This is a genomic window from Streptomyces sp. NBC_01723 (genome assembly GCF_036246005.1).
GTDB lineage: Bacteria > Actinomycetota > Actinomycetes > Streptomycetales > Streptomycetaceae > Streptomyces.
This window is the reverse complement of the sequence record NZ_CP109171.1, coordinates 1803664-1859414: the sequence shown is the minus strand read 5'-3', so window position 1 is coordinate 1859414 and position 55751 is coordinate 1803664. Positions and strand designations below refer to the sequence as shown.

The 55751-nt window shown below is 72.4% G+C and carries 57 protein-coding genes and 1 pseudogene (2 of these 58 only partly in view); 34 read left to right on the top strand and 24 right to left on the bottom strand.

From position 1 onward, the window contains the following. The 5 genes from OIE75_RS08880 to OIE75_RS08860 form a co-directional block, all read left to right on the top strand. Positions 1–13, top strand: the end of a protein-coding gene (locus tag OIE75_RS08880) for a DMT family transporter (RefSeq protein WP_125493823.1). Its footprint begins 308 nt before the window's first position; only the last 13 of its 321 coding nucleotides appear in the window; the start codon falls outside the window, past its left edge; its stop codon occupies positions 11–13. Beyond that, positions 13–567, top strand: coding sequence for a TetR/AcrR family transcriptional regulator (locus OIE75_RS08875; RefSeq protein WP_307011152.1), 555 nt, complete (start codon positions 13–15; stop codon positions 565–567). Before OIE75_RS08880 ends, OIE75_RS08875 begins: the two co-directional genes overlap by 1 nt. 65 nt (positions 568–632) lie before the next feature. Continuing rightward, positions 633–1622, top strand: a complete 990-nt coding sequence (dapD, locus tag OIE75_RS08870; RefSeq protein WP_329470251.1) for a 2,3,4,5-tetrahydropyridine-2,6-dicarboxylate N-succinyltransferase — start codon at positions 633–635, stop codon at positions 1620–1622. Between the two features lie 142 nt (positions 1623–1764). After that, on the top strand, positions 1765–2823 hold the full coding sequence (locus OIE75_RS08865) for a GTP pyrophosphokinase (protein ID WP_307011149.1): 1059 nt from the start codon (positions 1765–1767) through the stop codon (positions 2821–2823). 137 nt (positions 2824–2960) lie between these two features. Next, on the top strand, positions 2961–3191 hold the full coding sequence (locus OIE75_RS08860) for a hypothetical protein (protein WP_307011148.1): 231 nt from the start codon (positions 2961–2963) through the stop codon (positions 3189–3191). Here OIE75_RS08860 and dapA read toward each other — a convergent pair. Further along, on the bottom strand, positions 3176–4102 hold the full coding sequence (dapA, locus tag OIE75_RS08855; protein WP_329470250.1) for a 4-hydroxy-tetrahydrodipicolinate synthase: 927 nt from the start codon (positions 4100–4102) through the stop codon (positions 3176–3178). The genes OIE75_RS08860 and dapA overlap by 16 nt on opposite strands. A 169-nt stretch (positions 4103–4271) precedes the next feature. Between dapA and OIE75_RS08850 the strand changes: the two genes are divergently transcribed. The 3 genes from OIE75_RS08850 to OIE75_RS08840 all read left to right on the top strand — a co-directional run bounded on the left by OIE75_RS08850 (position 4272) and on the right by OIE75_RS08840 (position 5992). After that, entirely contained in the window at positions 4272–4691 is a 420-nt protein-coding gene (locus tag OIE75_RS08850; RefSeq protein WP_234953415.1) for a phage holin family protein, read from the top strand. Next, positions 4688–5113: a DUF3618 domain-containing protein gene (locus tag OIE75_RS08845; RefSeq protein WP_122614841.1), complete on the top strand. Its 426-nt coding sequence runs from the start codon at positions 4688–4690 to the stop codon at positions 5111–5113. Before OIE75_RS08850 ends, OIE75_RS08845 begins: the two co-directional genes overlap by 4 nt. A 174-nt stretch (positions 5114–5287) precedes the next feature. After that, positions 5288–5992: an antibiotic biosynthesis monooxygenase family protein gene (locus OIE75_RS08840; RefSeq protein ID WP_329470247.1), complete on the top strand. Its 705-nt coding sequence runs from the start codon at positions 5288–5290 to the stop codon at positions 5990–5992. 22 nt (positions 5993–6014) lie between these two features. Here the strand turns inward: OIE75_RS08840 and OIE75_RS08835 are convergent, their stop codons facing one another. Then, positions 6015–7856 (bottom strand): endonuclease/exonuclease/phosphatase family protein, encoded by a 1842-nt coding sequence (locus OIE75_RS08835; protein WP_329470246.1) that lies wholly within the window; start codon positions 7854–7856, stop codon positions 6015–6017. 290 nt (positions 7857–8146) lie between these two features. Here OIE75_RS08835 and OIE75_RS08830 point away from each other — a divergent pair, with 290 nt between their 5' ends. From OIE75_RS08830 to OIE75_RS08820, 3 genes are all read left to right on the top strand, one after another. Further along, positions 8147–9574, top strand: coding sequence for a hypothetical protein (locus OIE75_RS08830; RefSeq protein ID WP_307011139.1), 1428 nt, complete (start codon positions 8147–8149; stop codon positions 9572–9574). 151 nt (positions 9575–9725) lie between these two features. Then, positions 9726–11186 carry an alkaline phosphatase PhoX gene (locus OIE75_RS08825; RefSeq protein WP_329470245.1) on the top strand — a complete coding sequence of 487 codons (1461 nt, stop codon included), beginning with the start codon at positions 9726–9728 and terminating at the stop codon, positions 11184–11186. A gap of 83 nt (positions 11187–11269) precedes the next feature. Further along, positions 11270–11824, top strand: coding sequence for a TetR/AcrR family transcriptional regulator (locus OIE75_RS08820; protein WP_307011137.1), 555 nt, complete (start codon positions 11270–11272; stop codon positions 11822–11824). Between the two features lie 32 nt (positions 11825–11856). On the opposite strand, the gene OIE75_RS08815 is transcribed toward OIE75_RS08820, so the two are convergent. From OIE75_RS08815 to OIE75_RS08780, 8 genes are all read right to left on the bottom strand, one after another. Then, the gene (locus tag OIE75_RS08815; RefSeq protein ID WP_329473951.1) at positions 11857–13056 is read right to left on the bottom strand and encodes a TerD family protein; all 1200 of its coding nucleotides are present in this window, start codon (positions 13054–13056) and stop codon (positions 11857–11859) included. A gap of 64 nt (positions 13057–13120) precedes the next feature. Continuing rightward, positions 13121–13342 carry a hypothetical protein gene (locus OIE75_RS08810; protein WP_307011135.1) on the bottom strand — a complete coding sequence of 74 codons (222 nt, stop codon included), beginning with the start codon at positions 13340–13342 and terminating at the stop codon, positions 13121–13123. 70 nt (positions 13343–13412) lie between these two features. Beyond that, positions 13413–14402: a zinc-dependent alcohol dehydrogenase family protein gene (locus tag OIE75_RS08805; protein ID WP_064727254.1), complete on the bottom strand. Its 990-nt coding sequence runs from the start codon at positions 14400–14402 to the stop codon at positions 13413–13415. Continuing rightward, positions 14399–15274, bottom strand: a complete 876-nt coding sequence (locus OIE75_RS08800; protein ID WP_307011133.1) for a carbohydrate ABC transporter permease — start codon at positions 15272–15274, stop codon at positions 14399–14401. Before OIE75_RS08800 ends, OIE75_RS08805 begins: the two co-directional genes overlap by 4 nt. Then, the gene (locus tag OIE75_RS08795; protein WP_307011132.1) at positions 15271–16215 is read right to left on the bottom strand and encodes a carbohydrate ABC transporter permease; all 945 of its coding nucleotides are present in this window, start codon (positions 16213–16215) and stop codon (positions 15271–15273) included. The genes OIE75_RS08800 and OIE75_RS08795 overlap by 4 nt, the downstream gene beginning before the upstream one ends. Beyond that, a complete protein-coding gene (locus OIE75_RS08790) occupies positions 16212–17582 on the bottom strand; it encodes an ABC transporter substrate-binding protein (RefSeq protein ID WP_307011131.1) in 1371 nt (456 codons plus the stop codon). Before OIE75_RS08790 ends, OIE75_RS08795 begins: the two co-directional genes overlap by 4 nt. Positions 17583–17677: 95 nt before the next feature. Further along, positions 17678–18448, bottom strand: a complete 771-nt coding sequence (locus OIE75_RS08785; protein ID WP_307011129.1) for a DeoR/GlpR family DNA-binding transcription regulator — start codon at positions 18446–18448, stop codon at positions 17678–17680. 263 nt (positions 18449–18711) lie between these two features. Beyond that, positions 18712–19521 carry an NAD-dependent epimerase/dehydratase family protein gene (locus tag OIE75_RS08780; RefSeq protein ID WP_307011128.1) on the bottom strand — a complete coding sequence of 270 codons (810 nt, stop codon included), beginning with the start codon at positions 19519–19521 and terminating at the stop codon, positions 18712–18714. 194 nt (positions 19522–19715) lie between these two features. Here OIE75_RS08780 and OIE75_RS08775 point away from each other — a divergent pair, with 194 nt between their 5' ends. Together OIE75_RS08775 and OIE75_RS08770 are read left to right on the top strand one after the other, a co-directional pair. Further along, positions 19716–20678: a 5-dehydro-4-deoxyglucarate dehydratase gene (locus OIE75_RS08775; RefSeq protein ID WP_329470242.1), complete on the top strand. Its 963-nt coding sequence runs from the start codon at positions 19716–19718 to the stop codon at positions 20676–20678. After that, on the top strand, positions 20675–21844 hold the full coding sequence (locus tag OIE75_RS08770) for a hypothetical protein (protein WP_329470240.1): 1170 nt from the start codon (positions 20675–20677) through the stop codon (positions 21842–21844). Before OIE75_RS08775 ends, OIE75_RS08770 begins: the two co-directional genes overlap by 4 nt. A gap of 65 nt (positions 21845–21909) precedes the next feature. Here the strand turns inward: OIE75_RS08770 and OIE75_RS08765 are convergent, their stop codons facing one another. Then, complete coding sequence (locus OIE75_RS08765) at positions 21910–23148, bottom strand: MFS transporter (protein ID WP_329470239.1); 1239 nt, start codon at positions 23146–23148, stop codon at positions 21910–21912. 142 nt (positions 23149–23290) lie between these two features. Between OIE75_RS08765 and OIE75_RS08760 the strand changes: the two genes are divergently transcribed. The 13 genes and pseudogenes from OIE75_RS08760 to OIE75_RS08700 form a co-directional block, all read left to right on the top strand. Continuing rightward, positions 23291–23893 carry a TIGR03086 family metal-binding protein gene (locus tag OIE75_RS08760; RefSeq protein ID WP_329470238.1) on the top strand — a complete coding sequence of 201 codons (603 nt, stop codon included), beginning with the start codon at positions 23291–23293 and terminating at the stop codon, positions 23891–23893. A gap of 195 nt (positions 23894–24088) precedes the next feature. Further along, a complete protein-coding gene (locus OIE75_RS08755) occupies positions 24089–24757 on the top strand; it encodes a GntR family transcriptional regulator (RefSeq protein ID WP_307011120.1) in 669 nt (222 codons plus the stop codon). Next, positions 24754–25662, top strand: coding sequence for a dihydrodipicolinate synthase family protein (locus OIE75_RS08750; RefSeq protein WP_329470237.1), 909 nt, complete (start codon positions 24754–24756; stop codon positions 25660–25662). Before OIE75_RS08755 ends, OIE75_RS08750 begins: the two co-directional genes overlap by 4 nt. Next, positions 25659–27398, top strand: coding sequence for an L-arabinonate dehydratase (gene araD, locus OIE75_RS08745; RefSeq protein ID WP_307011116.1), 1740 nt, complete (start codon positions 25659–25661; stop codon positions 27396–27398). The genes OIE75_RS08750 and araD overlap by 4 nt, the downstream gene beginning before the upstream one ends. 99 nt (positions 27399–27497) lie before the next feature. After that, the gene (locus OIE75_RS08740; protein WP_307011114.1) at positions 27498–28433 is read left to right on the top strand and encodes a carbohydrate ABC transporter permease; all 936 of its coding nucleotides are present in this window, start codon (positions 27498–27500) and stop codon (positions 28431–28433) included. Beyond that, positions 28430–29329 (top strand): carbohydrate ABC transporter permease, encoded by a 900-nt coding sequence (locus OIE75_RS08735; protein ID WP_307011113.1) that lies wholly within the window; start codon positions 28430–28432, stop codon positions 29327–29329. The genes OIE75_RS08740 and OIE75_RS08735 overlap by 4 nt, the downstream gene beginning before the upstream one ends. Then, entirely contained in the window at positions 29326–30483 is a 1158-nt protein-coding gene (locus OIE75_RS08730; protein WP_329470236.1) for a Gfo/Idh/MocA family protein, read from the top strand. The genes OIE75_RS08735 and OIE75_RS08730 overlap by 4 nt, the downstream gene beginning before the upstream one ends. Further along, a complete protein-coding gene (locus OIE75_RS08725; RefSeq protein WP_329470235.1) occupies positions 30480–31325 on the top strand; it encodes a PmoA family protein in 846 nt (281 codons plus the stop codon). The genes OIE75_RS08730 and OIE75_RS08725 overlap by 4 nt, the downstream gene beginning before the upstream one ends. After that, positions 31322–32851, top strand: a complete 1530-nt coding sequence (locus OIE75_RS08720) for a glycoside hydrolase family 43 protein (RefSeq protein WP_329470233.1) — start codon at positions 31322–31324, stop codon at positions 32849–32851. The genes OIE75_RS08725 and OIE75_RS08720 overlap by 4 nt, the downstream gene beginning before the upstream one ends. Before the next feature lie 49 nt (positions 32852–32900). Beyond that, positions 32901–34265, top strand: a complete 1365-nt coding sequence (locus OIE75_RS08715; RefSeq protein WP_329470232.1) for an ABC transporter substrate-binding protein — start codon at positions 32901–32903, stop codon at positions 34263–34265. Between the two features lie 155 nt (positions 34266–34420). After that, positions 34421–35755: a pectate lyase family protein gene (locus OIE75_RS08710; RefSeq protein ID WP_329470230.1), complete on the top strand. Its 1335-nt coding sequence runs from the start codon at positions 34421–34423 to the stop codon at positions 35753–35755. 17 nt (positions 35756–35772) lie between these two features. After that, positions 35773–36900, top strand: a complete 1128-nt coding sequence (locus OIE75_RS08705; RefSeq protein ID WP_329470228.1) for a pectinesterase family protein — start codon at positions 35773–35775, stop codon at positions 36898–36900. Between the two features lie 120 nt (positions 36901–37020). After that, positions 37021–37116 (top strand): annotated as a pseudogene (locus tag OIE75_RS08700) (HAD family acid phosphatase); the annotation flags it as partial. Positions 37117–37126: 10 nt separating this feature from the next. Here OIE75_RS08700 and OIE75_RS08695 read toward each other — a convergent pair. The 8 genes from OIE75_RS08695 to OIE75_RS08660 all read right to left on the bottom strand — a co-directional run bounded on the left by OIE75_RS08695 (position 37127) and on the right by OIE75_RS08660 (position 43591). Beyond that, complete coding sequence (locus OIE75_RS08695) at positions 37127–37849, bottom strand: hypothetical protein (RefSeq protein ID WP_307011100.1); 723 nt, start codon at positions 37847–37849, stop codon at positions 37127–37129. Continuing rightward, a complete protein-coding gene (locus OIE75_RS08690) occupies positions 37846–38412 on the bottom strand; it encodes a SigE family RNA polymerase sigma factor (RefSeq protein ID WP_307011097.1) in 567 nt (188 codons plus the stop codon). Before OIE75_RS08690 ends, OIE75_RS08695 begins: the two co-directional genes overlap by 4 nt. A gap of 70 nt (positions 38413–38482) precedes the next feature. Then, complete coding sequence (locus tag OIE75_RS08685; protein WP_329470226.1) at positions 38483–39937, bottom strand: peptidoglycan D,D-transpeptidase FtsI family protein; 1455 nt, start codon at positions 39935–39937, stop codon at positions 38483–38485. Between the two features lie 64 nt (positions 39938–40001). Continuing rightward, complete coding sequence (locus tag OIE75_RS08680) at positions 40002–40664, bottom strand: response regulator transcription factor (protein ID WP_329470225.1); 663 nt, start codon at positions 40662–40664, stop codon at positions 40002–40004. 49 nt (positions 40665–40713) lie between these two features. After that, the gene (locus OIE75_RS08675; protein ID WP_329470224.1) at positions 40714–41964 is read right to left on the bottom strand and encodes a sensor histidine kinase; all 1251 of its coding nucleotides are present in this window, start codon (positions 41962–41964) and stop codon (positions 40714–40716) included. Further along, a complete protein-coding gene (locus tag OIE75_RS08670) occupies positions 41961–42266 on the bottom strand; it encodes a hypothetical protein (RefSeq protein ID WP_329470223.1) in 306 nt (101 codons plus the stop codon). Before OIE75_RS08670 ends, OIE75_RS08675 begins: the two co-directional genes overlap by 4 nt. Positions 42267–42343: 77 nt before the next feature. Next, positions 42344–42814, bottom strand: coding sequence for a GNAT family N-acetyltransferase (locus OIE75_RS08665; RefSeq protein WP_307011087.1), 471 nt, complete (start codon positions 42812–42814; stop codon positions 42344–42346). Positions 42815–42817: 3 nt separating this feature from the next. Further along, entirely contained in the window at positions 42818–43591 is a 774-nt protein-coding gene (locus OIE75_RS08660; protein WP_125494587.1) for an IclR family transcriptional regulator, read from the bottom strand. A 112-nt stretch (positions 43592–43703) separates the two neighbouring features. Between OIE75_RS08660 and OIE75_RS08655 the strand changes: the two genes are divergently transcribed. From OIE75_RS08655 to OIE75_RS08635, 5 genes are all read left to right on the top strand, one after another. Continuing rightward, positions 43704–45233 (top strand): aldehyde dehydrogenase (NADP(+)), encoded by a 1530-nt coding sequence (locus tag OIE75_RS08655; protein WP_307011084.1) that lies wholly within the window; start codon positions 43704–43706, stop codon positions 45231–45233. A 110-nt stretch (positions 45234–45343) separates the two neighbouring features. Continuing rightward, a complete protein-coding gene (locus OIE75_RS08650; protein WP_307011082.1) occupies positions 45344–45952 on the top strand; it encodes a DUF1349 domain-containing protein in 609 nt (202 codons plus the stop codon). Between the two features lie 37 nt (positions 45953–45989). Further along, positions 45990–46493: a GNAT family N-acetyltransferase gene (locus OIE75_RS08645; protein WP_329470222.1), complete on the top strand. Its 504-nt coding sequence runs from the start codon at positions 45990–45992 to the stop codon at positions 46491–46493. 76 nt (positions 46494–46569) lie between these two features. After that, a complete protein-coding gene (locus OIE75_RS08640) occupies positions 46570–47295 on the top strand; it encodes a DsbA family oxidoreductase (RefSeq protein WP_307011078.1) in 726 nt (241 codons plus the stop codon). Between the two features lie 47 nt (positions 47296–47342). Next, a complete protein-coding gene (locus OIE75_RS08635) occupies positions 47343–48437 on the top strand; it encodes an aminotransferase class V-fold PLP-dependent enzyme (RefSeq protein ID WP_329470220.1) in 1095 nt (364 codons plus the stop codon). A gap of 66 nt (positions 48438–48503) precedes the next feature. Here OIE75_RS08635 and thpD read toward each other — a convergent pair whose 3' ends face one another. The 5 genes from thpD to OIE75_RS08610 all read right to left on the bottom strand — a co-directional run bounded on the left by thpD (position 48504) and on the right by OIE75_RS08610 (position 53269). After that, the gene (thpD, locus tag OIE75_RS08630; RefSeq protein ID WP_307017817.1) at positions 48504–49403 is read right to left on the bottom strand and encodes an ectoine hydroxylase; all 900 of its coding nucleotides are present in this window, start codon (positions 49401–49403) and stop codon (positions 48504–48506) included. Positions 49404–49406: 3 nt separating this feature from the next. Next, positions 49407–49805, bottom strand: coding sequence for an ectoine synthase (locus OIE75_RS08625; protein ID WP_121746346.1), 399 nt, complete (start codon positions 49803–49805; stop codon positions 49407–49409). Positions 49806–49893: 88 nt separating this feature from the next. After that, positions 49894–51165 carry a diaminobutyrate--2-oxoglutarate transaminase gene (gene ectB, locus OIE75_RS08620; protein ID WP_307011074.1) on the bottom strand — a complete coding sequence of 424 codons (1272 nt, stop codon included), beginning with the start codon at positions 51163–51165 and terminating at the stop codon, positions 49894–49896. Between the two features lie 133 nt (positions 51166–51298). Then, positions 51299–51811, bottom strand: coding sequence for a diaminobutyrate acetyltransferase (ectA, locus tag OIE75_RS08615; protein ID WP_307011072.1), 513 nt, complete (start codon positions 51809–51811; stop codon positions 51299–51301). A 330-nt stretch (positions 51812–52141) separates the two neighbouring features. Further along, positions 52142–53269: a pyridoxal-phosphate-dependent aminotransferase family protein gene (locus OIE75_RS08610; protein ID WP_307011071.1), complete on the bottom strand. Its 1128-nt coding sequence runs from the start codon at positions 53267–53269 to the stop codon at positions 52142–52144. Positions 53270–53447: 178 nt separating this feature from the next. Between OIE75_RS08610 and OIE75_RS08605 the strand changes: the two genes are divergently transcribed. From OIE75_RS08605 to OIE75_RS08595, 3 genes are all read left to right on the top strand, one after another. Next, on the top strand, positions 53448–53975 hold the full coding sequence (locus OIE75_RS08605; RefSeq protein ID WP_329470217.1) for a hypothetical protein: 528 nt from the start codon (positions 53448–53450) through the stop codon (positions 53973–53975). A gap of 9 nt (positions 53976–53984) precedes the next feature. Then, positions 53985–55076 carry an amidohydrolase family protein gene (locus OIE75_RS08600; protein WP_329470216.1) on the top strand — a complete coding sequence of 364 codons (1092 nt, stop codon included), beginning with the start codon at positions 53985–53987 and terminating at the stop codon, positions 55074–55076. Between the two features lie 186 nt (positions 55077–55262). Then, positions 55263–55751, top strand: the 5' portion of a protein-coding gene (locus OIE75_RS08595; protein ID WP_329470215.1) for an SCO1860 family LAETG-anchored protein. It continues 468 nt past the right edge of the window; the window shows 489 of its 957 coding nt (coding positions 1–489); its start codon is at positions 55263–55265; its stop codon lies off the right edge, out of view.

Below are 55751 nucleotides of genomic sequence, written 5' to 3'. Positions count from 1 at the left end.
CGGCGCGCACTGATGTCCCGCCGCTACGACCCCGAGCGACGCCAGCGCCTCATCGACGCGGCGATCCGGGTGGTCGGCCGCAAGGGCATCGCCGGTCTCAGCCACCGCACGGCCGCCGCCGAGGCGGACGTACCGCTGGGGTCGACGACGTACCACTTCGCGACCCTGGACGAGCTGCTGGTCGCCGCCCTGCGCCAGGCCAACGAGGGCTTCGCCAAGGTCGTGGCCGCGCACCCGGGCCTGTCCGACCCCGACGCCGACCTGCCCGGCGAACTGGCCCGCGTGCTCGGCGAGTGGCTGGCCGGCGACCGCACGGGCGTGGAGCTGGAGTACGAGCTGTACCTGGCCGCGCTGCGCCGCCCAGCCCTGCGTCCGGTGGCGGCGGAGTGGGCCGAGGGCGTCGCCGACCTGCTCTCCCACCGCACGGACCCGCTCACGGCGCGGGCGCTGGTCGCGCTGATGGACGGCGTCTGCCTCCAGGTGCTGCTGACGGACGCGCCGTACGACGAGGAGTACACGCGGGAGGTACTGGCTCGGGTGATCCCACCGACCCCACCGGACCGGTGACCGCGGGGCGAGACGGCCGCGGGGTCGGCTCGCATCGGTGGGCGGCGGCCGGTTAGGTTGCCCTCATGACCGACACGACTGCTCCCCGCACCACCGGCGCCGTGGCCGCCGGGCTTGCCACCATCGCCGCCGACGGCACCGTCCTCGACACCTGGTTCCCGGCTCCCGAACTGTCCGCCGAGCCGGGCCCGTCCGGTACCCAGCGCCTCACGGCCGAACAGGCCGCCGACCTTCTCGGCGCCGGCGCGGCCGCCGCGGTCGGTCCGGACGCCCGCCGCGGTGTCGAGGTGGTCGCGGTCCGTACGGTCATCTCCTCGCTGGACGAGAAGCCGGTCGACACGCACGACGTCTACCTGCGCCTGCACCTGCTCTCCCACCGCCTGGTCAAGCCGCACGGCCAGAGCCTGGACGGCATCTTCGCCCACCTCGCCAACGTCGCCTGGACCTCGCTGGGCCCGGTCGCCGTCGACGACGTCGAGAAGGTCCGCCTCAACGCCCGCGCCGAGGGCCTGCACCTTCAGGTGACCTCGATCGACAAGTTCCCGCGCATGACGGACTACGTCGCCCCCAAGGGCGTGCGCATCGCCGACGCCGACCGGGTCCGCCTCGGCGCGCACCTCTCCGATGGCACGACCGTGATGCACGAGGGCTTCGTCAACTTCAACGCGGGCACGCTGGGCACCTCGATGGTCGAGGGCCGCATCTCCGCCGGCGTCGTCGTCGGCGACGGCTCCGACATCGGCGGCGGCGCCTCCACCATGGGCACGCTCTCCGGCGGCGGCAACGTGCGCATCGTCATCGGCGAGCGCTGCCTGGTCGGCGCCGAGGCGGGCGTGGGCATCGCGCTCGGCGACGAGTGCGTGGTCGAGGCCGGCCTCTACGTCACCGCCGGCACCCGCGTGACCATGCCCGACGGCCAGATCGTCAAGGCCCGCGAACTCTCCGGCGCCTCCAACATCCTCTTCCGCCGCAACTCGGTCACGGGCACGGTCGAGGCCCGCCCGAACAACGCGGTGTGGGGCGGCCTGAACGAGATCCTCCACAGCCACAACTGACCCGACCCGGTCACCGGGCAGCGCCCCCGCGGACGGTCTCCGGGCCGTTCGGGAGGGCGCTCTCGTGGTTCTGGGGGAAGCGTCGTCCGGGGCCGGGGCCCTCTGGGAGGATGTGACGTCCAGTCACATGGGGGAGGGGTGCGTGAAGGAGGAGACGGGGTCCGGGACGGATTGGACCGCCGCCTACTCGGCGGTGCGGAACACGTACGAGCGGTACTGCCAGAAGCTCCAGGATCTGCTCGCGCTGGTGCTGGAGACGTACGGCATCGAGTACGTGCAGATGGAGGGCAGGGCCAAGGACGTCGCGAGTTTCACGGAGAAGATCCAGCGGAAGGGCGGGAAGTACGGCGATCCGCTGGCCGAGGTGACGGATCTGGCGGGGATCCGCATCATCGCGTACTACGTGGAGGACGTGGAAAGGATCGCGAGCATCATCCGGCAGGAGTTCTCCGTGCTGGAGGAGCACAGCGGTGACAAGCAGGCGGAGCTGGCGGACAACGAGTTCGGGTACGCGTCGTTCCACCTGGTTCTGGAGCTGCCGGAGAAGCGGAGTTCACTTCTCGAGTGGCAGGAGTTCGCCGGCCGCAAGGCGGAGATCCAGGTGCGGACGGCGCTCCAGCACGCGTGGGCCGCGGTCAACCACAAGCTGGACTACAAGAAGTCCCAGGACAGCCCCAGGGAGTTGCGGCGGCGCCTGTTCCGGCTCAGTGCCCTCTTCGAGCTGGCAGACGAGGAGTTCTCGAAGATCAGGCTCGAGGGGCAGCGGATCTCCGCCGACTACGTCCGCGAGGTGCGCAGCGGCACCTACGACCTGGAGGTCAACGTCGACTCCGTGACGGCGTGGATCCGCGAGGATCCCCTGGTGGCGCGGGTGCGGCAGGTCGCCCATCGGATCGGCTGGCCGCTGCTCGGCGACTCCGACCCCGTACCGCCCGTGGACCGCAGAGACCTGGTGCACTTCCTGAACACGCAGGACATGACCCGCATCGGTGACCTGCGGGACGCCCTGGACCAGGGCGAAACCCTGATCGAGCCCGTCCTGAGACGGTTCATCGACGACGAGGAGGAACCGCACCCCACCTCCATGGAGGACCTGATGACGCAGTTCCTCCTCGTGTACAAGAAGGCCCCCGTGGAGGTCTGGAACGCCTATTACGAGCCCACGGACGCGTTCTCGGCGGCGCGCGACCTGGTGCCGTAGGGGACGGTCGCACGATCGTGACCCCACGCGCCCCCGCACGTTCGGATGACGGCCCGTGACCTTGCGGCGGACTTGGCGGATGAACGGGTGGACGCAGAGTCCGATCAGACGCCGATCCGACGAGACGAGGGCCTGGTATGACGAACGAGCGGGCGAGGACCATGGCGCGCCGGCTGGCCGGGACGGGGGCCGCCGTGCTGATGTGCTGGGTTCCGGCGGGGGCCGCGCACGCCGACGAGACGACGACCGGTTCGCACAACGGCCCCCGGGTCGGGCTCCTCAACGTCAACGTGGGGCAGATCGACGACCCCGCCGAGGACGTACTGGAGCACACCCTGCTGTTCGGCGACGGCTACGCCTGGAACTGAGCCGTCTCGGACGTCAGTCCCCGGTATGCCGCCAGCAGTGCGTCGGTCGTCTCCCGGTCCGCGGCCCGCAGGGGTGCGCGGACCGGGCCGGACGGCAGGCCCAGTGCGCCGAGCAGCGCCTTCGCGGTGACCGTGCCGGGCAGGCCCGCCGCCATCATCGGCTCGATCAGGGTGAGCGCCCGCCGCTGGAGGCGTGCGGCCTCTCCGGTGTCCCCCGCGTCGAAGGCGTCGAGGAGGGCGCGGAACAGCCCCGGGACGACGTTCGCGACGGTGCTGACGTATCCGGCGGCGCCGAGCGCGTACAGGGCGAGGATCTGTTCGTCGCAGCCCGCGTAGTACGCCAGGCCGGTGCGGGACAGGACCTTCTGGGTGCCCAGCAGGTCGTAGGAGCAGTCCTTGACGGCGACGACGCGCGGGTGGTCGGCGAGGCGGACGAGGGTGTCGGGCTCGATGCGGGTGCCGGTGCGGCCGGGGATGTCGTACAGGGCGAGGGGGAGTCCGCTGGCGTCCGCGATCTCCCTGAAGTGCGCCTCCAGGGCGTCCTGCGGGGGGCGGCTGTAGTACGGCGCGACCACCAGCAGTCCGTCCGCGCCGGCCTTCTCCGCGGCCAGGGCCAGCTCGACGGTGTGCCGCGTGTCCGCCGTGCCCACCCCGGCGACCAGTGCCGCACGGTTCCCGACCGCCTCCCGCACCGCCGTCACCAGCGCCGACTTCTCGGCGTCCGTGGTGGTCGGCGACTCGCCCGTGGTGCCGGACAGCACCAGGCCGTCGCAGCCCGCCGCCACCAGCCGGTCGGCGAGCCGCTGGGCGCCGTCGAGGTCCAGCGCCCCGGAGTCGGTGAAGGGCGTGATCATCGCGCACAGGGCACGGCCGAAGGGGGGAGGAGCGGGGCGGTCGTCGTCTGTCGTCATGAGGGTAGTGTCGGCGGCCCCACACTGTAGCTCCACTTAATTCTTCTACGAGATATGTGTAAGGAGTGCTGTAGGGATGGGGTGCGGCCCGGCCGGGGACCAGGGCAGGGGTAGTGCCCGGCGGCGCGGGGTACCCGGGGTGCTTCCAACCGAGAGGAGGAGGTACACCGTGACCGGAACCATGCACACCAGGCCGGTGCACGACGAGCACCACTCCGTGGGCGAACTCGTCGGTCAGGCCACTGAGCAGCTCTCCCGGCTCGTGCGCCAGGAAGTGTCCCTCGCCAAGCTGGAGCTGGCGGAGAAGGGCAAGCGCGCGGGGCGCGGCGGCGGCATGCTCGGTGCCGCGGGCGCCGTCGCGTACGTCGGTCTGTTCGCCCTCGCCGGTACGGCCACCGCCGCGCTCTCGCTGGTGTTGCCCGTGTGGGCCGCGGCGCTCATCGTGACGGCGGCGCTCTTCGTGATCGCCGGCATCCTCGCCGCGACCGGTCGCGCCCAGCTCCGTCGAGCCGTACCCCCCAAGCCCGAGGAGGCCCTCGGCAGTGTCAGGGCCGACGTGGACCAGATCAGGGAAAGGGCGCATCGATGACCGACGCGACGAGCGGGGACCGCCCGAGGACCGGTTCCACCGCGCAGCCCACCGGGGCCAAGGGCCCCGACGAACTGCGCAGGCAGATCGAACAGACCCGCAGCCAGCTCGGTGACACCGTGGAGGAACTGGCGGGGAAGGCGGACGTGAAGGGCCGCGCCAAGGCCCGGGCCGCAGACCTGCGGGACAAGGCCGGCGCCATGACCGTGCAACTGCGCAGTTCCGCCTCGCACGCGGGCCACACCGTGCAGGACAAGGCGGGCCGGGCCGGTCACTCCGCCGAGGAGCACGTGCCGGACCGGGCGCGCGGCGCCGTGCGGACGGGGCTGGGGCATCCGCGGGTGCTGCTGGTCGCCGGCGCGGCCGCGTGCGCCCTGGCCACGGCGGGTGTGCTGCGCCACCGCCACCAGGGGCACCGCTGAACCACGGCACCCACATGCGCACGCGAGCGACGAGGGACACCGCCCACGGAGTGTCCCTCGTCGCTCGCGTCGTACCGGCCGTCGTAGCGCTACCGGGCGGCACTTGACCTCAACCAAGGTCGAGGTCACAGGGTGGTGCGTGCACCCGACGACCACCGAGCAGTGGAGGCCGGCATGACCCGCCGTACCGACGCACACCCCGTACTCGACCGTCCCGAGGTCCAGGCGCCCTTCTTCAGCACCTGGCGGGTGGGCACCCCCGAACGGCAGCGCCTCACCGTCGACGCCGTCGCCCGCACCTGGGAGCGCCGACCGTGGCCCGCCGGCGGCCTGCTCGGCTACCACGTCTACACCGGCCACGACGGCGGCACGCTGCTCCACCACTCGCAGTGGGCGAGCGAGCAGGCCTACGAGGCCTTCGTGAAGACCCACCGCCAGGAGCGCGTCGACGAGATCGACACCGCCGTGCCGGGCATCGAGCGGCTCGGCCTCGGCCGGTACCGGCGCTACCGCAGCGGCACCCGCGAGAGCGGGACCGCGCCCGTCCCGGGGTGCGTCGTGATCGTCGACGTCGAGTTCGAGAGTCCCGACCCCGGCCGCCAGCGCGCCTGGGTCGACGCCGTCTTCGAGGCACTGGAGAGCGAACCGGAGCAGCACCCCGGCGGTATCTCCGCCCACTTCCACCTCAGCACCGACGGCACCCGCGTCCTGAACTACGCGGAGTGGGAGAGCGCCCAGGCCCACATGGACGCCCTCGACGCACCCGGCGAGGGGATCGGCTCGGCGACGGCCGCGTGGCGGCGGGTCCAGAACTGGCCGGGCCTGAAGAGCAGTACGGTCGCCCGCTACGACCACGCCCTCGGCCTCGCACCCCGCTGAGCCCGCCCCACCACGGCTCAGGTCACGGTCGGAACCGCAGCACTTGCGGGTCGTGGTCGCTGACCTGGTCGTGGAACTCGGCGTTCACGTGCACGCTGTCGTACGACAGCCGCCCTGCCCACCGGATCGACGGGCTGACCAGGATCTGGTCGAGGACCTGGCTGTTGCCCTGGTAGACGTACGAGTAACGCTCGCTCCTCGGCAGCGACTTGACCGCCGACCACAGGGCGCCGCCGTCCTCCAGGATGCGCGCGGTCTTCGAGAACTCGAAGTCGTTGATGTCGCCCAGCGCGACGACGTCGGCGTTTTGCTGCGCGGCGAGGATGTCCTTGACGAAGGTGTTCACGGCCTTCGCCTGGAGGTGGCGCTGGGTCTCCGAGGAGCGCGACGGCGGCTGGTACTGCGCCGTCAGGCCCTGGTCGCCGCCCTTGGAGTTGAAGTGGTTGGCGATGACGAAGACGGTGCGGCCGCGGAAGACGAACTCGCCGGCCAGCGGCTTGCGGCTGTTCTCCCAGGCCGGGTTCGCCGGATCGACACGACCCGGGGAGTACGTCAGCTCGGCCTCGCCGCGCACCCTGCGCACGCCCGTCGCGGTGGTCGCGTCGCCGCCCGCGCGGTCCGTGAACGAGACCCGCTCGGGGTTGAACAGGAAGGCCTGGCGGATGTTGCCACCGGGCTCGCCGCCGTCCGCCTTGTCGGCCGGGTCGATGCCCCGCCACTCGTAGCGCGGGCCGCCGGCCGCGGCGATCGCGTCGATCAGCCTGCCGACCGTCGCGTCGGCGGCCACCGTGCCGTCGTCCGTGGCGCCGTTGTTGTCCTGGATCTCCTCCAGGGACACGATGTCGGGCGACTGCAGGTTGTGCACGATCGCGTCGGCGTGCGCGGCGAAGGTGTCGTCCGACGGGTCGAGGTTCTCGACGTTGTACGTCGCCACCGCCAGTTCCCGGCCGCTCTGCGGGCGGGTCGACTCCCGCTCGGTGCCCCCGCTCTCCAGGGCGCCGATCTCGCTCGCCACCAGCGTGTAGCCGCCGTACTGGTTGTAGTCGAGCGGCCCCGCGGTGGTGCCGGCGAGGGTGTCGCCCACGTTGGCGTCGGGGAAGTCGGCCGGCTTGCCGAGCGACTGGATCTGGAGCCGGCCGGTGTTCTGGGCGTCGTAGGAGCCGTAGACGGCGCCGCCGCGGTGGTTCCGGTTCTCCCGGGGCTTCACCGTGACCCACAGCTCGGTGTACGGGTCGGAGGCGCCGACCACCCGGGCGTCGGCGACCCGGACGGTCATGCCCTCCAGCGACTCGTAGCGGTCCAGGGCGTACCGGTCGGGGCGCAGCCGCAGGCCGTTGACGGACCCGTCCGCCGCCGGGTCGCCCTCGGGGGCGTACGCGCGCGGCACGGAGCGGGCGGAGAGGGTCGTCGCCGCGGGGAGCGCGTTGCCGCCGGAGACGACGGTGACCGTCGGACGGGTGATCTCCGTCAGCGACTGGTTGCCCGAGGACGTGCCGCCCGGGACGTACTCGGAGACCGTGCCCGAGACGGTGACCGCGTCACCGACGGTGACCGCCGGGGCCGCGTTCGTGAAGACGAAGACGCCCTCGCTGGTGGCCGGGTCGGCGTCGGGCCGCGGATCCTGGATCCAGAACCCCTTGGAGGAGCCGTAGCCGCGGACGGCGGTGACGATTCCGGCCACGTCCGTGACCTGCCGGCCCGCGTACGGCGACAGACGGGTGGTGCCCTGGATGTCGTGGACCCGCACCGGGCCTTCGGACGCGGAGCCGGCCCGCGCGGGCGAGGTGAGGACGACGGTGGACGCCGCCGAGCACACTGCGGCGACGGTGAGCGCGGCGAGGCGCGTGGAGGACTTGCTGGCCAACGGGATCCCTCCGGGGACGTGACGTGGCGCCGGGACGAGGGTGGACGGCGGAGGGCCACAGGGCGCACGGACCCGCGTCACACACGTGTCCCCCCGCTCTCCCCTCGCTTTCTACGCGCGTCAATCTCGTGCCTGGCCACGCGAGTTGTCAAGGTTTCGGCCATGTACGCCGTCCGACGGGGAGATGAACCGGGCGGCATGGGTGGAAACCCGTCTAGGCTGGGCCGTCGAGCCGTACGGCATCCGGATTCGGCCGTACGGCGGCCAAGGCGCGCGAGGAGAAACAGCCGATGTCAGACAGCTCCACCCTGCCGCCCGCACGGCTGCGCACCGAAGCGGAGCTGGCCCGCGAGGCACTGTCCACGCCGGTCCTCGCCCGGGCCGCGCGGCTGGCCCGCTGGGCCGGGGCGGACACCCGCGTCGACGCCGGGGGCGGACTCGTCGAGGAACAGCTGCCGGCCGCCGCCGAGCAGCTCGGACTGACCGGCGACGACGCCGCGGCGTACGCGAGCGAGGCATGGCGGATCGCCGTCGACACCGGGCTCGTCGAGATCACCGACGAGGAGGCGGGCACCGTCGCCGCGGGCGAGGACCTCGCCCTGCTGACCGGCGGCTCGCCGCAGGACGTGCTCGGGCTGTGGGTCACCGCCCTGGAGGCCGTCCTCGCCGACGCGAGCGTCCCCGACCTCGACGACCTGGTCGACGCCATGGCCGAGGGCGGCGAGGTCGACCTGTCCTCCCTCGACTGGGACCCGGAGGCGGAGGCCGAGTTCCTCGACGGCGTGCTCGGCAACCTCTACCTGCTCACCGTCGGCGAGGACGGCCCCGGCGAGGCCCCGGTGCCGCTGCCCGCGCTGGCCGCCTCCGTGATCGTGCCCAGCGACATGGGCGAGCCCAGCAACGAGGTCCTGGAGCAGGTGTCGGACGCGATGATGCGCCTGGACGACCAGTTCCGGCTGCTGGAACCGGTCGGGCTCGTCGAGTACCAGCCGGTCGACGAGGCCCTGATGGCCGACGCCGACGAGGAACCCGCGGCACCCGTCGACGAGACCGACGTCGCCCGCTACGGCATGGTGCGGCTCACCCCGCTCGGACTGTACGGACTGCGCGCCCGGCTGCTGGACGCCGGCTTCGACGCACCCGCCGTCGGTGACCTGGCCGACAAGGGCGCCGACGCGCTCCTCGACGGCACCGCGCCCTTCCCGCCGGCCGCCGCACACGCCGAGACCGAGCTGTGGCTGGCCGGGCGGAGCCCGCTCGACGCCGCCCGCGAACTGCTCGCCGCGGCCCGCGGTTCCGACCCCGGCGCACCGCTGCGCCGGCTCCGCTGCCAGCAGGCACTCTCGCTCGTCGGCAAGGAGGCCGAACCCGCGCTGCGCGAGGTCCTCGACGACGCCGAACTGGGCGGCCTCGCCCGGGTGTGGCTCACCGAGCACGGTGCGCGGGACGTGCCGGCGCCGCCGCAGGAGATGGTCTTCTGGCTGACCATCGACACCCTCGCCGCACAGCTCGCGGCCGAGGGCAACTCCGAGGAACTGCGGGCCCTGGTGGAGGGCCTGGCCCGGCAGCACAGCGGGTTCTTCGACACGGCCTGGCGGGTCGAGCACCCCGCCACACCGGACGTCCTGGAGGCGATGGGGCGGCTGCACCCCGACAAGAAGATCGCCAAGGAGGCCCGCAAGGCGGCGTTCAAGGCGCGGTCGCAGCAGGGCGGCTGAGCGGCACGGCGCGGGTGTGCGGGGAGAGGTCTCCGCCAGTTCAACTCCCGTTCAGTGACGGGCGGGATCCCTGTTCAGTCACGGGCGGAACCGTGACGCCGGACCGAGGTCCGCCACCCTCCACGGCACGCCCACCGTCACAGGAGACACCATGTCGCTCACCCGCAGGGACTTCACCAGTCGATCCGCGCTCACCGGCGCCGGAGTGGCACTGGCGGGCAGCGTCGGCGCCCTCGCCACCGCCCCGAACGCCCTCGCGTTCACGGAGGCCGAGAGCGCGCCCGACGAGCACGGCAGCGGGCACGACCACCACCACGGCGGCGTCGGCTACGGGCCGCTGATCCCCGACCCCGACGGCATCCTCGCGCTGCCCGCCGGCTTCCGCTACGAGATCATCACCTACTCCGGGCGGACCCGGCTGGAGACCGGCGAGTACACCCCGTCCAACCACGACGGCACGGCCGCCTTCGACGGCCCGCGCGGCACCACGCTCCTCGTCAACAACCACGAACTCGGCGGCCACCGCGACGACTGGCCGCACCCCGTCCCGCTCACCGAGGGCCTCGTCTACGACCCGGCCGCCGCCGGCGGCTGCACCGTCGTCGAGGTCCGGCGCGGCGGACACGTCGCCGAATGGGTCGGCATCGCGGGCACCGCCACCAACTGCGCCGGCGGCAGCACCCCGTGGGGCACCTGGCTGACCGGCGAGGAGACCGAGGACAGGGCCGGCGAGGAGGGGATGACCAAGGACCACGGCTACGTCTTCGAGGTCGACCCCGAGGACCGGCGCGCCAACCGGAACCCCAAGCCGGTCAAGGCGTTCGGCCGCTACGCCCACGAGGCCGTCGTCATCGACCCCAGGCGCGGCCACGCCTACCTCACCGAGGACGCCTCCGGCCCCAACGGCCTGCTCTACCGCTGGACCCCGCCGGAGCACTTCCGGCACGGCCGGGGGCGGCTGCGCGGCCTCGCCGACGACGCCGGGGTCCTCCAGGCCTTCAAGTGCTTCGACTCCGGCGGCAAGTTCGTCGACGACCTCTCCCGGGCGACCAGGACCGGCACGGTCTACGGCGTCGACTGGGTCGACGTCCCCGACCGCGACGCGCGGACCACGTCGGTGCGCAAGCAGTTCGCCGCCGGGGAGGTCACCCGCGCCCGCAAGCTGGAGGGCATGTGGTGGGCGGACGGCGGCACGTACGTCGTCTCCTCCTACGCCCGTGACGAGAGCCCGGGCCGCCCGCACGACGGGCAGGTCTGGTTCTACGACCCCAAGCGCCGCACCCTGACGCTGAAGGTCCTCCTCGGCGTCAACACCGACCCGTCCGCCGACGGCGCCTTCGACGGCCCCGACAACATCACCGTCTCCCCGTACGGCGGCCTGGTCATCGCCGAGGACGGCGAGGGCGTCCAGCACCTCTTCGGCGCGACCGACAGCGGACGCACCTACCCCATCGCCCGCAACGAACTGAACATCGGCGACGAGGACGACCCGTCGTACAGCGAGTTCACCGGCGTCACCTTCTCCCCCGACGGCCGCACCCTGTACGCCAACATCCAGACGCCCGGCATCATGCTGGCGATCACGGGGCCCTGGAAGCGTCAGCGGAAGTAGGACGGACGGACGGAACCACTCCATGGGTAGGCTGGCCGCAGGAGGCACCCCGCAGGGGGCACCACCGGCCAGGGAGTAAAGGGATGGCGCAGGTCAGGCCCATGCGGGCGGATGCCCGGCGGAATCGTGAGCGGTTGCTCGCGGTGGCGGCGGAGGCGTTCGCCGAGCGTGGTGAGGGTGCCTCCCTGGACGACATCGCCCGGCGTGCGGGGGTGGGGGTCGGGACCCTGTACCGGCACTTCCCGACGCGGCAGGCGTTGCTGGAGGCCGCCTATCTCGACCGGATCGAGGCGATCGCGGCGCGGGCGGACCCGATCGCCGCCGAGCGCGCGCCGGGCGAGGCGTTGCCGGCGTGGCTGACCGAACTCGGCGTCGGGATGATCCAGGTCCGCGGGATGAAGGCGTTGCTCGGCACGGCCGTGGACACGGCGTGCGGTGAGTGCGTGCGGGGCGCGGCGGACCGGCTGGTGCGCGCGGCGCAGGAGGCGGGGACGCTGCGCCGGGACGTCGAGCCGGTCGAGGTGCTGCGGCTGGTGCACGGCGTGGTGACGGCGGCCGAGGCCGCGGGTGGGGAGGACGGCGGCACGGCCGTCCGGCGGTATCTGTCGCTGCTCATGGAGGGGCTGACACGGCGGTAGGGGGCGCCCCGCGGACGGGCGCCCCCGTGCCGCTACAGCGCCTGGCCGGCCGGCTTCACCATGCCCCGCACCGTGCGGGACTTGACGAAGTCGCCCATGGCGGTCATCTCCCACTCGCCGGAGTACTGGCGGATCAGCTTCGCCATCATCACGCCGGTCTGCGGTTCGGCGCTGGTGAGGTCGAAGCGGACCAGCTCCTCGCCGCTCGCGGCGTCGATGAGGCGGCAGTAGGCCTTGGCGACCTCCGTGAACTTCTGGCCGGAGAAGGAGTTCACCGTGAAGACCAGGCCGCTGACCTCCTGCGGGAGCCGGCCGAGGTCGACGACGATCACCTCGTCGTCGCCGCCGCCCTCACCGGTCAGGTTGTCGCCGGAGTGCTTGATCGCGCCGTTCACGATGGAGAGCTTGCCGAAGTAGCAGCTGTCGATGTGGTTGCGCTGCGGGCCGTAGGCGATGACGGACGCGTCCAGGTCGATGTCCTTGCCGCGGTACGCCGGCTCCCAGCCGAGACCCATCTTGACCTGCGAGAGCACCGGCCGGCCGCCCTTGACGAGGGACACGGTCTGGTTCTTCTGGAGGCTGACCCGGCCCTTGTCCAGGTTGATCTTCCCGGCGCCCGGGGCGGGGGTGGGCGGGGCCGGCGGTGCCGCGGGCGGAGCGGCGGGCATCGTGGGCGCGGCGGCGGGCGGGGGCGGCGGGGTGGCCGCTTGGGGCTGGGCCGGGGGAGCGGCCGGGGCGGGCTCCTCCACCGTGACGCCGAAGTCGGTGGCGATGCCGGCCAGGCCGTTGGCGTAGCCCTGGCCGACCGCGCGGGCCTTCCAGGCGCCGTTGCGCAGGTAGACCTCCACGATGACCAGCGCGGTCTCGGCGGCGAGTTGCGGGGGCGTGAAGGTGGCGAGGACGGACTGGTCGTCCGCGTTGCGGATGGTGGCGGTCGGTTCGATGCCCTGGAAGGTCTGGCCCGCGGCGTCCGGGCTCGCGGTGACGACGATCTTCTCGATGCCCGGCGGGACGGCGGCGGTGTCGACCACGATCGCGTCCGGGGCGGTGCCGCCGCCGGAGCGGTAGGTCACGCCCTGGCCGGTGGGCTGGTTGTAGAAGATGAAGTCGTCGTCGGAGCGCACCTTGCCGTCGGCGGTGAGCAGCAGGCCCGATACGTCGAGCCGCACGGGAGCGGCGACGTCCACCGTCACGCGGGCGGCGGAGAGGGGGATGTTCGAGCCGGGGGTCATAGCTGTCATGCCGGGTGAACGAGCGAGCGCGTTTTACCGTTCCCTTACCCGGCGGCCAATCGGGTCAGCGGCGGTTGCGGGGGTGGTCGCGGGCCGTGCGTTCGTTGCCGCGCTTGTAGTTTCCCGTCCAGCGGGCCATGACCAACTGGGGATCGCCCGCGGTGACCTCTTGGAGGAAGCGGGCGGCGCGGGGGCCGCCCAGGGTGCTGGCGGGCTTGTCGTGGTGGGTGATGTGGACGGTGCCGGCCGCTGTGGCGGTGTAGGCGAAGCCGTGGGGTCTGGGCATGGGGGGACTGTACGGGGGCGGGGCGGCGCGGCCCACCGGGTTTCCGCCCCCGCCGCCCCGACGAGAACGCCTACGGCACGACCACGATCTTCCGTCCCACTCCCGCGGCGAACTGCTCCAGCGCCTGCGGGTAGCGGTCCAGCTCGATGCGGTCGCTGATGAAGACGTCGGGGTCCAGGACGCCGTTCGCGAAGAGTTCGGCGGCGCGCTCGTAGCTGTGCAGAACGGCCATCGAGCCGGTGATGGTGATCTCCTGGTTGTAGACGCGGTACGGGTCGATCTGCACGCGGGTCGCGTAGTCGGCGACGCCGAACTGGAGGAACGTGCCCGCCTTGGCGACGCGGTCCAGGCCGTCCTGGATCGCCGCCGCGTTGCCCGTGGCGTCGATGACGAGGTCCCAGCCCTGGGGGCGGTCCAGTTCGTCGGGCGTCGCGGCCGACCCCGTGACGCCGAGACCGCGGGCCGTCTCCAGGCGCGCCGGGTTGAGGTCGACCATGTCGACGCTGGCCGCGCCGGTCCGCTTGGCCAGCTCCAGCATCATCAGACCCATCGTGCCGGAGCCGTAGATCAGGACGTGGGCGCCGAGGCGGGACTGTAGGACGTCGTAACCGCGGACCGCGCAGGACAGCGGTTCGATCAGGGCCGCGTCCTGGGTGCGGACGTGCTCGGGGAGCTTCACGCAGTTCGCCACGGGGGCCACCGCGTACTGCGCCGCGCCGCCCGCCGTCGTGACGCCGATGGCGGCCCAGCGTTCGCAGAGGTTGTTGTGGCCGTTGCGGCAGTAGCGGCACTCGAAGCAGTACAGGGAGGGGTCGACCGCCACCTGGTCGCCGACGGACACCTCCGTGACCTGGGCGCCGACGCCGACCACCTCGCCGGCGAACTCGTGGCCGGGCACGATGGGGAGCTTGGGCGCGAACTCGCCCTGGAGGATGTGCAGGTCGGTGCCGCACAGGCCGCAGGCGGCGACCTCGACGACGACGTCCCGGGGACCTGGCGTCGGGTCCGGGACCTCGGTGACGACGGCGCGGCCCACGGACTCGATGACGGCGGCCTTCATTTCACGGCTCCCAACGACAGGCCCTGGACCAGCTTGTCCTGGGCGGCGAACCCCGCGGCGAGCACCGGCAGGGAGATGACGAGCGACGCGGCGCACACCTTGGCCAGGAAGAGGCCCTGGCTGGTGATGAAGCCGGTCAGGAAGACGGGGGCGGTCTCGGCGACCACGCCCGTCAGCACCCGGGCGAAGAGCAGTTCGTTCCAGCTGAAGATGAAGCAGATGAGGGAGGTGGCGGCGATGCCCGGCAGGGCGATCGGGGCGACCACGCGGACCAGGATCGTGGGCAGCTTCGCGCCGTCCACCCGGGCCGCCTCGATGATCGCGACCGGGACCTCGGCTAGGAAGGACTGCATCATCCAGACCGCGATCGGCAGGTTCATCGACGTGTAGAGGATGACCAGCAGCCAGATGTTGTCCAGCATGTCGGTGTTCTTGGCGAACAGGTAGATCGGCAGCAGGCCCGCCACCACCGGCAGCATCTTGGTGGACAGGAAGAAGAACAGGACGTCCGTCCACTTCTTCACCGGGCGGATGGACAGGGCGTACGCGGCGGGCAGGGCCAGGACCAGGACGAAGAGGGTCGACGCGACCGACGCCACCGCCGAGTTGATCAGCGCGGGCCAGGGGCTGGCGCCGCCGCCCGCGCCGAAGAACTCGCGGTAGCCGTCCAGCGTGAGCGACGCGGCGAAGGACGGCGGGTTGGTGGCCGCGTCCGCCTCCGAGTGGAAGGAGGTCAGCGCCATCCACGCGATGGGCAGGAAGAAGACGATGCCGGCCAGCCAGGCCACCAGGCCCAGTCCGGCGCCGGCCTTGCGGCGGGTCCGTGCCGGCTTGGCGGTGGTGGTGGCGGGTCGTACGGCGGTGGCGTTCATGCGCGGCCGGCCTCCTCGCGGAACAGGGACGACACCACGCGCAGTGCGAAGGTGGCGATGATGATCGAGCCGATGACGACCAGGACGCCCGCGGCCGAGGCGAGGCCGTTCTCGTGGGCCTGGTAGAAGCTCTGGTAGACGGTGTAGGGCAGGTTGGCCGTGCCCAGGCCGCCGGAGGTGATGGTGAAGACGGCGTCGAAGTTCTGGACGATGTAGATCGAGCCGAGCAGGGCGCCCAGCTCCAGGTAGCGGCGCAGGTGGGGGAGGGTGAGGTGGACGAAGATCTGCCAGTCGCCCGCGCCGTCCACCCGGGCCGCCTCGATCTGCTGCTGGTCGCGGCTCTGCAGGCCGGCCAGCAGGATGAGCATCATGAAGGGCGTCCACTGCCACACCAGTGACAGCTCGACCGCGAGCAGCGGGGTGTTGGAGATCCAGTCCGGCTGCGGGCCGCCCACGTAGTGCAGCAACCCGTTGAGCAGGCCGTACTCGGGGTTGTAGAGGACGTGCTTCCAGAGCAGCGCCGCCGCCACCGGGACCACCAGGAACGGGGCGATCAGCAGGGTGCGGACCACGCCCCGGCCCTTGAACCTCCGGTCGAGCAGCAGGGCGAGGGCCAGGCCGAGCACCAGGCTGGCCAGGACCACCGCCACCGTCAGCAGGATCGTCGTCCACACCGACTGGCGCAGGTCCGGGTCGCCGAGGACGTCGCCGTAGTTGGCGAAGCCGGTGAAGTGCCGGGCGTCCGGATAGAGGGAGTTCCAGTCGAAGAAGGAGATCACCAGGGTCGCCACGAAGGGCAGCTGGGTGACCGCGATCATGAAGATCAGGGCGGGGAGGAGGGGGGCGCGGGTGGCCCAGGCGCGCAGCCGGGAGGACGGCGGGCGGACGGTGGGGCGGGTCTGGTCGGGGGCGGCCGAGGGGGCCGTGGTCGTGGCGGTCATCGTCCCTCGTACTCCTCGGAGATCTTCTCGGCGAGCTGCTGGGACTTCTTCAGGGCCTCGTCGACGGACTGGCGTCCGGCGACGGCCGCGCTGATCTCCTGGGAGACCTTGGTGCCGAGGTCGGTGAACTCGGGGATGCCGACGAACTGGATGCCGGGCGCGGGCCGCGGCTGGACGCCGGGGTCGTTGGGCTTGGCGCCCTCGATGGCCTCCTTGGTCATCTCCTGGAAGGCAGCGGCCTCCTTGACGTAGGCCGGGTTCTCGTACGTCGAGGCGCGCTTGCCGGCCGGGACGTTGGACCAGCCGATCTCCTTGCCGACGAGCTGCTCGTACTCCTTGCTGGACGCCCAGGAGACGAACTTCCAGGCCTTGTCGGTGTTGCGGGAGGCCTTCTGGATGCCCCAGGCCCAGGTGTAGAGCCAGCCGGAGGAGTCCGTCTTCTCGACCGGGGCCGGCGCATAGCCGACCTTGCCCTTGACCGGCGACTTGGCGGCGTCCAGGGACCCGGCCGCGGAGGTGGCGTCGTACCACATGGCGACCTTGCCCTGCGTCATGTTGTTGAGGCACTCGGCGAATCCGGACTGGGCGGCGCCGGACTGGCCGTGTTCGCGGACGAGGTCGACGTAGAACTTCGTCGCCTTCTCCCACTCGGGCGAGTCCAGGCGGGCCTGCCAGTCCTTGTCGAACCAGGTGCCGCCGAAGGTGTTCACGACCGTCGTCAGGGGGGCCATCAGCTCGCCCCAGCCGGGCAGCCCGCGCAGGCAGATCCCCTTCATGCCGGGCTCGGCGCCGTCCAACTGGGCCGCGAGGCCGGCGATCTCGGTCCAGGTGGGGTGCTCGGGCATCTTCAGGCCCTCTTGGGCGAACACGTCCTTGCGGTACATCAGGAAGGACGACTCGCCGTAGAAGGGCTGGCCGTAGAGCTTGCCGTCGTCGCCGGTGAGGGACTCGCGCATCGGGCCGAGGATGTCCTTCTCGTCGTACGCCGGGTCCTCGGCGACGTAGGGGTCCATCGGCTGCAGCCACTCGTTGCGGGCGTAGATCGGTATCTCGTAGTTGGAGAGGGTGGCGGCGTCGTACTGGCCGGCCTGGTTGGCGAAGTCCTGGCTGATCTTGTCGCGGACGTCGTTCTCCGGCAGCACGGTGAAGTTCACCTTGATGCCGGTCTCCTTGGTGAAGTGGTCGGCGGTGAGTTTCTGCAGCTCGACCATCTGCGGGTTGTTGACCATCAGGACGTTGATGGCGTTGCCGCCGGATCCGGCGCCGCCCGCCCCGACCCAGCAGCCGGTGAGCAGCGGGGCGAGCAGCGTCCCTGCGGCGGCCATGGCGAGCGTGGCTCGCGGCCTCCGTCGGCTCTGGGTTCGCATGGATCGCTCCTGAACATATGGGGAGGTATGGGGCATTGAGGGGTATGGGTGTGCCATGAGCATGAGGGTGTGCCGTGCGGGGAGTGGGTCGGGTGTCAGACGCGGATGACCTGCGGTCCGAGCAGGGAGTAGCGGTGTGCCTCGGCGGTGGGCAGCAGCGTGCTGGTGACGATCGCCTCCAGGGCGCCGACCTCCGCGAACCGGCAGAAGCTCACCGCCCCGAACTTGGTGTGCGCGCCGGCGAACACGGTGCGGCGGGCGGCCCGGATGGCCTGTGCCTTGACCTCACTGACCGCGGGGTCGGGGGTGGTGAGGCCGTGCTCGCGGGAGATGCCGTTGGCGCCGATGTACGCCAGGTCGACGACGAAGCCGGCCAGCATCTTCGTCGTCCAGTGGTCGACGGTGGCCAGGGTGCCCGGACGGACCCGGCCGCCGAGCAGCAGGACGGAGGTGTCGTCGGCCTCGGCGAGGGCGCCGGCGACCGGGAGGGACGCGGTGACCACGGTCAGCGGCCGGTCCCGGGGCAGGGCCTCGGCGATCAGCTGGGGGGTGAAGCCCTCGTCCACGAAGACGGTCTCCGCGTCGCCCAGCAGCTCGGCGGCGGCGGAGGCGATCCGGCGCTTCTCGGGCACGTGGCTGGTGGCGCGGAAGGCGAGCGTGGTCTCGAATCCGGCGCTCTCCACCGGATAGGCGCCGCCGTGGGTGCGGCGGACCAGGCCGTGGTCCTCCAGCGCGCGCAGGTCCCGGCGTACGGTCTCCTTGGCGACGCCCAGCTCGGAGGCGAGCGCGGTGACGTCGACCGAACCGGTGGCGCGGGCGATCCGCACGATCTCGCGCTGCCGCTCTTCCGCCGTCCTCGTGCCCATGCCGAACACCTGCCTCACCGCCTCGTCGCCGTGTCGTTGCCCGTTCGGGCCCGTGGGGGAAGTTCTACAGCGGTCGAGCGGCACTGACCAGGTCTGTTGCGGACCCGATGCTGCCCGTGTGGGCCCGTTTCCGGCGTCGGCTGCCCGTCTCGGACCTGGGGCGCAGCACGGGAGGGGGTGAGAACGGGCAGTGCGGATGCCCGCATGCGGAAGCGGACGGGCCCGTTCGGTGCCCGTCCGCTTCTCGTGGGGTCGTGTTCCGGTCAGTACGGCCAGATCGGGGGGTCGGTCACGAAGTGGCCGCCCAGGTACGCGTGTGCCGGGTTGTCCGGGTCGAGCGCGCCCTGTTCCGCGACGAGTTTGCCGGCGTACGGCTCGGAGTCGTCCTGCGGCTCGTAGCCGAGCGCCCGCGCGGAGGTGAGGTCCCACCACAGGCGGGTGTTGGCCGAGGAGCCGTGGACGACGGTGTGCCCGACGTTCTCTGCGGTGAGGGCGGCGTGGAAGAGGCGGGCGCCGTCCGCGGGGCTCATCCACACCGAGAGCATGCGCACGCTGGTCGGCTCGGGGAAGCAGGAGCCGATGCGGACGGAGACGGTCTCGATGCCGTGCTTGTCCCAGTAGAGCTGCGCCAGGTCCTCGCCGAAGCACTTGGACAGGCCGTAGAAGGTGTCCGGCCGGCGCGGCGTGTCGACCGGGATGAGGGGGTCGTCGCCGCGGGGGCGCGGGGTGTGGCCGACGGCGTGGTTGGAGGAGGCGAAGACGACGCGGCGGACACCTTCCTCGCGGGCGGCCTCGTACAGGTTGTACGTGCCCTCGATGTTCGCCTTGAGGATCTTCTCGAAGGGGGCTTCCAGGGAGATGCCCGCGAGGTGGATGATCGCGTCGACGCCGCGGACCGCCTCGCGCAGCGCGTCCCGGTCGGCGAGGTCGGCGACGATCGCGTCCGGCTCGCCCTCGACGGGGCGCAGGTCGAGCGGGCGCAGTGCGTAGCCGTGGGCGGGGAGCAGGTCCCGCATCAGGGTGCCGAGGCCGCCGGCGGCGCCGGTGAGCAGGACGGTGCGGGGAGCGGGCATCCTCGGGACTCCTAGGTCTGCTGCGGCGGCAGTCGTGCGGGTGCGTGCCTGGCGTTCATATGCGTGGACACGCTAAGGAATGGGTCGTGGGCCGTCAAGAGGGCGCCCTGCTTGACGGTGCACACGGGGCGGCTTAGCGTGGTCGCGTTCAGAAATATAGACGCGAATCATGAGTATGAGAATGGGGAGCGCCCGTGACCTCAGCCCCTCTCGCCGAACGGATCACGGCCCCCAGCGGGCCGCTGTTCTTCCCCGTCACGGCGTTCGGCCCCGACGGCGGCCTCGACCTCGACGCCTACCGCACCCATGTGCGCCAGGGGGTCGAGGCCGGGGCCGCCGCCGTGTTCGCCTGCTGCGGCACCGGCGAGTTCCACGCCCTCACGCCCGAGGAGTTCGAGGTCTGCGTCCGCGCGGCGGTCGAGGAGACGGCGGGACGGGTGCCCGTGGTGGCGGGCGCGGGCTACGGCACCGCCCTCGCCGTGCGCCACGCCCGCCTCGCCGAGGCGGCCGGCGCCGACGGACTGCTCGCCATGCCGCCCTACCTGGTGGTCGCCGGACAGGAGGGGCTGGTGCGGCACTACCGGGAGGTGGCCGCCGCGACCTCCCTGCCCGTGATCGTCTACCAGCGGGACAACGCCGTCTTCACCCCGGAGAGCGTGGTCGAACTGGCCCGCACGGACGGGATCGTCGGCCTCAAGGACGGGCTCGGCGACCTCGACCTGGTGCAGCGCATCATCAGTGCCGTGCGCACCGCGCTGCCCGGCGGCGACTTCCTGTACTTCAACGGCCTGCCGACCGCCGAGCAGACCCAGCTCGCCTACCGCGCGCTCGGCGTCACCCTGTACTCCTCCGCCGCGTTCTGCTTCGCGCCCGAGATCGCCCTCGCCTTCCACCGGGCGCTGCGCACCGGCGACGACGCGCTCGTGCACCGTCTGCTCGACGGCTTCTACCGGCCCTTCGTCGAACTGCGTGCCCAGGGCCGCGGGTACGCCGTCGCCCTGGTCAAGGCGGGCGTACGGCTGCGCGGCCTGGACGTGGGGGAGGTGCGGACGCCGTTGCAGGAGCCGGCCGAGGACCACGTGAAGCAGCTCGCCCGGATCATCGAGCGGGGTTACGCGCTGCTCGACGCGGAGCCCGTCGCGGGGGAGGGCAAGTGAAGGCGTCGGCGTTCGTCTACCCGTGGGACGTCAACGGCGACCCGGAAGCCCCCGCGCGCGTGGCGGACCTCGGCGTGTCCCAGGTGACGCTCGCCTCCGCGTACCACTCGACCCGCGCGCTCACCCCCCGTCACCCCCGCCACCGCGTCGTCACCGCCGAGCACTCCGCCGTGCTCTACCCGCCGGACGCCGCCCGCTGGGAGGGCCGCGTGCCGCGCCCGTACCAGGCCGGTGACTGGGCGCCCGGAGACGCCTGGGGCGAGGCCGCCGACGCCCTCGCGCGGGCGGGCCTGGAGGTGAGCACGTGGGTCGTCCTGGCCCACAACTCCCGCCTCGGCGCGGAGCACCCGCACACCTCCGTCGTCAACGCCTACGGCGACCGCTACCCCTGGGCGCCGTGCATCGCGCAGCCCGCCACGCGCGCGTACCTCACCGACCTGGCCGCCGAGGCGGCGGTGCGGTCCGGAGCGCGCGGCACCGAACTGGAGTCCCTCGGCTGGTACGGGCTCGCCCACCTGCACGCCCACGACAAGACCGGCGGGGTCGCCCTCGGGGACGCCGGGCAGTACCTGATGTCGCTCTGCTTCTGCCCGGACTGCCGGGGCGGATACGGCGGTCGGGGCCTCGACGCCGACGAACTGGCCGCCGCCGTGCGCACCGCGCTGGAGCCGGTGTGGCGGGGGACGGCGCCCTCGGACGGGGGCTGGGCGGGCGTCGAGAAGCTCCTCGGCGAGGCGCCGGCGAACGCCACGCGCGCGTGGCGGGACGAGACCGCCCGCACGCTCCAGGAGACTGCGGTCGCGGCCGTGCGCGCCGTGGCGCCCCCGGACTTCGAGGTCCTGCTCCACGCCGACCCCGTGTCCTACCACTGCGGCGCCAACGCCGGCGTCGACCCCGCCCACATCCTGTCCGTCGCGGACGGCGTGGTCGTGCCCTGCACGGGCGGCGCGGCCCTGCTGACGCCCTTCGCCGAGCAGAACCGCGCCGGTGCGGTCCTCGCCGCCAACCTCACCGTGGTCTCCGGCATGGGCGGCAGCCCGGACACCCTCGCCGCGGACGCGTCCCACGCCGCCGACCGGGGCGCGACGGAGCTGCGCCTGTACCACGCGGGCCTGGCGTCGGACGCCGACCTGAGGGGGGTGCGGTCGGCACTCACGGGGCGGTGAACCGGGGGTGACAGAGCCGGACGCCGTGGCTTGGCACCCGGCCTGTGGGCGGCCCCGCCGGGCCGTCACAGCGGCGTGCGGCCGGGATTCTCCCGCGGGCGGCGGGCGATGAGCGCCGCCGTTGCCATCAGGGCGATGCCCAGGGCGGGCAGCAGCAACCGCAGGGGCACCAGCTCCACCAGGGCCGCTCCCGCCGCCAGGCCCAGGACGTTCGGGGCGAAGACGAGCGAGGTGGCCGTCGCGGTGACCCGGCCCAGGAGCGGTCCGGGCGTCTCGTGCTGGACCGCGGTCAGGGCGGCGATCAGCACCGCGGGCAGCCCCGCGCCGATCGCCGCGCCGGAGAACAGCGCCACCGCGTCGTACGGGACCGCCCGCGCCGCGACCGCCACCGCGAGCAGGGTGATCCCGGCGGCGGCGAAGCGGCGCCCGCCCAGTCGCCGCAGCGCGGGCCCGGCCAGCAGGCCCACCGCCACGGACCCGGCCCCCTGGACGGCGTACAGCGCACCCGCGTACGTGGGGGAGTGCCCGAGGCGGTCCACGAGGGCGTAGACCGTGGCGCCGTTGACGCCGGCACACAGCATCGTGGCGCCGCCGGCGAGGACGAGCGGGCGCAGCCGGGGGTGGCCCCACAGCAGGCGGGCGCCCTCGGCCGCCTGCCGCCATCCGTTCACCGCGGGGCGGGGCGGCGGCGCCTCGCGTACCCGCAGGGCCGCGTACACCCCCGTGGCCAGCACGAACGTCGCCGCGTCCAGCAGGGCCACGCCCGGGCCGCCGTACGCCGTGTAGAGGGCCGCGCCGGCCGGTGGCGCCACCAGTTTCATGCCCTCGTTGGCGGTGGTGCGCAGCCCGTTGAAGTCGCCGAGCAGCCGCGGCTCGACGGTGGCGGCGACGAGTGCCGCCTCGGCCGCGTCGTGGACGACGCCCGCCGCGCCGTACCCGAACAGCACCGCGAACAGCAGCCACAGCATGTCCGGTGAGTCGACGGCGAACAGCGTGAGCAGGAGGCCGGCCGTCAGCAGGCTCGTGGCGATCAGCAGCGGCCGGCGGCGCACGCGGTCCGCCACGGTACCCAGCGCCGGGCCGGCCAGGGTCGGCGCCCACAGCGCGAGCACGCACAGTGCCGCGAGTCCGTCCGAGCCGGTGAGGTCCTTCACCCACACCCCGGACACCAGCCACATCGCCGAGGTGCCGAAGCCGGACACCACCACCCCGGCCAGATACAGGCCCGCTTCGCGGTCGCGCAGGACCCGGGACACCGCCCAGGGTCCCCGCGTCCGGGCTGTCTTCGTCGTCCTTGGTGTCATGCCTGGTCAGCGTGGTCCTAAGGCCCGGCGCCGGGCATCGGGCAGATGCCCTGTCGGCCGCCCCCGCCGCCGATGAGTTCCGCGGCCCGGATCGGTCTACCTCCCAGGAGAGCCGGCCCATCCGTCGCCCGAGGAGCACTCGATGACCCACGACACCACGACCCTCGATCTCGGCCCGCAGACGCGGGTCCTGGCCCGCCTCGCCGAGGGCGTGAGCGACGCGCGGCTGGCCGACCCGACGCCGTGCCCCGACCTCGCCGTCCGCAACCTGCTCGGCCACCTGACCGGCCTGGCCGTCGCCTTCCGCGACGCCGCGCGCAAGGACCTCGGCGCCACCACCGACACCGCCCCGGAGGTATCCGTGCCGGACATCGGGCCCGGCTGGCGCGAGGAACTGTCCGGGGTGCTCGGCGAACTCGCGGTGGCCTGGCGCGACCCCGGTGCCTGGGCCGGCATGACCCGGGCCGGCGGCATCGACCTGCCCGGCGAGGTCGCCGGCGCCGTCGTCGCCGACGAACTGGTCATCCACGGCTGGGACCTCGCCCGCGCGACCGGCCAGGAGTACCGCCCCGACCCGGCCGCGCTCCAGGCGGCGTACGGCCTGCTCAGTGCCGCCGCCGAGGAGGCCGACCGGGACGAGGGCATGTTCGGGCCGGTCGTCGCCGTGCCCGACGACGCGCCGCTGCTGGAGCGCGCGGTGGGCCTGAGCGGACGCGACCCCGGATGGAGCCGCCCCGCCCGGTAGTGCCGGAGAAGGGCCGGGGCAGCGCCGCCCCGCCCGAACTTTCCTTTGTCGGAAGCATTGACGTGGCCTCACGCCCCTCTTACCTTCAACGCGTCGTACTCCGTACGTCATATATGAGACGCGATACGCGAGATCGGATATCCGAGACGGGTGTCCGGCGCCCGCGCATCCGACGCGAGACTCCGAGAGGCGCGCATGACCTCTGTGCCCACGCCGATCCCCTCCCGCACGCAGTACGTGCTGGAGGAGATCAAACGCCGCATCCTCACCGGCCGGCTGACGCCGGGACAGGCACTGGTCGAGACCGACCTCGCCGCACAGTTCGGGGTGTCCAAGACACCGGTGCGCGAGGCGCTCAAGACGCTGGCCGGTACCGGACTGGTCGTGATGAGCCAGTACAAGGGCGTCACGGTGCGCATGGTGGACGCGGACATGGCGCGCGAGGTCTACGACGTGCGGCTGCTCCTGGAGCCCGAGGCCCTGCGGCGCGCCGTGCGCCGCGGCGCCTCCCTGGACGCCGCCCGCTCCGCGCTGACCCGGGCCGACCAGGCCACCGACACGGCCGAACGGTCGCTGGCCAACCGCGAGTTCCACCGCGCCCTGTACGTGCCCTGCGGCAACCCGCTGCTGGGCCGGATGCTCGACGAGGTCCGCGACCAGGCGGCCCTCGTCTCCGCCGTCGCCTGGGCCGCCGACCCCTCCTGGCAGCGGGAGGCCGGCGAGCACCAGGAGATCCTGCGCCTCGCCCTCGCCGGTGACGCGGACGGCGCGGCCCGCGCCCTGCACGCGCACATCGCGTCCTTCGTCGAGCGGGCCTTCCCCGAAGCGGGGACGGCGGCCCAGGAAGAGGACGGTCAGGCATGACAGCGACGTTCGAGACCCAGCGGGCGGCCCTGGCCGACGTGGTGGCGATCCCGGTGACCCCGTTCGCCGAGGACGGCTCCGTCGACCCCGCCACCTACCGGGCCCTGCTGCGTCGTCTCCTCGACGGCGGCATCACGACGCTCACCCCCAACGGCAACACCGGCGAGTTCTACGCCCTCTCCCCGGCCGAGCGGCGCCTGGTCACCGAACTGACCGTCGAGGAGGCGGGCGACCGCGCCGCGATCCTGGTCGGCGTCGGCCACGACCTGCCGACCGCCGTCGCCTCCGCACGGCACGCCCGGGAACTGGGCGCCTCGATGGTGATGGTCCACCAGCCCGTCCACCCCTACGTCGCCCAGGGCGGCTGGGTCGACTACCACCGCGCCATCGCCGAGGCCGTGCCCGAACTCGGCGTCGTGCCCTACATCCGCAACGACCGGCTCACCGGCGCCCGCCTCACCGAACTCGCCGACGCCTGCCCCAACGTCCTCGGCGTCAAGTACGCCGTACCGGACGCCGCCAGGTTCGCCGCCTTCGCCCGCGACGCCGGCCTCGAACGCTTCGTGTGGATCGCGGGTCTGGCCGAGCCCTACGCCCCCTCGTACTTCAGCGCGGGAGCCACCGGCTTCACCTCGGGGCTGGTGAACGTCGCCCCGGCCGTGTCGCTGAACATGATCGAAGCGCTTCGCTCGGGCGACTACCCGGCCGCCATGAAGGTCTGGGAGCAGATCCGCCGCTTCGAGGAGCTGCGCGCCGCCAACGGCTCCGCCAACAACGTCACCGTGGTCAAGGAGGCCCTCGCCGCCCTCGGCCTGTGCCGGCGGGAGGTCCGCCCGCCGAGCAAGCCCCTGCCCGAGAGCGAGCGCGCCGAGGTCGCCGCCATCGCCGCCGGATGGTCGATATGACACCCAGGAAATCCCCCGAACAGCTGCGCAGCCACCAGTGGTACGGCAGCGGCGTCTCCTCGGGCCTGCGCTCCTTCAGCCACCGCGCCCGCACCCGGCAGCTCGGCTACCTGCCCGAGGAGCACCTCGGCAAGCCCGTCATCGCCATCCTCAACACCTGGTCCGACATCAACCCCTGCCACGTCCACCTGCGCGACCGCGCCCAGGCGGTCAAGCGGGGTGTGTGGCAGGCGGGCGGATTCCCGCTGGAGTTCCCGGTCTCCACGCTGAGCGAGACCTTCCAGAAGCCGACGCCCATGCTCTACCGCAACCTCCTCGCCATGGAGACCGAGGAGCTGCTGCGCTCCTACCCGGTGGACGGCGCCGTGCTGATGGGCGGCTGCGACAAGTCGACCCCCGCCTTGCTGATGGGCGCCGCCAGCGTCGACCTCCCGGCGGTGTTCGTCCCCGCCGGGCCGATGCTCCCCGGGCACTGGCGCGGCGAGACCCTCGGCTCCGGCACCGACATGTGGAAGTACTGGGACGACATGCGGGCCGGCCTCATCGGCGACTGCGAGATGCACGAACTGGAGAGCGGTCTGGCCCGCTCGCCCGGCCACTGCATGACGATGGGTACGGCGTCCACGCTGACCGCCGCCGCCGAGGCCCTCGGCGTCACGGTCCCGGGCGCCTCCAGCATCCCGGCCGTCGACTCCGGCCACGACCGGATGGCCGCCGCGGCCGGCCTGCGCATCGTGGAACTGGTCCACCGGGACCGGAAACCGAGCGACATCCTCACCGCGGACGCCTTCGAGGACGCGGTCACCACGGTCCTCGGCCTCGGCGGCTCCACCAACGCCGTCATCCACCTGATCGCCATGGCGGGCCGCGCGGGCGTCACCCTCACGCTCGACGACTTCGACCGCATCGCCCGCACGGTGCCGGTCCTGGCCAACGTGCGGCCCGGCGGACAGACGTACCTGATGGAGGACTTCCACTTCGCCGGCGGCCTGCCCGGCTTCCTCTCCCGCATCACCGACCTGCTCCACCTGGACCGGCCCACCGTCGCGCACGACACGATGCGGGAACAGCTGGACGGCGCCCTCGTCCACCACGACGACGTCATCCGGCCCCGGGACAACCCCGTCGCGAGCGAGGGCGGGGTGGCCGTCCTGCGCGGCAACCTCTGTCCGGACGGCGCGGTCATCAAGCACATCGCCGCCGAGCCGCACCTGCTCAAGCACACCGGGCGCGCGGTCGTCTTCGACGACTACCGGACCATGCAGCGCACCATCAACGACCCGGACCTGAACATCACCGCCGACAGCGTGCTGGTGCTGCGCGGCTCCGGCCCCAGGGGCGGCCCCGGCATGCCCGAGTACGGGATGCTGCCCATCCCCGACCACCTGCTCAAGCAGGGCGTGCGCGACATGGTCCGGATCTCCGACGCCCGGATGAGCGGCACGAGTTACGGCGCCTGCGTGCTGCACGTGGCGCCCGAGTCGCACGTCGGCGGACCGCTCGCGCTGGTGCGCACCGGCGACTCCATCACCCTCGACGTCGAGGCACGCTCGCTGCGGCTCGACGTGGACGACGAGGAGCTGGCGCGGCGCCGGGCGGCGTGGACGCCGCCGCCCGCCCGCGCCGAGCGCGGCTACGGCGCGCTCTACGACGAACAGATCACCCAGGCCGACACCGGCTGCGACTTCGAGTTCCTGGCCCGCCCGGGCGCGGTGCGGGACCCGTACGCCGGCTGACCCCACCGCACGAAAGACCTCCGCACCTCCCTGCACGCCGAGAAAGCGCTTCCTGCACGACCCGCGCACGACGTACCAGAACCAGAACGGAGAACTGTCATGGCCCAAGCCGCAGCCGTGGCGAAACCGCCCGCGCCACCCCGGCGGCGCCGTGCCTCCGCCACCCCGCGCAGGCTCCCCTACCTGCTGATCGGGCCGGCCGTCCTGCTGATGCTGGGCTTCATCGCCTATCCGGTCATCAGCGTCTTCTACTACAGCCTGCAGCACTACAACCCCACCAAGCCGTGGCGCAACGGCTTCGCGGGCTTCGACAACTTCGTCCGGATCTTCACCGACGACCCGGTGTTCCTGGACACCCTCGTCTTCAGCGCCAAGTGGGTCTTCGTCGAGGTCGGGCTGCAACTGCTCTTCGGCCTGGCGCTGGCGCTCATCGTCAACCAGACCTTCGTCGGCCGGGGTGTGGGGCGCGCCCTGGTCTTCTCCCCCTGGGCCGTCTCCGGGGTCCTCACCTCCGCCATCTGGGTGCTGCTCTACAACTCCCAGACCGGCATCACCCGTTACCTCGCCGACATGGGCATCGGCACCTACGGCACCAGCTGGCTCTCGGACACCTCCACCGTGTTCTCCGCGGCGGTCGTCGCCGACCTGTGGCGCGGCGTCCCCTTCTTCGCGATCCTCATCCTCGCCGACCTCCAGTCCGTCTCCAAGGACCTGTACGAGGCCGCCGAGGTCGACGGGGCGAGCCGCCTCAAGCAGTTCTGGCACATCACGCTGCCGCACCTGAAGGACGCCATCATCCTGTCCACCCTGCTGCGCGCGGTGTGGGAGTTCAACAACGTCGACCTGCTCTACACCCTGACCGGCGGCGGACCCGCGGGCGTCACCACGACCCTGCCGCTGTACATCGCCAACACCAGCGTCGACGCCCACGACTTCGGCTACGCGTCGGCCCTCACCACGGTCGCGTTCGTGATCCTGCTCTTCTGCTCGATCGTCTACCTGCGGCTGAGCAAGTTCGGAGGCGAGAACAAGTGATCACCAAGGAGGCCACCGCGCCCGCCCCCGCGCCGACGCGGACCGACCACGAACCGCCGCGGCCGGCCGGGAAACGCCGCCCCGCCTGGGACGAGGTCCCCCGCTGGCAGATCTACCTCCCGCTCGGCATCTACCTCGTCTTCACCCTGGTCCCGTTCTACTGGATCCTGCTCTTCGCGCTGCGCCCGGCGGGCTCGACCTCGCTGGTGCCCTGGCCGATGACGTTCGACCACTTCGAGAAGGTGTGGACCGACCGAAGCTTCGGCACCTTCTTCCAGAACAGCGTCTACGTAGGCGTCGCCACCCTGGTGATGACCACCCTCGTCGCCCTGGCCGGCGGCTACGCCCTCGCCCGGTTCGACTTCAAGGTCAAGCGGGTCTTCATGCTCGGCCTGCTGTGCTCCCAGTTCGTGCCCGGCGCGCTGCTGCTCGTGCCGCTGTTCGAGATCTTCGCCGAACTCCAGATGATCAACTCGCTCGGCAGCGTCATCATCGCCGAGACCGTCTTCCAGCTGCCGCTGTCGATCATCCTGATCAGCAACTTCATCAAGAACGTGCCGTACTCCCTGGAGGAGGCGGCCTGGGTCGACGGCTGCGGCCGGTTCCGGGCCTTCCGGATCGTCGTGCTGCCGCTGCTGCGGCCGGGTCTGATCGCGGTGGGTTCCTTCGCCTTCGTGCACTCCTGGAACCACTTCCTGTTCGCCCTGATGTTCCTCAACAACCAGTCCAAGCAGACCATCCCGGTCGGCCTCAACTCCCTGATGAGCGCGGACAGCGTCGACCTCGGCGCGCTCGCGGCGGGCGGCATCGTCGCCGCGGTCCCCGTCGTGATCGTCTTCGCCTTCATCCAGAAGTGGCTGATCACCGGCTTCAGCGCGGGGGCGGTGAAGGGATGAGCCCGCTTCCCGTCGTCCTCGCCGGCGCCCGCGGGCACGGCCGCTGGCACGTCGCCAACATCCGGCGCCTGGAGCGGGCCGGACTGGTCCGGCTGGCCGGGATCTGCGAACTGACCCCGCTGACCGAGCAGGAGGCCGGCGGGGAACTCCCCGAGCAGTCCGCCGACTTCGGTGCCCTGCTGGACTCCACCGGCGCCCGGGTCGCGGTGGTCTGCACGCCGATCCCCACCCACACCGACCTCGCGCTGACCGCCGCCCGGCGGGGCGTGCACCTGCTCCTGGAGAAGCCTCCGGCGCCGTCCTACGCCGAGTTCCGCCGGATGGCCGACGGGGTCGCCGGGACCGGCGTGGCCTGCCAGGTCGGTTTCCAGTCACTCGGCTCGCACGCGGTGCCGGCGATCCGGGAACTGGTGGCCGAGGGGGCCATCGGTGAGGTCGTGGGCGTCGGCGGGGCCGGGGCGTGGGTGCGCGACGAGGCCTACTTCCGCCGGGCGCCCTGGGCGGGCCGGCGGCGGATGGACGGCGCCGACGTGGTCGACGGGGCGCTGACCAACCCGCTGGCGCACGCCGTCGCCACCGCCCTCGCGCTCGGCGGCACCACCCGCGCCGAGGACGTCACGGGCATCGAGACCGAACTGAGCCACGCCAACGACATCGAGGCCGACGACACCTCCTGCGTGCGGATCGGCACCGCGCGCGGGCACCGCGTCACCGTCGCCGCGACCTTGTGCGCGGAACGGGCCGCCGAGCCCTACGTCCTGCTGCACGGCGGCAGCGGGCGCATCACCTTCTGGTACAAGCAGGACCGCATCCTGCTCCAGCGCGGCGGCCACGGCCCCGAGGAGTACCAGTACGGCCGCACCGACCTGCTGGAGAACCTGGTCGACCACCTCACCACCGGCGCCGCCCTGCTGGTGCCGCCGGACGAGACCGGTGCCTTCATGCGGGTCGTGGAGGCGATCCGCACGGCTCCCGACCCGGACCCGTTGCCCCCGGCCGCCTGGCACCGCGTCCCCGGTGAGAGCCGCCGCGTGGTCCCCGGTGTCGACGGACTCGTGGCCGCCGTCGCCGACACCCTCAGCCTCTACTCCGAGCTGGGCGCGCCCTGGGCACCGCGCACCGAGCACGCGCTGAACGAGGTGAGTGCCCGATGACCGGCGACGACACCCCGGTGCTGCGCGTGGCGGGCCGCCCCGTCGCCCGGTACCTCACCCGGCCCGAGCTGCCGTCCCGGCTCTCCCCGCGCCCCTGTCTGCACCCCGTCACCACCCTGGCCGGCACCCCCGTCACCGAGTTCCGCCCCGCCGACCACCTCCATCACCTCGGCGTCGGTGTCGCCGTTCCCGACGTCGAGGGGCACAACTTCTGGGGCGGGCGCACCTACGTCCGCGACCGTGGCCCGACCGAGCTGGACAACCACGGCGCGCAACGGCACACCGCCTTCCAGCTCCGCGACCCGGACGGCTTCGTCGAGGAACTGCGCTGGGTCGCCGCGGGCACCGAGCTGCTGCGTGAACGCCGCACAGTCGCCGCCACCGAACTCACCGCCACCGCCTGGGCGCTGGACTTCACCTTCTCCCTCACCAACGCCACCAGGGCCCCGCTCACCTTCGGCAGCCCCGCCACCAACGGGCGCCCCGGCGCGGCCTATGGCGGCTTCTTCTGGCGGGCCCGCAAGGAGGGCACGGCCCCGCGGGTCTTCACCGCCGACCGGGAGGGCGAGCCGGAGGTCCACGGCCACCGCGCCGACTGGCTCGCGCTGAGCGGCGACACCTGGACGCTGGTCTTCGCCGGCGCCACCGAACGCACCCGGCGCGACCCGTGGTTCGTGCGCACCGAGCAGTACCCGGGGGTGGGGTCGTCGCTGGCCCACGACGACCGGGTGGCCGTCGCACCGGGGGACACCCTGGTCCGCCGGGTCGTCACCGTGGTCGCCGACGGCCGCCTCGACGGCGACGGCGCCGCGGCCCTCGTACGGAAGGCGGTCGGCCGGTGACCCCCGAGAGCGCGCGGACGTACACCAACCCCGTGCTGAACGCCGACTGGTCCGATCCGGACGTCGTGCGGGTCGGCGACGACTTCTACCTGACCGCCTCCAGCTTCGGCCGCGTCCCCGGCCTGCCCCTGCTGCACTCCCGGGACCTGGTCAACTGGACCCTGGTCGGGCACGCCCTGGACCGCCTGGAACCCGCCCACGCCTTCGCGACGCCCGGCCCCGACCGGGGCGTCTGGGCACCGTCCCTGCGGCACCACGCCGACCGCTTCTGGATCTTCTGGGGCGACCCGGACCAGGGCGTCTTCCAGGTCAACGCTCCCGAGATCCGCGGGCCGTGGACCGCGCCCCGCCTGGTCAAGGCCGGCAAGGGACTGATCGACCCCTGCCCCCTCTGGGACGACGAGACGGGCGAGGCGTACCTCGTGCACGCCTGGGCCAGGTCCCGCTCCGGGATCAAGAACCGCCTCACCGGCCACCGTATGCACCCCGACGGCACCGAGGTCCTGGACGAGGGCGAGGTGATCGTCGACGCGGACCGCATCCCCGGCTGGTTCACCCTGGAGGGCCCCAAGCTCTACCGGCACGACGGCTGGTTCTGGATCCTGGCGCCCGCGGGGTCGGTCGAGACGGGCTGGCAGGGCGCCTTCCGCTCGCGCGGCTTCTTCGGGCCGTACGAGGAGCGGGTCGTCCTCGAACAGAAGGACACCGACGTCAACGGCCCCCACCAGGGCGGCTGGGTGCGCACGGCGTCCGGCGAGGACTGGTTCCTGCACTTCCAGCAGCGCGGCGCGTACGGGCGCGTGGTGCACCTCCAGCCCATGGTGTGGGGCGAGGACGGCTGGCCGGTGCTGGGCGACGACGGCGCCCCGGTCACCGAGCACCGGCGTCCCGCCCTGCCGCCGCAGCCGCCCGCCGCGCCGGCCACCGGCGACGACTTCCCCGGCGGTCGCCACGGCCGCCAGTGGTCGTGGACGGCCAACCCCCGCGACGGCTGGGCCACCCAGCACTCGGGGGACGGGCTGCGCCTCGCCTGCGTCCGCTCCGACGACGCGCACGACCTGCGCCGCGTGCCGAGCGTGCTCACGCAGCGGCTGCCCGGCGAGCCCCGCGTGGTCGAGGTGGAGCTGCGGCTGGACAGCGAGGAGCCGGGCGCGCGGGCCGGGCTCGCGGTCCTCGGCGACGCCTACCGCTGGATCGGGCTCCAGCGGGACGCCGACGGGACGGCGTACCTGGTGCACCGGTTCGCCGAGTCGGTGGCGCAGGCCGAGCGGGACGCCGACCGGCCCCGCCCCGCACCACGGGTACGCGCACTCCTGCGCGTGGAGACCGTCGCCGGGGCCCGGTGCCGTTTCTCCTACGACCTGGGCGACGGCCCGCGCCCCACCGGCCGGGACTTCGCCGCCACCCCCTGGCGCTGGGTCGGCGCCCTGCTCGGCCTGTTCGCCCTGGCGCCGGCCGGCCAGGGACACGCCGGCGCGGCCACCTTCACGCGGTTCCGCGTCGGACCGCACCCGCCCACCTACTGAACCACCCGAAGCTCCCCCTTTGTTGGATCCAGAAGAAGAGAGCCGACCAATGAAGATCAGCATGCTCAGCAGCAGAGGCACAGGCAGGCGCCGGACGTCCGCCGCCGTCGCCCTCGCCGCCGTACTCGCGCTGACCGCCACCGCCTGCGGTGACGACGGCAGCGGGACCGGCGGCGACAAGGGCGCCGAGGGCAGCGGCAAGGGGAAGATCGTCTTCTGGGACAACAACGGCGGTATCCGTACGGCCGTCTGGAAGGAGATCATCGCCGACTTCGAGACGGCCAACCCGGACATCGACGTGGAGTACGTCGGGATCGCCGCCACCGAGTACCAGTCCAAGGTCGACACCGCCATCCAGGGCGGGGGTCTGCCGGACGTCGGCGGCGTCACCGCCTCGATGCTCGCGGGCTTCTCCGCCCAGGGCGCGCTGGAGCCGCTCGACGGCCGGCTCGCGAAGTCCTCCCTGAACGGGCAGCTCAACAAGGACATGGTCGAGTCCCTGAAGGCGGCCGGCGGCGGAGACGGCACCCTGTACTCGGTGCCGACCTCCGCCAACAACGGCGTCCTCTACTACCGCACCGACCTGTTCGAGAAGGCCGGGCTGGAGGAGCCGACCACCTGGGACCGCTTCTTCACGGCCGCCGAGAAGCTCACCAAGGCCGGCAAGAACGAGTTCGGCTACACCATCCGCGGCGGCTCCGGCTCCATCGCCCAGGCGTTCGACGCGATGTACGGGCAGTCGGGCATCACCTCGTTCTGGGACGCCGACAAGAAGAAGACCACGGTCAACGACCCGAAGAACGTCGCGGCGCTGGAGAAGTACGCCGCCCTCTACAAGAAGGTCACGCCGGCCGCCGACGTCAACAACGACTTCGCCAAGATGGTCGCCCAGTGGGACACCGGCACGATCGGCCTGCTCAACCACAACCTCGGTTCCTACCAGGACCACGTGAAGGCGCTCGGGGCCGACAAGTTCCGCGGCATCCCGCAGCCGGTCGGCCCCGGCGGCAAGCGGGTCCAGGTGTCCAACCCCGTCGACGGGCTCGGCGTGTTCAAGAGCTCCAAGAACAAGGAGGCGGCCTGGAAGTTCATCGAGTTCGCCACCTCGAAGGAGCAGAACTCGAAGTTCAACGAGTCGGCCGGGCAGGTGCCGTCCAACACCGGGGCCGGGCAGGACGCGTGGATCCAGAAGGCCGAGCCGACGAAGCTGGCCGCGGAGGCGCTGAACGACGGGTCGACGACGATCGTGCAGCTGCCGTACTACCTGCCGGACTGGAACACGCTGTCCAAGTCGGAGAGCGAGCCGGCGTTCCAGAAGGTGTTGCTCGGGGACATGAGCGCGAAGTCGTTCCTCGACGATCTGGCCGAGAAGCTGAACGCGGCGCAGGCCGACTGGGTCGCGCAGGCGGGTTAGTTCACACCGAGCTTCGCCGTGGGGCGGTCCGTGGTGTGCGGACTGCGGGCCGTCCCCGGCTGGTCGCGCCCACGCGACGGAGTCGCCCATCGAAACAGCCTCGCGCCCCTGAGGGCGTTGAACCCTCCCTAGCGAAGAAAGAGGAGAGCCGCATCATGTACACACTTGGATGGCATGGGCATGCCATATTCAGAGTCGGCCTGCTGGCAGGCTGCACCACCCTCGTGCTGGCCCTGACCACCGCCACCGCCCAGGCCCGGCCCGGGCATCACCCTCCGCGCGATGCCGCCCGGCAGACGCTGCCGGCGAAGGACGGGTGGGCCTCGGCGGGGTCCGGGACCACCGGCGGGGCCGCCGCCGAGGCCGCCCGCGTCTTCACCGTCACCGACTGGGACGGGTTCCGTGCCGCACTCGCCGTCGAAGGCACCGCGCCGAGGATCATCAAGGTGAAGGGGACCGTCGACGCCGTCGCCGAGGGGTGTGACGCCTTCGCCGCGCCCGGTTACGACTTCGACGCCTACCTGGAGAAGTACAGCCCCGAGAACTGGGGCACGGAGACCGACCTGAGCGCCGAGCCCGACGACAGCCCCGAGGGGCTGCGCCGTGCCTCCGCCGCCCGGCAGGACCTGGCCGTCAAGGTGGAGGTCCCCTCCAACACCACGATCATCGGCGTCGGCCGCGACGCCGGTCTCAAGGGCGCCAGTCTGCAGATCAAGGGCGTGGACAACGTCATCGTCCGCAACCTGACCTTCGAGAGCCCCGTCGACTGCTTCCCGCAGTGGGACCCCACGGACGGCGACAAGGGCAACTGGAACTCCGAGTACGACAGCGCCGTCGTGTACGGATCGACGCACGTCTGGCTGGACCACAACACCTTCACCGACGGCGACCACCCCGACAGCGCGGCGCCCACCTACTTCGGCATGCTCTACCAGCAGCACGACGGCCAGCTCGACGTCGTACGCGGCGCCGACCTCGTCACCGCGTCCTGGAACGTGTTCACCGAGCACGACAAGACGATCCTGATCGGCAACAGCGACAGCGAGTCCACCGCCGCGGGCGACCGCGGGCACCTGAAGGTGACCTTCCACCACAACCTGTTCAAGAACCTCGTCGAGCGCGCCCCCCGGGTGCGGTTCGGGCAGGTCGACGTCTACAACAACCACTTCGTGGCCGGCGAGGACTACGCCTACAGCTTCGGTGTGGGCAAGGAGTCCCAGCTCGTCGCCGAGCACAACGCCTTCACGCTGCCCGACGGCGTCAGCGCCGCGAAGGTGCTCAAGCGCTGGAACGACGCGCCGCTCACCGCCGCGCACAACCGCGTCAACGGCCGCACCGCCGACCTGATCGCCGTGCACAACGCGGAGATCCCGGAGGAGACCCTGCGCTCCGGCGCCGGCTGGACGCCCACCCTGCGCACCAAGGTCCTGCCCGCCTGGGCGGTCCCGTTCGCCGTGGACCACGGCGCGGGCGCCGGACGCCTGCGCTGACCCGAAGGAGCATCCGCATGCCCAGACCCGCCCTGTCCCGCAGGGGATTCCTGATGACGACCGCCGGCGCGGGCGCCGCCCTCGGCCTCACCGCCCGCCCCGCCGTCGCCGGGCCCCGGACCCACCCGCGCCCTTTCGGCCGCCACGGCTCACCGGCCGCCCGGCGCTCCCCGCAGACCCTGTACGTCGACCCGTACGGCCGTGGCGACTTCACCTCCGTACAGGACGCCGTGACCGCGGCCGCGGGGAGCGGCTGGACGCTGGTCCTCGCCCCCGGCACCTACCGCGAGACGGTCCTGCTCGACACCGACCGCACCGACGCGACCTGGATCGGCGCCTCCGGGGATCCGCGCGACGTGGTCATCGTGTACGACAACGCGGCCGGCACCCCCAGGCCGGACGGTTCCGGCACGTACGGCACCAGCGGGTCGGCCACCACCACCCTGCGCGCCGACGGCTTCACCGCCCGCCACCTCACCTTCGCCAACGACTGGCTGCGCGCCGACCACCCCGGCATCACCGGCACCCAGGCCGTCGCGGTCAAGGTCCAGGGCGACCGCTCCGCCTTCCACCACTGCCGCTTCCTCGGTCACCAGGACACCCTCTACGCCGACAGCCGCGACCTCTCCCACTTTGCCCGCCAGTACTACGCGCACTGTCACGTCGAGGGCGACGTCGACTTCGTCTTCGGCCGGGCGACCGCGGTGTACGAGCACTGCCGCTTCCGCACCCTGACCCGCACCGACCTCGACGCCGCCCCCTACGGCTTCGTCTTCGCGCCGTCCACGGCGGGCGCCAACCCGCGCGGCTACCTGGTGACCGGCGGCCGCGTCGACAGTGAGGCCCCCGACGGCTACTACAAGCTGGCCCGCCCCTGGGTGCCCAGCTCCGACGGCACCGCCCGCCCGATGCTCACCGTGCGCGAGACCCGCCTCGGCGCCGGCATCGACGCCCGCGCGCCCTACGCGAACATGCGGGACGAACACCCCTGGCAGCGGCAGCGGTTCCGGGAGTACCGCAACACCGGGCCCGGCGCCGTGGTGACCGTCCCGGAGAACCGGCCCCTCCTCACCCGCGCCGAGGCGGCGGCGCACACCCGGGAGGCGTACCTGGGCGACTGGCGCCCGTACCGACGCATGCCCTGACGGGCCCACCGGGTCCGGCACGTGACCCGCTCGACACGAATGTGGCCAGGTAAAGGGGCGCGGATCCGGGCACGGGTCTCGCCCCCACCCGGGCGACGCGCGCAGAAACGTGTGTCATGCATCGTCGCCAACGTCGGCGACCAGTACTCCGACCTCCGGGGCGGCCACGCGGATCGCACCTACAAGCTGCCCAACCCGACGTACTTCGTCGAGTAGCGCGGGGGCGTCAGCCGCTCTCGCCCGGCGTGAAACCGCCCTCCACCGAGTGGCGTCCGGACGCCGCGGTGGCCGACGCGGAGTAGCGGTCGCCGCGCGCGTCCCGGCCACCGCGCTCGTGGTTGTACTGCCCGGCGAACATCCACTCGCCCGCCGGGACGGTGCGGCCCGGCCTGAGCGTCCACCGGTAGACGAGGAAGCCGTCCCGTTCACCGGCCGTGAACGTGAAGTCGTCCTCGGGCAGCGAACGCCACGCGCCCGTGGAGGTGACCGAGCCGGTCTGCGCCACCCGCAGTTCGACGGTGAGCGCGGTCAGGGGAGCGCTCGTCCTCAGGGTGATGTTGCTCTGCGCCCAGAACTCGTTGCTGTGCGGGTCCACCGCGCCGGCCGACCACAGCGGGCCGGGCTCTCGCGTCCCGGGCTCCCGCGTCCCGGGCTCTCGCGAACCGGGCGGGGCGGCGACCGAGCGCGGTGCGGGAGCGTCCCCGTCCACCGTCGACGCGGCCAGGGAGCCGCCGGCCACCAGCACACCCGCCACCGCGACGGTCGCCCCGGCCACCCGCGCCCAGCCCGGCAGCGCACGGGACGGCCGATGGTGTCCGGTGGTGTCGTCCCCGGCCGCCATGGAGCGCTCCACCCGGGCCAGGATGCGCGCCCGGTCCGGCTCGTGCGCCCCGGCCGCCCGGCGGAGCCGGGCGCGAAGCTCCGCGTCGGCGTCCCGCCGCCCGGTCATCCGGCGCCTCCCGCGGCCTCACCGCCGCGCGCGAGCGCCGCGCGCACCTGCCGGGGGGCCGCCCGGGTGCCGAGCAGCCGCTGCAGTTCGGCCACGCCCTTCGAGGTCTGGCTCTTGACCGTGCCCACCGAGACGCCCAGGGCGAGCGCCGTGTCCCGCTCGGAGAGGTCGAACCCGTGCCGCAGCACCACACAGGCCCGCTTGCGGAACGGCAGCCGGCGCAGCGCCTCCCGTACGTCGACCACCCCGGCGACGTCCGGGTCCTCCGTCCGCTGCTCGCGCGGCGACCAGAACAGGGCGGCCCGTCTGCGCTCGCGCACCGCGGCGCGGATACGGGAGCGGGCCAGGTTGGCGACGACACCGCGCGCGTACGCCACCGGGTGGTCGGCCGTGCGCACCCGGTCCCAGCGGTGCCACAGGGCCAGCAGGGCGTCCGCCGCGAGATCGTCGGCGGCGTCCGGCTCACCCGTCAGCAGCTGGGCGAGCCGGGCCAGTTCGGCGTAGTGGCGTTCGAAGAAGGCGTGGAACTCCGCGGAGGCGGCGTCGTCGACGGCTCTCCCCACGGGCGGGCTCTCCTCCCAGCGGCTTCCCGGCGTCGAACACCGTACGGCAGACCGAACCCGCGGGGGAGGGTCAGCTCCTGAGCGCCGCCTCCATCATCGCCTTGGCCACCGGGGCCGCCAGGCCGTTGCCGCTGACCTCGGAGCGGGCCGCGTCGGACTGCTCGACGATGACCGCCACGGCGACCTCCTTGTCCGAGGAGTCGGACTTGGCGTACGAGGTGAACCAGGCGTACGGCGTCTTGCTGTTGTTCTCGCCGTGCTGGGCCGTGCCCGTCTTGCCGCCCACCGTGGCGCCGGCGATCCGGGCGTTGGACCCGGTGCCCTTGTCGACGACGGTCTGCATCGCCGACTGGAGCTGCTCGGCGGTGTCGGAGCCGACGATCCGCTTCGAGTCCGCGTCGGAGTGGTCCTCCAGGGCGTCGCCGCCGCTGTCGGTGACCTGCGACACCATGTGCGGGGAGACCAGCTCGCCGCCGTTGGCGAGGGCCGCCGAGACCATCGCCATCTGCAGCGGGGTCGCCGTGACGTCGAACTGGCCGATCCCCGTGAGGGCGGTCGACGAGCTGTTCATGTCCCTCGGGTACACGCTCGTGTACGCCCGGACCGGCACGTCCTGCGACTCGTCGTTGAAGCCGAACTTCTCCGCCATGGCGCGCAGCTCGTCCTGGCCGAGGTCGACGGCCATCTTCGCGAACACGTTGTTGCACGAGTACTGGAGGGCGGTGCGGATCGTGGCGTTCTCGCAGGGCGCGTTCGGGTTCTCGTTGGACAGGTCCGTCGTGGTGCCCGGCAGCCGGTACGGGTCCGGGCTGTCGGTCTTCTCGTCCACGGACCCGTACAGCCCGTTCTCCAGCGCGGCGGCCGCGACGACCAGCTTGAAGGTGGAGCCCGGCGGCAGCGGCTGGCGCAGCGCGCGGTTGGTCAGCGGCTTGTCCGGGTCCTTGGTGAGCTTCTCCCAGGCCTCGCCCGCGGTGTTGGCGTCGGTGAGCGACGTCGGGTCGTACGAGGGGGTCGACACGACCGACAGGATCTCGCCCGTCTTCGGGTCGATCGCGACGGCGGCGCCCTTCGTCTCGCCCAGGGCGTCGAACCCGGCCTTCTGCACGGCAGGGTCGATGGTCGTGACCACGTTCCCCGGCTCGGCCCGCTTGTTGGTGATCGTGTCCATGACGGTCTTGAGCCGCGGGTCCGTGCCGTTGAGCACGTCCTGGTAGATGCCCTCGAGCTGGGTCGGCGCGTACGCCTGCGAGGCGAAGCCCGTCACGGCCGCGTACATCTTGCCGTTCTCGTACGTGCGCTTGTGAGCGAGGTCGCTCCCCTCCGTGGGTGCCGAGCCGGTGACCGACCGGCCGCCCACGATGATGTTCCCGAGCGGCTCCGCGTACGTCTCGATCGCGTTGCGCCGGTTGTCCTTGCTGTCCGCGAGCGCCCGGCCCTCGTAGAACTGCACCCAGGTCGCCCTGATCAGCAGAGCGAACACCAGGAGCAGCGTGAGGACCGATGCGCGCCTGATCGTCTTGTTCATCCCGCTGACAGGACGAACGGGCCGGGGCCGATCGTTCCATGTGCCCCGTTTTCTCATCGTCCGTTCATGTGGCCGGTCCGGTGAAGCCGGCGTCGTAGGCCCGGATCACCGCCTGGGTGCGGTCCCGGCTGCCGGTCTTCGCCAGCACCGACGCCACGTGTGTCTTCACCGTGGCCGGGCCGACCGCCATCCGCGCCGCGATCTCCGCGTTGGTCAGGCCGGTCGCCATCAGGCGCAGCACCGCGCCCTCGCGTTCGGTGAGCCGTGCCACCCAGGGCGGCGGGGCGGGGTTCGCGCGGGCGTGCTCTGCGGCCAGCGTCCGCACCGCCGACGGGAACAGCAGCGTGTCGCTGTGCGCCACCAGCCGCACCGCGCGGACGAGGGTGTCGGCGTCGGCCCGCTTGAGCAGGAACCCGGCGGCCCCGGCGCGCAGGGCGTCGTACACGTAGGAGTCGTTCTCGAAGGTGGTCACGACCACGACGCGGGGCGGCTCGGTGACGGTGGCGAGGATCTGCTCGGTGGCGCGGATGCCGTCGACGCCGGGCATGCGGACGTCCATCAGGACCACGTCCGGCACGGTCTCCCGCACCACGGACACCGCCTCGGCACCGGTGGCCGCCTCCCCGACGACCCCCAGGCCGGCCTCGGCGGAGAGGATGGCACGCAGCGCGGTGCGCACCATCCGCTCGTCGTCGGCGAGCACGATGCGGATCGGCGGGCGGGTCACGGGGCCTCCTCGGGTGCGGCTTGCGGCGGCGGGGCGTGGAGCCGGCGGGTCACTTGGGTGCCTCCAGGGGCAGTCGTACCTGGAGGCGCCACGTCGCTCCCTCGGCGCCGGCCTCGGCCGCGCCGCCCAGGAGGCGGGCGCGGTCGGTGATGCCGCGCAGGCCGTGGCCGCCGCCGGGGCGCGTGGTGCCGGCCTCGCCGAGGGGGTTCTCGACAAAGATCCGCAGGTCGTCGTCGCGCACGTCGACGCGCAGCGCCACGGTGACGTCCGCGCCCGCGTGCCTGAGCGCGTTGCTCAGCCCTTCCTGCACGATGCGGTACGCCTCGCGCGAGACCGGCGGCGGCAGCGCGCCGGGGTCGGCGGTGACCCTGGCGGTCACCCGCAGTCCGCCCGCGCGGGTGCGGCGCAGCAGCCCGTCGAGGTCGTCGGCGAGCGTCGGTGCCGGCGCGGTGCCGGGGGCGTCGCCGTCGCGCAGTACGCCCAGTACGGCGTCGAGTTCGCCGACCGTGCGCCGGGTGGTGTCCTCGATCGCGGCCAGCACCTCGCGGACGAACTCCGGGTCGCTGTCCAGGACCCGGCGGGCGGCGCTCGCCTGGAGGGTGACCGCGCTCAGGGCGTGGCCGACGGAGTCGTGCAGCTCGCGCGCGAGCCGGTTGCGGACGGCGAGCGCGGCGGCGCGGGCCTCGGCCACCGCGAGCCGGTCCTCGGCGGAGGGGCCGAGCAGCGCGGGCGCCCAGCGGGCCAGCAGTGTGCCGCAGGCGGCGGCGCACCCGGCGAGCGCGACCAGCATCGCGGCGCCCGCGACCGGCGCGAGCGCGAGCGACCAGGTGTGCTGGAGGACGCCGGGCAGCCCCATCCGGTCGTCCCGCAGCGTCGGCACGAACGGCAGCACGATCAGCGCGGCCGCGAACGGCGGCACCGCGAGCGACATCCCCGCGATGACGCCACCGAGGCCCAGGTGCAGCGTGAACCAGGCCGCCGTGCGCCCCTTCTCGCCCTTGGTGCGGGCGGGCCCGTGGGCGAGCCGGTCCGGCTCGACCCCGCACAGCGACCGCACGACCCCGGACTCCAGCGGCCGGGTCAGCGGGAACAGCGAGGTGACGGCTGCCAGCGGCAGCCCGACGGCGAACGAGGCCAGTTGCAGGCGCAGTGACCCGAAGACGTCCGTGTCCCCGGCGACCGGGCCGACGACGACCGAGCCGACCAGGACGTACGGTACGGCGAGCGCGCCGCCGAGGATCAGATGGATCCACCGCAGCCGCGCCCGCCGCCCGAAAAGCAGCCCGGCGAACGAGGTCACGGCCGGGCGCCGAGGGCGGCCGACCGCCGGACGGGGAAGTGGGCGCCGCCCGACGCGAGGAGCAGGCCGACGGTCATCCGGCCAGCGTAGGTGAGCGTCCTCGGCGCTGTCGGCCGGTCGGCGGGATCGTCCGCCGGATGACCATGATCGTCACCAACGGGGTCTCGGTCCCGCTGGACGGCTGTGTGATCGTGCCGGCGCTGGTGCTGGAACAGGTCCACCGCGCGCGGCAGCCCGTGGGTGCGGGTCGGCCCCGGCGACGTGGCGGCCGGTGGGGGCGTGGGTGCGAACGTCCGCGTCATGCCTCCACGCTCCCGTGCGGACACCCCGGGCACGTCACGCGCGGCGACGATCCGTCTCCGCCGCGCGGCGGAGGGGGTCAGTGCGCGAGGTGGAGGACGACCTCGTCGATCTCCTCGCCCCGCGCCGCCGCGAAGCCCCTGGCCCGGGCGGTCGTCTCGAAGCCGCACTTCTCCAGCACCCGCCGCGACCCCGCGTTGTCGGCCGCCGCACGGGCGTAGAGCGGGCGGTCCGGCACCTCGGCGAGCAGGGCCCGCAGCGCCGCCGTCGCCACCCCGCGGCCCCAGTACGCCCGGTCCACCCAGTAGGTGACCTCGCGCTCGCCGGGCTCCCCGTACACCGCCGCGCTGCCCACGACGTCACCGTCGCCGAGGATGGTCCGCACGACGTCGGCGGAGGCCCGGATCCTGCTCCAGTGGGCCGCGAACGCGTCCCAGTCGGCCGGGTCCTTCGGCGTGAAGGCCGCCATGCGCAGGGCCTCGGGATCGTTCATCTGCCGGAAGAACACGGGCAGATCGCTGTCGTGGACGTCGCGCAGTGCGATGAGCATGGCTCAGAGCCTACGCGTGGCCAGTGTCAGCCGGTCCCGCGCGTCGAACAGCGCGTCCTTCACCATCTGTTCGTGCGCGGGCGTCAGCCGCGCCACCGGCACCGAGCAGCTGATCGCGTCCCGCGCGGGGGTGCGGTAGGGCACCGCCACGCCGAAGCAGCGCAGCCCCAGCGTGTTCTCCTCGCGGTCCACGGCGAAGCCCTGCTCCCGCACCAGGCGCAGCTCCTCGATGAGCTTCTCCCGATCGGTGATGGTGTGCTCGGTGAGCGCGGGCAGCGTCTCCGGCAGCATCTTGCGGACCTGCTCGTCGGTGTACGTGCTCAGCAGCGCCTTGCCCAGCGAGGTCGAGTGCGCGGGCAGCCGCCGGCCGACCCGGGTGAACGGCCGCAGGTAGTGCTGCGACTGCCGGGTGGCCAGATAGACGACGTTCGTGCCGTCCAGGCGCGCGAGGTGGATGGTCTCCGTCGTGTCGTCGGAGAGCCGGTCCAGCGTCGGCCGCGCCGCCGCGACCACCTCGTCGCCGTCGATGTACGAGGTGCCGACCAGCAGCGCCCGTACCCCGATGCCGTACCGCGTGCCCGTGGCGTCCGTCTCCACCCAGCCCAGCTCCACCAGCGTGCGCAGCAGCATGTAGAGACTGGACTTGGGATAGCCGACGGCCTCCTGGACCGACGCGAGGGAGTGCATACCGGGGCGTCCGGCGAAGTACTCGAGCAGTTCAACCGTCCGCACCGCGGACTTGACCTGCGCTCCGCCCCCCGTCTCGCCAGCCGACATCGCCCTTGACCCCTTCGTTCGCCGGGAAATAGTCTCGAACAGCATATTCATCACCAGAGACAGCGTTCAGTATATCGAACGGTCCGATGCAGAGCACGTGGAGGGACCCGCGGTGGCAGCAGCACCAGTCTGGAGTGTCGACCCCCGTACCGGGAAGCAGCGTGAACAGGTCGCGGTGGAGGCCACCGCCCAGGAGGTGGACGACGCCGTCCGTGCCGCGCACGCCGCCCGCGGCGCCCTCGCGGACCGTACCGTCCGCGCGGCCTTCCTGCGCGGTGCCGCCGACGAACTGAAGGCCGCCGAGGACACGCTGGTCGAGGTCGCCGACGCGGAGACCGCGCTGGGTCCGGTGCGGCTCACCGGTGAACTGGCCCGCACCTGCTACCAGCTGCGCGCCTTCGCGGACATCGTGGACGAGGGCGAGTTCCTCGGTGTCGTGGTCAACCACCCCGACGACACCGCCACCCCGCCCATCCCGGACCTGCGCCGCTACAAGGTGCCCCTCGGCGTCGTCGCGGTCTACTCCGCCTCCAACTTCCCGTTCGCCTTCTCCGTCCCCGGCGGCGACACCGCCAGCGCCCTCGCGGCCGGCTGCCCGGTCGTCGTCAAGGCCCACCCCGACCACCCGGCCCTGTCCGAACTGGTCGCCAAGGTGCTGCGCCGCGCCGCGGCCCGGCACGGCATCCCGGACGGCGTACTCGGCCTGGTGCACGGTTTCGAGGCCGGCATCGAACTGATCCGGCACCCGCTCGTCGCGGCGGCCGGCTTCACGGGCTCCATCCGCGGTGGCCGCGCGCTCTTCGACGCGGCCGCGGCGCGGCCGGTGCCGATCCCCTTCCACGGCGAGCTGGGTTCGCTGAACCCGGTCGTCGTCACGGAGGCGGCGGCCGCCGAGCGGGCGGACGCGATCGGCGCGGGGCTGGCCGGCTCGATGACCCTGGGCGTCGGCCAGTTCTGCGTGAAGCCCGGCCTGGTCCTGGTGCCGGCGGGCGCCGCCGGTGACGGCCTGGTCAAGACGCTCACGGACGCGGTCAGCGACACCGACGCCGGCGTCCTGCTCGACCACCGCATGCGGGACAACTTCGTCGCCGGCGTCGCCGAGCGCGCGGCGCTGCCCGACGTGGACTCGCCGGTGACGCCCGGCGCGGGCGGCGAGCACACCGTCGCCGCGGGGTTCCTCACCGTGCCGGCCGCGCGGCTCGCGGCGGAGGGGGAGCACGATCTGCTCCTGGAGGAGTGCTTCGGGCCGGTCACCGTGGTGGCCCGCTACCAGGACGAGGACGAGGTGCGGGGCGTGCTGTCGCGGCTGCCGGGGAACCTCACGGCGACCGTGCAGCTCTCCTCCGGAGAGGTCGCGGGGGAGGGGAGCGGTGCCGAGCTTCTCGGTGCGGTGACGCCGCTGGCGGGGCGGGTGCTGGTGAACGGGTGGCCCACGGGGGTCGCCGTCGCGGCGGCTCAGCATCACGGGGGGCCGTATCCCGCGACGACGTCGACGTCCACGTCGGTGGGGGGAACGGCTGTGGAGCGGTGGCTGCGGCCGGTGGCGTATCAGGGGGTGCCGGAGGCGCTGCTGCCGGCGGAGCTGCGGGACGGGAATCCGCTGGGGTTGCCTCGAAGGTTCAACGGGGTGCTCGAGCGGTAACGGTGGCGCCGTGGGGTGTGGGGTTCGTCGCGGAGTGCTGCGCCGTTGTGGCTTGTCGCGCAGTTCCCCGCGCCCCTGAGTGAGTCCACCCGACCGGAGAGAATCAGTACATGGACATCGCACTTCCCGAACTGCCCTTTCCGCTCCGCCCCTACGGGCCCGACGGCGGCTGGTCCTACGAGGGGGGCGTGCTCACCGGGGCCGCCGGGCCGCGGCAGGACCGGTTCGTGACGCCGACCGGGGAGGCGTTGGACACCCCCTCCGACGCGCCCCGGCTGCTCGGCGCGCCCGACGGGGACTTCCAGCTCGTCGCCCGGGTCACCGTCGGGTTCAAGGCGGCCTTCGACGCCGGGGTGCTCTACGTGCACGTCGGTGAGCGGGCGTGGGCCAAGTTGTGCCTGGAGTACTCGCCGGACGTGCCCACCGTCTGCACGGTGGTCACGCGGGGCCACTCCGACGACTGCAACTCCTTCACCGTGGACGGGAGTTCCGTCTGGTTCCGGGTCAGCCGCAGTGGGCGCGCCTTCGCCTTCCACGCCTCGCTCGACGGCGAGCGCTGGACCTTCGTCCGGCTCTTCACGCTCGGCGACGCGGAGGAGACCGGTGCGGCCCTGGTGGGCTTCCTGGCGCAGGCGCCGACGGGGGAGGGCTGCGTCGTGACGTACGACCGCCTGGAGTTCCGGCCGGGCTGGCCGGCGGACCTGCGCGACGGCAGCTGACGCAACCGGCTGGGTGGTCGCGCGCGTCCTGCGGTGCATGATCAGCGAACGTGTGACCGGAAGCAGGGTGATCCGCACCGTCCTGCCCGCCGAGGCCGAGACCGTCGCCGCCCTGCACGCCCGGGCCCGGGCGACGTACTACCCCGACGGGCTGCCCGACGACGGTCTCGACTGGCCGGCCCGTTGGCGCACCGCCGTGGAGCGGACCGACGGGCACGTGCTGTGCGCGGTGGAACAGGGGCGCATCGCCGCCATCGCCTCGTTCCGGGTCCCGGAGGACGGAGCGGCGGACAAGGTCAAGCTGTTCCAGTTCCACGTCGACCCCGGCCACTGGCGCGGCGGCCTCGGCACCGCACTGCACGCCGCCTGCGTCGAGCAGTGGCAGGCCGACCGCCGGCGGTCGGCGGTGCTGGACGTGCACGTCGACAACCGGCGGGCGCAGGCCTTCTACGCCCGCCTGGGCTGGGTCCCGGACCCGGAGAACCCGCCCGCCGAGGGCGACCACCATCTGTTCCTGCGTTTCCGGGTGCCCGGGGAATGAGGCCCGCTGCTTGAACGTTCACGTATGGGCGCGGAGAGGGCCTCCGTACCCGTACGACCTGGAGAAGAGCCGAGACATGCGCGTCGAGATCTGGAGCGACATCGCCTGCCCGTGGTGCTACGTGGGCAAGGCCCGATTCGAGAAGGCGCTGGCGGCCTTCCCGCACCGGGACGGCGTCGAGGTGGTCCACCGGTCGTTCGAGCTGGACCCAGGGCGGGCCAAGGACGACGTGCAGCCGGTGCTGACGATGCTCACCGCCAAGTACGGCATGAGCGAGGCGCAGGCGCGGGCCGGTGAGGACAACCTCGGCGCGCAGGCCGCCGCCGAGGGCCTGGACTACCGCACCCGCGACCGCGACCACGGCAGCACCTTCGACATGCACCGGCTGCTGCACCTCGCCAGGGAACGGGGCCGCCACGACGCCCTGCTGGACGCCTTCTACCGGGCCAACTTCGCCGAGGAGCGCTCCGTCTTCAACGACGACGAGCGGCTCGTGGAACTGGCCGTCGCCGCAGGTCTGGACGCCGACGAGGCCCGTGCGGTGCTCGCCGACCCCGCCGCCTACGCCGACGAGGTCCGCGCCGACGAGCGCGAGGCCGCGCAGCTCGGGGCCACCGGAGTGCCGTTCTTCGTGCTCGACCGGGCCTACGGCGTCTCCGGCGCCCAGCCCGCCGAGGTCTTCGCCCAGGCGCTGACGCAGGCGTGGGGCGAGCGCACCCCGCTGAAGCTGATCGACGACGGCGGCGCGGAGGCGTGCGGTCCCGACGGCTGTGCGGTGCCGGGGGCCGAGAACCCCAGGTGAGGGCCCGTACATAAGCGTTGCTTGGAGAAACCGCGTAGAAATACGCAATGGACGGGGGGGTCACGGGGCCGCACAGTGGTGCCATGGAGAGCTTCGAGAATCTCGTCCGTGCCGAGTTCGCCCCGAAGACCACGTACCTCAACACCGCCAGCACCGGCCTGCTGCCCGCCAGGACCCTCGTCGCGATGCGGGACGCGGCGGCGTCGGCCGCGGCCGGGCAGCCGCTCGACATGTTCGCCGACGTCGAGGCGTGCCGGTCCGCCTACGCCCGGCTCGTGGGGGTGCCCGCCACCCGGGTCGCGGCCGGTGCCTCGGTGGCCACCTACAGCGGCCTGGTCGCCGCCGCACTGCCCGCGGGCGCCGAAGTCCTCACCGCCGAGGCCGACTTCGCCTCGCTGGTGAACCCCTTGTACATGCGGGGCGACCTCAAGGTGCGCGGTGTGCCCCTGGAGCGCCTCGCCGAGTCGGTGGGCCCCGAGACCGCGCTCGTCGCGGTCAGCTCGGTCCAGTCGGCCGACGGGCGGATCGCCGACCTCGCGGCGGTGCGGGACGCGGCCCGGGCGCACGGGGCGCGGACGCTGATCGACGTCTCCCAGGCGAACGGCTGGCTGCCGACGGCCGCGGACGACTTCGACTTCGTGGTCGCCGTCGCCTACAAGTGGGTGCTCTGCCCGCGCGGCGTCGCCTTCCTCGTCGTACCGGAGGACCTGGGGGTGTCGGCCGGGCTGACGCCGCTGTTCGCCGGATGGGCGTCGGGGGAGCGCCCTTGGGACAGTTGCTACGGCCCCGTCCAGGAGCTGGCGCACTCGGCCCGGCGCTATGACGAGAGCCCCGCGGTGTTTTCGTACACAGGCGCCAGGCACTCCCTGGCGCTGCTCGAGGAGCTGGGCGTGGACGCCGTGCACGCCCACGACACCGGTCTCGCCGACCGGTTCCGCGCGGGAGTGCTGTCGCTGGGCCACGAGCCGGTGGCCGCGCCGGGCTCCGCCATCGTGTCCGTGCCCGGCCTCGGCCGGCGCAGGGACGAGGTGAGCCGGGCCGGCGTCGAGGTCTCCGACCGGGCGGGCAACCTGCGGGCCGCCTTCCACCTGTACAACACGGCGGCGGACGTCGACCGGCTGCTGGACGTGCTGGCGGGCTGAGAACGTGCATCGGGCAGGAGCCTCCCGTCCCACACAAAAGGCCCCTGCCCGAGTTCAGATGCGGGGTCACCTCACCGGAGTGAAGTCCCGCGCGCCGATGAAGTCCGGCCGCCGGATCGGTGCCGCGAACGGATCGACCGCGGTGTTCTCGACGCTGTTGAAGACGATGAACACGTTGCTGCGCGGGAAGGGCGTGATGTTGTCGCCCGATCCGTGCATGCAGTTGCAGTCGAACCAGGTCGCCGAGCCGGCCTTGCCGGTGAACAGCTTGATGCCGTACTCCGAGGCCATCTTCGTCAGGGCCTCGTCGGACGGCGTCCCCGCGTCCTGCATCTGCAGGGACTTCTTGTAGTTGTCCTTCGGCGTGGCCCCCGCGCACCCGAGGAACGTCTTGTGCGACCCCGGCATGATCATGAGACCGCCGTTGGTGTCGTAGTTCTCGGTGAGCGCGATCGAGACCGAGATCGTCCGCATGTTGGGCAGGCCGTCCTCGGCGTGCCAGGTTTCGAAGTCCGAGTGCCAGTAGAAACCGCTGGCCCCGAAGCCGGGCTTGACGTTGATCCGCGACTGGTGGACGTAGACGTCCGAGCCGAGGATCTGCCGGGCCCGTCCGACCACTCGTTCGTCCCGCACGAGGTTGGCGAAGACCTCGCTGATCTTGTGCACCTCGAAGACCGACCGGATCTCCTTGGACTGCGGCTCGACGATCGAGCGCTCGTCCGCGCGGATGGCCGGGTCGGAGGTGAGGCGCTCCAGCTCCCGCTGGTAGACCGCGACCTCGTCCGGCCCGATGAGCTGGTCGATGGCGAGGAACCCGTCGCGCTCCAGGGACTGGAGGTCACCCTGCGAGACGGGACCGGGCGTGTCCGGGGAGCCCCAGACGACCGGGTCCTGCCGGGGGGTTGCCACCTCGGTGGCGCCGCGGGTGGGATAGAGATCGGTGACGTTCGTGGTCATGGTCACGATGACTCACACCTCCTCGGTGAGCAGCGGGTAGACGCCGTTCTCGTCGTGGTCCTCCCGTCCGGTCACGGGCGGATTGAAGACGCACAGGCAGTGGAAGTCCTCCTTGACCTTGAGCGTGTGCCGCTCATGGCCGTTGAGGAGGTACATCGTGCCGGGCGTGATGGTGTACGTCTTCCCCGTCTCGCGGTCGGTCAACTCGGCTTCGCCCTTGGTACAGACGACGGCCTCGATGTGGTTCGCGTACCACATCGACGTCTCCGTACCCGCGTACAGAATCGTCTCGTGGAGGGAGAAGCCGACCTTCTCCTTCGCGAGGACGATGCGCTTGCTCTCCCAGGTGCCGGACGCCGATTTCACGTGCCGGTCGGTGCCTTCGATCTCCTTGAACGAACGGACGATCACGGTGTTGCGATGCCTCCTAGGTGAAGGGTGTGCAGGGTCCCCGGCGCCCTCGGCACGCGGGCCGAAGGCGCCGGAAGCAGTGGTGGTGTCAGGCCGTCTCACGCACGGCCCGGGCGAGGGTCTTCATGCCCTCGTCCAGCTCTTCGGGCGTGATGGTGAGCGCCGGGAGCAGTTTGACGACCTCGCTCTCGGGGCCGGACGTCTCGATGAGCAGCCCGAGCTCGAAGGCGCGCTTGGCGACCTTCCCCGCGCGGTCCTTGTCGTGGAACTCCAGGCCCCAGACCAGGCCGCGGCCCCGGTACTCCTTGACGTCCGCGAGGTTCTCCTCGGTAATGGCGATCATGTGCTGCTCGACCTGCTCACCGCGGGTGCGGGTCTGCTTCTCCATCGCCGACCCGTCGGCCCAGTACGTCTCCAGCGTGGCGGTCGCGGTCACGAAGGCCGGGTTGTTGCCGCGGAAGGTGCCGTTGTGCTCGCCCGGCTCCCAGACGTCCAGCTCCGGCTTGAACAGGCACAGCGACATCGGCAGGCCGTAGCCGCTGATCGACTTGGACACGGTCACGATGTCCGGCGTGATGCCCGCCTCCTCGAAGGAGAAGAAGGCGCCGGTCCGGCCGCAGCCCATCTGGATGTCGTCCACGATGAGAAGCATGTCCTGGCGTGCGCACAATTCCGACAAGGCGCGCAGCCACTCGGTCCGGGCGACGTTGATGCCGCCCTCGCCCTGCACCGTCTCGACGATCACGGCGGCCGGCTTGTTCAGGCCGGAGCCCTGGTCCTCGAGCAGTCGCTCGAACCACAGGAAGTCCTCGACGGTGCCGTCGAAGTAGTTGTCGAACGGCATCGGCGTGCCGTGCACCAGCGGGATGCCGGCGCCGGCCCGCTTGAAGGCGTTGCCGGTCACGGCCAGCGAGCCCAGCGACATGCCGTGGAAGGCGTTGGTGAACGACACGATCGACTCGCGCCCCTTCACCTTGCGCGCCAGCTTGAGCGCGGACTCCACGGCGTTGGTGCCCGTCGGGCCCGGGAACATGACCTTGTACGGCAGGTCACGCTTGCGCAGGATGATGTCCTGGAACGTCTCCAGGAAGCGGCGCTTCGCGGTAGTCGACATGTCGAGACCGTGCGTGACGCCGTCTCGCTCCAGGTAGTCGATCAGCGCGCGTTTCAGGACCGCGTTGTTGTGCCCGTAGTTGAGGGAGCCTGCTCCGGCGAAGAAGTCGAGGTACTCGTGGCCGTCCTCGTCGTACATGCGGCTGCCCACGGCACGGTCGAACACGGTGGGCCAGCCGCGGCAGTAGCTACGCACCTCGGACTCGACGGTCTCGAAGACGCTGAGGTCGGGCTGGGTGATGGTCACGACGAATCGCTCCTCGTGGGGTGAGGGTGGGAGAGGAAGGTCGTACGAATCCGGCGGGAACCGGTGTGGTCCCGGCGGGAAGTCTGGGGGGCCGGACGGTCGGGGGTGCCAGGCCGTCCGGGCGTCCGGCGGGTCAGCCGGCTGCGGTCAGGGGACCGATGCGGTACAGGACCTCGGGCTCGTGCGGCCCGTCCGGGAAGAGGTCCGTGTCGAACAGCACCTCGCGATCGAGCCGGGCACCGTGCCGCTCGGCGAACGAGGTGAACAACCGCTGGGACGCGGTGTTGTCGGGGGAGATGGTGGTCTCCAAGGTCGTCGTCGCGCACTCCGCGACAGTGCGGGCGACCAGCCCGTCGAGCAGTGAAGCCGCGAGCCTGCGTCCACGGTACGCCTCGTCCACGGCCACCTGCCACACCAGCAGCGTGTCCGGCCGGTCGGGCCGGATGTAGCCGGTGACGAAGCCGACCGGCACCCCGTGCCCGTCGCGAGCAACGGCCGAGGTGGCGGCGAAGTCCCGGCACCAGAGCAGGTAGCTGTACGACGAGTTCAGGTCGAGGGTCTTGGAATCCTTGGCTATCCGCCACAGGGCGGCGCCGTCGGCCACTCTCGGACGATCGATTTGCAGGTCTGCTTGCGCGGCAGTCATGCAAATTGAATTTACCGAGGGAATTTCGAAATTGCATCGCCGGATGGGGTTACGGATCGCTGCCTCGTGTGTTATCACGCGGGCGCGTACCTCCGCGCGAGCGGACGGCAACTTGTCATAATTTGACCCGGGCAAACGTCGCGAAGCGGACAGCATGTGTATCGGGTCACAATCTCGTAACCCATGCGCGACGTGTCCGAAATGTGTGGCTCCGCGTTCGCGGAATCTTTGTGTTTAGGTCAAGAGAAAGCGGGCAGAAGAATACGGGATCCTGTGCTGGACGGGAATTCCTCTATTGTGTAAGTGCGGGATAAGGGAATTCCCTTGAATTCATGCTCCGGAAAGGCCGGCCCGGACCGGCCGCTCCCAGGCGTCCCCGGCGGCCCGCCGGGCGCCCTCCGGATCGGCCTTCCGCCCCGTCTCCGTCAGCGCGGCACCCAGTGCCGTCAGACAGCCCTGTACGGCCATGAGCGTCGCGTCCGGACCGTAGTGGTTGACCCGGACCATCTCGCCGGCCAGCGCGCCCCCGCCCGCGGCCAGCGGCAGCGCGGGGTCGGCCGCCAGGGCCCGGGCCACCAGGGCGGACGCGTCGACGTCCGACGGCGTCCGCAGGGTCGTGGCGACCGGCGCCGCCTCCTTCGCCTCGTACACGTACGGCTCCAGGCCGCCCAGCGCGAGGGCGCCGGCCCGGGTGGCCGCCGCGGCCGCCGCGTGCCGCGCCATCACCGTCTCGGGGCCCTCCGCCTCGATGCGCTCCACGCAGGCCTCCAGCGCGAGCATCTCCAGCTGGGCCGGCGCGTGCAGCAGCGCCCTGCGGCCGCCGTCGATCCAGCGCTCCTTCCAGTCCAGCAGCGAGAGGTACGACCGGCGCGGTGCCGCCGGGTTCGCCGCCATGCGCGCCCACGCCCGCTCGCTGACCGACACCGCCGAGACTCCGGCCGGACCGCCCATCGCCTTCTGCGCGCCGATCACGCACAGGTCCACGCCCCATGCGTCCGGCAGCACCGGCTCGGCGCCCACGGAGGCCACGGCGTCCAGGTAGAACAGCGCGCCCTGCGCCCGGACGGCCTCGCCGATCTCCGCGACCGGGTTGGTGTTGCCGGTCGCCGCCTCGGCGTGCACCAGCGACACGAAGTCGATCTCCGGGTGCTCCGCGAAGGCCCCGCGGACCTGCTCGGCGGAGACGGCCGTGTGGAACGGCACGGCGAGGTCGTGCACGGTCGCGCCGCAGTCCCGCAGCCAGTTCCCGAAGGTCTGCCCGTACGGCCCGGTGACGATGTTGAGCGCGACGGTGCCCGGCCCCGCGGCGGCACGGATCGCGCCCTCCAGCGGCAGCAGCGCCTCGCCCTGCATGACCACGACGTCCTGCGCGGTCCCGAGCAGACGCGCGACCCGGTCCTCGATCGCGGCGAAGCGACCGGCGGTCAGCGGGGGGAGGTCCAGGAGCGGGTGGGTCACGTCGGGCTCTCTTCGGTACGGGCAGGTGTACGGAACGTACGAGTCGAGAGTAACCATGACCTCTGCCACCACTCGCCACCGAGTCCATCCGTTGCGACACCCCCACGCCCGGAATTGTGGCTTCCGCTACAGCGGTGGGCGCCTGCGGGCTGATGAACTCCCCTCTGTGTTCGCTGTCTTGATACTTCTCCTCGTCGCGGGGGCCACAGCCGTCGTCCTCGGCCGGGCCGCCCGGAACGGGGCGCGCCGTGAGGGCCGGGCGCCCGCCGCGCCACCGGCCGCCGCGTCCCCGGCCGCCGGTGCGCCGTTCCGGGTGCTCGCCGGGTGCGCCGCCGCCGGGGCGGTCCTGCTGTACGCCTGGGGCGCGCTGTGTGTGGCCTTCGCGGTCATGGAGGCGGAGGACGGCGGCACCGGCTCCGCACCACTGCGGCCCTGCCGCACGGGCGAACACCCGGAGCTGTCGGCGCGCATCGTCGACTACTCGGTCTCCTGGCTGCCCCTCGGCTTCCGCTGCGAGACCGCCGACGGCGACGGATACGCCTCCGACGACGTCCCCGGCTACGTCAACCCGGGCACCGCCGTCCTCGCCCTGACCGCCGCGGGGAGCGCCGTCGCGGCCGGGTACGCGACCGAACTGCGGGCCCGGGCCGCAGCGCGGAACGGTGGCGACGACCGGCCTTCCGGACACCCCCGGGGCCCGGTTTAGGGTGCGGGCATGAGCGATCGCGCGGTGCTGCACGTCAAGGGTCGGGTGCTCGTCGGACCGGACGAGGTCCGCGACGAGGTGTGGGTGATCGACGGCCGGGTCTCCTACGACCGGCCCGCCGGCGCCGCCGACGTCCGCACCGTCGAGGGCTGGGCGCTGCCCGGCCTGGTCGACGCGCACTGCCACGTCGGCCTCGACCAGCACGGCGCCGTCCCCGAGGACGTGGCCGAGAAGCAGGCGCTGACCGACCGGGACGCGGGCACGCTGCTCATCCGCGACGCGGGCTCACCGTCCGACACCCGCTGGATCGACGACCGCGAGGACCTCCCGAAGATCGTCCGGGCGGGCCGGCACATCGCCCGCACCCGCCGCTACATCCGCAACTACGCCTGGGAGGTCGAGCCGGACGACCTCGTCGCCTACGTCGCCCAGGAGGCCCGCCGCGGCGACGGCTGGGTGAAGCTGGTCGGCGACTGGATCGACCGCGACCTCGGCGACCTGTCGGCCTGCTGGCCGCGCGGCGCCGTGGAGGCGGCGATCGCGGAGGCCCACCGCCTCGGCGCCCGCGTCACCGCGCACTGCTTCGCCGAGGACTCCCTGCGCGACCTGGTCGAGGCCGGCATCGACTGCATCGAGCACGCCACGGGCCTCACGGACGACACGATCCCGCTCTTCGCCGAACGGGGCGTCGCCATCGTGCCGACCCTCGTCAACATCGCCACCTTCCCCGCCCTCGCCGACGGCGGCGAGTCCCGCTTCCCGCGCTGGTCGGCCCACATGCGCCGACTGCACGAACGCCGCTACGACACCGTGCGCAGCGCCTACGACGCCGGTGTCCCCGTCTTCGTCGGCACCGACGCGGGCGGCTCCCTGGCCCACGGCCTGGCCGCGGCGGAGGTCGGCGAGCTGGTCACCGCCGGCATTCCGCCCCTGGAGGCCCTCGCCGCGACCACCTGGGCCGCGCGGAGCTGGCTCGGGCGCCCCGGCCTGGACGAGGGGGCGCCGGCGGACCTGGTGGTGTACGACGAGGATCCGCGCGCCGACGTGCGCGTGCTCGCCGCTCCGCGCCGGGTGGTGCTGAACGGGCGGGTCGTCGGTTAGCCGACGGGAGTGACAGCGGCGAACACCCGTGCCGGAGGATTCGAAAGGGTTCGCCAAAACTCCACGAAGGGGTGAAGTGACCCTGGATCGCTGACGGTTCGGCGTGCGCGGGGACATTCTTTCCGGGTCCCAAGCATGTCGCTCATGCGTGTCCCGCACGCATGTCTCACTGGGGGTCCCACCACCTTGAACGGCAACACCTTCCGCATGCCCGCACGCCGCCTCGCCACCGTCGCGGCGGCCACGGTCCTGACCGCCGGTCCCGCGGCCCTGGCCGGCGCGGGCGCCGCCCACGCGACCGGTGACCACGGCCGCGCGAGCGCCACCGTGCTGCGCACCGGGCTCGACGTCTCCCTGCTCAACAAGACCGTGAACGTCCCGCTCGCGGTCACCCTCAACGAGGTGCAGGCCCCCGCGAGCGCCGAGAAGACCGCGCTGACCGCCCGGCTGGACGGCGTCGACGGCGGCAAGCCCTTCAGCGTCCTGCGCGCCGACGTGGCCGAGGCCGGGGCGACCGCGGACGCCGGGAAGAGCGAGGGCCGTACCAAGCTCGCCAAGGCGCGGCTCCACGTCCCCGGGCTGCCGCTGCTGTCGGTGATCGAGGTCGAGCAGGTCACCTCCAGGGCGACCTGCGAGGCCGGGAAGAAGCCGGCCGCCGAGGCCAACCTGCTGGGC

What these genes read in the sequence shown, in the direction of transcription:
- dapA (WP_329470250.1), bottom strand. Translation starts at nt 4,102, where the DNA reads ATGACGACAGACGACGACCGCCCCGCTCCTCCCCCCTTCGGCCGTGCC.
- dapD (WP_329470251.1), top strand. Translation starts at nt 633, where the DNA reads ATGACCGACACGACTGCTCCCCGCACCACCGGCGCCGTGGCCGCCGGG.
- OIE75_RS08765 (WP_329470239.1), bottom strand. Translation starts at nt 23,148, where the DNA reads ATGACACCAAGGACGACGAAGACAGCCCGGACGCGGGGACCCTGGGCG.
- OIE75_RS08715 (WP_329470232.1), top strand. Translation starts at nt 32,901, where the DNA reads ATGAAGATCAGCATGCTCAGCAGCAGAGGCACAGGCAGGCGCCGGACG.
- OIE75_RS08840 (WP_329470247.1), top strand. Translation starts at nt 5,288, where the DNA reads ATGACCCGCCGTACCGACGCACACCCCGTACTCGACCGTCCCGAGGTC.
- OIE75_RS08695 (WP_307011100.1), bottom strand. Translation starts at nt 37,849, where the DNA reads ATGACCGGGCGGCGGGACGCCGACGCGGAGCTTCGCGCCCGGCTCCGC.
- OIE75_RS08635 (WP_329470220.1), top strand. Translation starts at nt 47,343, where the DNA reads ATGGACGGGGGGGTCACGGGGCCGCACAGTGGTGCCATGGAGAGCTTC.
- araD (WP_307011116.1), top strand. Translation starts at nt 25,659, where the DNA reads ATGACACCCAGGAAATCCCCCGAACAGCTGCGCAGCCACCAGTGGTAC.
- OIE75_RS08790 (WP_307011131.1), bottom strand. Translation starts at nt 17,582, where the DNA reads ATGCGAACCCAGAGCCGACGGAGGCCGCGAGCCACGCTCGCCATGGCC.
- OIE75_RS08640 (WP_307011078.1), top strand. Translation starts at nt 46,570, where the DNA reads ATGCGCGTCGAGATCTGGAGCGACATCGCCTGCCCGTGGTGCTACGTG.
- ectA (WP_307011072.1), bottom strand. Translation starts at nt 51,811, where the DNA reads ATGACTGCCGCGCAAGCAGACCTGCAAATCGATCGTCCGAGAGTGGCC.
- OIE75_RS08830 (WP_307011139.1), top strand. Translation starts at nt 8,147, where the DNA reads ATGTCAGACAGCTCCACCCTGCCGCCCGCACGGCTGCGCACCGAAGCG.
- OIE75_RS08825 (WP_329470245.1), top strand. Translation starts at nt 9,726, where the DNA reads ATGTCGCTCACCCGCAGGGACTTCACCAGTCGATCCGCGCTCACCGGC.
- OIE75_RS08820 (WP_307011137.1), top strand. Translation starts at nt 11,270, where the DNA reads ATGGCGCAGGTCAGGCCCATGCGGGCGGATGCCCGGCGGAATCGTGAG.
- OIE75_RS08810 (WP_307011135.1), bottom strand. Translation starts at nt 13,342, where the DNA reads ATGCCCAGACCCCACGGCTTCGCCTACACCGCCACAGCGGCCGGCACC.
- OIE75_RS08685 (WP_329470226.1), bottom strand. Translation starts at nt 39,937, where the DNA reads ATGAACAAGACGATCAGGCGCGCATCGGTCCTCACGCTGCTCCTGGTG.
- OIE75_RS08780 (WP_307011128.1), bottom strand. Translation starts at nt 19,521, where the DNA reads ATGCCCGCTCCCCGCACCGTCCTGCTCACCGGCGCCGCCGGCGGCCTC.
- OIE75_RS08785 (WP_307011129.1), bottom strand. Translation starts at nt 18,448, where the DNA reads ATGGGCACGAGGACGGCGGAAGAGCGGCAGCGCGAGATCGTGCGGATC.
- OIE75_RS08705 (WP_329470228.1), top strand. Translation starts at nt 35,773, where the DNA reads ATGCCCAGACCCGCCCTGTCCCGCAGGGGATTCCTGATGACGACCGCC.
- OIE75_RS08740 (WP_307011114.1), top strand. Translation starts at nt 27,498, where the DNA reads ATGGCCCAAGCCGCAGCCGTGGCGAAACCGCCCGCGCCACCCCGGCGG.
- OIE75_RS08875 (WP_307011152.1), top strand. Translation starts at nt 13, where the DNA reads ATGTCCCGCCGCTACGACCCCGAGCGACGCCAGCGCCTCATCGACGCG.
- OIE75_RS08800 (WP_307011133.1), bottom strand. Translation starts at nt 15,274, where the DNA reads ATGAACGCCACCGCCGTACGACCCGCCACCACCACCGCCAAGCCGGCA.
- OIE75_RS08725 (WP_329470235.1), top strand. Translation starts at nt 30,480, where the DNA reads ATGACCGGCGACGACACCCCGGTGCTGCGCGTGGCGGGCCGCCCCGTC.
- OIE75_RS08815 (WP_329473951.1), bottom strand. Translation starts at nt 13,056, where the DNA reads ATGACCCCCGGCTCGAACATCCCCCTCTCCGCCGCCCGCGTGACGGTG.
- OIE75_RS08860 (WP_307011148.1), top strand. Translation starts at nt 2,961, where the DNA reads ATGACGAACGAGCGGGCGAGGACCATGGCGCGCCGGCTGGCCGGGACG.
- OIE75_RS08845 (WP_122614841.1), top strand. Translation starts at nt 4,688, where the DNA reads ATGACCGACGCGACGAGCGGGGACCGCCCGAGGACCGGTTCCACCGCG.
- OIE75_RS08670 (WP_329470223.1), bottom strand. Translation starts at nt 42,266, where the DNA reads ATGACGCGGACGTTCGCACCCACGCCCCCACCGGCCGCCACGTCGCCG.
- OIE75_RS08645 (WP_329470222.1), top strand. Translation starts at nt 45,990, where the DNA reads ATGATCAGCGAACGTGTGACCGGAAGCAGGGTGATCCGCACCGTCCTG.
- OIE75_RS08660 (WP_125494587.1), bottom strand. Translation starts at nt 43,591, where the DNA reads ATGTCGGCTGGCGAGACGGGGGGCGGAGCGCAGGTCAAGTCCGCGGTG.
- OIE75_RS08650 (WP_307011082.1), top strand. Translation starts at nt 45,344, where the DNA reads ATGGACATCGCACTTCCCGAACTGCCCTTTCCGCTCCGCCCCTACGGG.
- OIE75_RS08730 (WP_329470236.1), top strand. Translation starts at nt 29,326, where the DNA reads ATGAGCCCGCTTCCCGTCGTCCTCGCCGGCGCCCGCGGGCACGGCCGC.
- OIE75_RS08805 (WP_064727254.1), bottom strand. Translation starts at nt 14,402, where the DNA reads ATGAAGGCCGCCGTCATCGAGTCCGTGGGCCGCGCCGTCGTCACCGAG.
- OIE75_RS08710 (WP_329470230.1), top strand. Translation starts at nt 34,421, where the DNA reads ATGTACACACTTGGATGGCATGGGCATGCCATATTCAGAGTCGGCCTG.
- OIE75_RS08600 (WP_329470216.1), top strand. Translation starts at nt 53,985, where the DNA reads ATGAGCGATCGCGCGGTGCTGCACGTCAAGGGTCGGGTGCTCGTCGGA.
- OIE75_RS08665 (WP_307011087.1), bottom strand. Translation starts at nt 42,814, where the DNA reads ATGCTCATCGCACTGCGCGACGTCCACGACAGCGATCTGCCCGTGTTC.
- OIE75_RS08795 (WP_307011132.1), bottom strand. Translation starts at nt 16,215, where the DNA reads ATGACCGCCACGACCACGGCCCCCTCGGCCGCCCCCGACCAGACCCGC.
- OIE75_RS08755 (WP_307011120.1), top strand. Translation starts at nt 24,089, where the DNA reads ATGACCTCTGTGCCCACGCCGATCCCCTCCCGCACGCAGTACGTGCTG.
- OIE75_RS08760 (WP_329470238.1), top strand. Translation starts at nt 23,291, where the DNA reads ATGACCCACGACACCACGACCCTCGATCTCGGCCCGCAGACGCGGGTC.
- OIE75_RS08750 (WP_329470237.1), top strand. Translation starts at nt 24,754, where the DNA reads ATGACAGCGACGTTCGAGACCCAGCGGGCGGCCCTGGCCGACGTGGTG.